A 57,671-nucleotide genomic window follows, 5' to 3' on the forward strand; every position below is an offset into this window, starting at 1 on the left:
CACGGCGGACGATCAGCAGGTTGTCGCCCTGCATCACGGGCATGTCCTCGGTGCCGGTGACCTCGACCGGCTCGTCGTTCTCCAGCGCGAGCAGCAGCTGGGCGACCTCGAACGGGACCTGTCCCTCCTCGGTCTCGCGGGCGGGCGAGCCCTCCGGGAGATTGCCGATGATCATCGCGGGGCCGCGGCCGCCGAACAGGTCATAGCGCAGGAAGACGCCCTGACAGCTCCCGTCGGGCGCGGGCAGCAGACCGGCGCCGAGATTTCCGGGCCAGTCTCCCGGGTCCATGGCCAGGACGTCGAAGTCGGGGCCCGCGGGTGTGGCGGCGCTACGGCGGCGGAGGAAGGACATGCAGACATGTTACGTGGCCGGGCTCACGTTGCGGAGCCGGGTCCATGCAGGCGGGGGCACCCACGGGCCCGCCGGCCGGGCTCCGGCGGGCGGACGGGCCCGGCCCCGGCGGCGTCGCGGCGCCGTCTCAGGCCGATTCGGCAGCCAGGGTTTCCAGCACGTCGACGGCATCGGCCGCCCGGTCGTACGGGACGAAAAGATGGTCGTGGTGGAATCCGGCCACCACATTGCAGCTCAGCCCCACGTCGGCGAGCGCCAGGGACACGGCAGCGGTGAGCCCGACCGCGTCCAGGGACGAGTGGACACGGAGCGTGATCCAGCCCGCAGTGTATTCGTACGTCAGTCCCGCCTCGTCGGCCTCCGCCTCCGGCAGGACCAGGGTCACGCCCTCGGGTTCGGTGACCGTGACGACCGGAGTCACCCGGGTGGGCACGGCTTCGCCCGGCACGGTCGTGAAGACATAGCGGCCGGGGTTCAATTGCGGCCGCATACCGCTCAGCAGGGTTCGGAGGTCGCGCTCGCCCGTCATGATCACCACGCTACCGGGTGCGGTGCCGCTCGTGGTGGCGGGCGCCCCGGGCACGGTTACCGCACGGCAGCACGCACGACCGCCGGCGAGGGGTGTTCCTTGAGCGCGCGTGCCCGTTCCACCGTGCCGCCGAAGCGGCAGCCGGCCCGCGTCCACGGGGCCGGCTCACGGGGGCGTGTGGTGCTCTGCCCCACGTCGGCTCCCCCCACTTGTCGTCCCGGGCCGCATCGTAGCCACCCCGGGCGGCCCGGGACAGGCCGCGTGACGGACTCCCTCCGGGCCGGGACGGCTTGCGGTCAGCCGGTGGGAGGCTCGGCTCCGACCAGCCACATGGCGAAGAACTGCGCGCCGCCGCCGTAGGCGTGGCCGAGCGCCTTTCGCGCCCCCGCCACCTGGTGCTCGCCCGCCTGTCCCCGTACCTGCAGCGCGGCTTCGGCGAAGCGGATCATGCCGGAGGCGCCGATGGGGTTGGTGGAGAGCACTCCGCCCGAGGGATTCACCGGCAGCTCGCCGTCGAGTTCGGTGACGCCGGATTCGGTGAGTTTCCAGCCCTCGCCCTCCTCGGCGAAGCCGAGGTTCTCCAGCCACATGGGCTCGTACCAGGAGAACGGCACGTACATCTCGACGGCGTCGATCTCCCGTCGCGGGTCGCTGATCCCCGCCTGCCGGTACACATCGGCGGCGCAGTCCTTGCCCGCCCGCGGCGAGACGAAGTCCTTGCCGGCGAAGAGTGTGGGTTCGCTGCGCATGGCGCCACCGTGCACCCAGGCGGGCGGGTGCGGCGAACGGTCCGCTCCGGCACGGTCTGTGAGGATCATCGCGCAGGCCCCGTCGGAGGACGGGCAGGTCTCCGAGTAGCGGATGGGGTCCCAGAGCATCGGGGCGGACTGGACCTTCTCCAGGGTGATGTCCGGGTCCTGGATGTGCGCGTACGGATTTCTGAGCGCGTTGCGACGGTCCTTGTACGCGACGAGCGAGCCGATCGTGTCGGGCGCCCCGGTGCGGCGCATGTACGCCCGGACGTGCGGGGCGAAGAAGCCGCCGGCTCCGGCCAGCAGGGGCTGCTGGAACGGGATCGGCAGCGAGAGGCCCCACATGGCGTTGGATTCGGACTGCTTCTCGAAAGCGAGCGTGAGGACGGTGCGGTGCACCCGCGCCGAGACCAGGTTGGCGGCGACGAGTGCGGTGGATCCGCCGACCGAGCCCGCGGTGTGCACCCGGAGCATCGGCTTGCCGACCGCGCCGAGGGCATCGGCGAGGTAGAGCTCCGGCATCATCAGGCCCTCGAAGAAGTCGGGTGCCTTGCCGATGACGACAGCGTCGATGTCCGCCCAGGTCAGTCCGGCGTCCTCCAGCGCGCGGACGGCGGCCTCTCGGACGAGTCCGGCGAGAGAGACGTCCCGGCGGGCGGAGACGTGTTTCGTCTGGCCGATGCCGACGACGGCCACGGGCTCCTCAGACATGAGCGCTCTCCCCTTCGAGTACGGCGACCAGGTTCTGCTGCAGGCAGGGACCGGAGGTGGCGTGGGCGAGCGCCCGGTCGCATTCGCCGCGGTGGATGCGGGCCGCGGCCTCGCCGAGGCGGATCAGTCCGGCGGCCATGACGGGGTTGGCGGCGAGCGCGCCGCCGGACGGGTTGACGGCGGTGACGCTGTCGTCGAGCCGGAGCGCCTTGCGCAGCACCACCTCCTGGGAGCTGAACGGGGCGTGCAACTCCGCGGTGTCCACGGGCCGTTCGAAGGCCCCGGCGCGGGTCGCGGCGAGCCGGGTGGAGGGTGATTCGGTCAGCTCGCGGACGCCCAGGCTGTGGGCCTCGATGCGGTGGTCGATCCCGCGGATCCAGGCGGGGCGGGCACAAAGGGCGCGTGCGGTGTCGCCGGCGGCGAGGATCACGGCAGCCGCGCCGTCACCGATCGGCGGGCAGTCCCCCGTACGCAGCGGCTGTACGACGTACTCACCGGCCGGGACCGGGCCGGCGAGCTGGGCGTGCGGGTTGTCCACGGCGGCGGCGCGGCTGCGGGTGGCGATCGCGGCGAGGGCGGCCTCGTCGGTGTCGCCCGCGTCGATCAGCGCCTGCGCCTGGAGCGCGGCGAGGGCGACGGAGTCCGGCCAGAGCGGGCCGACGTAGTACGGGTCGAGCTGGCGGGTGAGCACGTCGCGCACGGCGCCGGGCGAGGACTTTCCGTACGCGTAGACGAGGGCGGTGTCGGCCTGGCCCGTCCGGATCTTCACCCAGGCCTCGTACAGCGCCCAGGCTCCGTCCATCTCCACGTGGGACTCGGAGATCGGCGGGTACGCGCCGACACCGTCGAGCGCCATGGTGAAGGAGAAGGCGCGGCCCGCGAGGTAGTCGCTGGAGCCGGAGCAGGTGAAGCCGATGTCGCTCGCCCGCAGACCGGTCGCGTCGAGGACCTGGTGGAGGACGGGCATCAGCATCTCGACTTCGGAGAGTTCGTCGGTGCGCCTGCGGTGGTCCGTCTGCGCGAAGGCGACGATCGCCACGTCTCGCATCTACAGCAACTCCTTGTACGCGTCGTAGTCGGCGTCCGGTTCGCCGGTCGGCCGGTAGTGGTCGGGGTGCCGTCCGTCCTCGGTCCAGACGGGTTCGACCCGCAGGCCCATGCGCACCTGGTCGTACGGGATTCCGCCGATCCGCGCGTGCAGTGCGAGATCGGCGCCGTCGAGGGCGATGTGCGCGTAGACGTAGGGGACTTCGATGTCGAGGTTCTTCGCCTTGATGTTGACGATGCAGTACGTGGTCACCGTGCCGCGCGGGCCGACCTCGACCTGTTCGGCGGTGGCGACCCCGCAGGTGGGGCAGGCGCCGCGGGGCGGCACGTACACCTTGGTGCAGGACGGGCAGCGCTCCCCGACGACGCGTTGTTCGGAGAGTGCGCCGAGGTAGGCGCTCTGGGCGCGGCCGGGGCTGTACCGGTAGTCGAGACGGGCGGGGGTGACGATGCCGGTGACGGGATCAGCGAACTCGCCGCGGTGCGGGACGGACCGGCCGGACTCGACGCCACCGTGCGGCTCGAAGCAGGCGATGTCCGTGATGGCGCCGGTCCGTTCGGGGGCCCAGCGGATCCGTACTCGCATGCCGGTGCGGACGGCTTCCGGGCCGGGCGCGTCCAGGGCGTGGAGCAGGGCGGTGTCGGCACCGTCGAGCCGGACGAGGACCCAGGCGAAGGGGGTGCCGAGGGGCTGGCCGCGGCGCGGGGCGGGGTTCCAGGCCCAGGTGGTGACGGTGCCGGTGGCGGCGACCTCGGTCAGCTCGCGGAGCTCCTGTGAGGTGACGGGGTCGTACTCGACGGGCGGGACGAGGATCTTTCCGTCGACGGTCCGGACGCCGAGGACGGTGCGTTCGCGCAGTCCGGTGAGGAAGGCGCTCTGGACCGGTCCGAGGGAGCGGGTGAAGGGGAATTCGACCACCAGCGGTGCGCTGAGGATGTCGGGCACGGTTGCCTCCTTGGCTCAGGCGCGCCGGTAGACGGGCGGGCGCTTCTCGGCGAAGGCGCGGGCGCCTTCTTTGGCGTCGTCGGTGGCGAAGACCGGCCAGCCGCGTTTCAGCTCCGCGGCGAGCCCCTCGGTCTCGGTCAGCTCGGCCGTCTCGTACACGGAGGCCTTGACGGCTTCGACGGCGAGCGGTCCGCAGGCGTTGATCCGCTCGGCGACTTCGAGGGCCTGCTCCAGGGCGGTGCCGTCGGGGACGACCCGGCCGATCAGCCCGATGGCGGCGGCTTCCTCGGCGCTGTACGAACGTCCGGTGAGGAGCATTTCGAGCGCGTGGGTCCGGGCGATCTGGCGCGGCAGCCGTACCGTCGACCCGCCGATGGGGAAGAGGCCGCGTCTGACCTCGAAGAGTCCGAAGGTGGCGCCCGCCCCGGCGATCCGGATGTCGGTGCCCTGGAGGATCTCCGTGCCGCCCGCGACGCAGTGGCCCTCGACGGCGGCGATGACCGGTTTGCGGGGGCGGTGGTGGCGCAGCATCGCCTTCCAGTGCAGATCGGGGTCGGCGGTCATCCGGTCGCGGTACTGCTCGCCCTCCATCCCCTTGCCCGCAAGGGCTTTGAGGTCCATGCCCGCGCAGAAACAGCCGCCGGTGCCGGTGAGGACGATCGAGCGGACCCCGTCGTCCTCGTCCGCGGCCAGCCAGCCGTCGTACAGCCCGACCAGCATCGGCAGCGAGAGGGCGTTCTTCGCCTCCGGCCTGTTCAAGGTGAGCACCAGCGTGGCGCCCTCGCGCCGCACGGTGAGGTGTTCCGTACCACCCATTGCCTGCCTCCCGTCTCAAGACCTAGAACAGGTTGCAGTAGGAGGGGGTTCAGTTCAATAGCTTTCTGACAGTCAGTCAGATTTCTTCGGCGGCCCCCCTTCCCACTTGCGCCTCCCGGCGCTCTAATGACCGCCGGGTCAGTCAGCATCCGGGGTCAGGAGGAATGGTGGAGTACAACCTTGCCGACCTGTTCGAATCGGTCGTCGACGCGGTCCCGGAACGCGAGGCGCTCGTCTACCTCGACCATCCCGGTACCGGTGCGGAGCGCCGGCTGACGTACGCGGAGCTGGACGCGTCGGCCAACCGCGTCGCGCACCATCTGATCGAGGCGGGCATCGCCCCCGGCGAGCATCTCGGGCTGCACCTCTACAACGGGGTCGAGTATCTCCAGACGGTGCTGGCCTGCCTCAAGGCCCGCATCGTTCCGGTGAACGTCAACTACCGCTATGTCGAAGAGGAGTTGGCTTACCTCTACCGGGACGCGGATCTCGTGGCACTGGTCTTCGACGCCGAGTTCGACGTCCGGGTCGCGGCCGCCGCGCCGAAGGCCCCGACGCTCCGCCACCTGGTCCGGGTAGGGGCGCCGGTGCCGGGCGTAAGCGGTCCCGATGCCGTGGCGTTCACGGACGCCGAAGCGGCCGGGAGCCCGGAGCGCGGCTTCCCGCCGCGCTCGGCCGACGACCAGTTCATCATCTACACCGGCGGCACCACTGGAATGCCCAAGGGCGTGATGTGGCGTCAGGAGGATCTCTTCTTCTCCGGCCTCGGCGGCGGTGCGCCGACCGGTGATCCGGTGAAGGCCCCGCAGGAGCTGGCCGAGCGGGTGGCCGCCGGTGGTGACGGGATCACCTTCTTCCCCACTCCCCCGCTGATGCACGGCACTTCGACGCTCACCGCGTTCATCGGCCTCAACTTCGGGCAACGGGTCGTCGTCCACCGCAAGTTCGTGCCCGCAGAGGTGCTCCGTACGATCGAGAAGGAGAAGGTCACCAGCGTGTCCCTGGTGGGCGACGCGATGCTGCGGCCGTTGATCGACGCGCTGGAGGGGCCACTGAAGGGCACCGACTGTTCGTCGCTGTTCTCCGTCTCCAGCTCGGGTGCGATCATGTCGGACTCGGTGCGCGCGGAGTTCCAGGCGCTGGTGCCGACGGCGATGCTGCTGAACAACTTCGGCTCGTCGGAGTCCGGGTTCAACGGTACGGCGACGGCCGACTCGGGCCCGGAGAAGGGATTCCGGCTTCAGGTCAACTCCCGTACGGCGGTGGTCGATCCGGTGACGTACGAGCCCGTGGCTCCGGGCGAGCCCGGGCGGATCGCCCAGCGCGGCCACGTACCGCTCGGGTACTACAACGACCCTGGAAAGACCGCGGAGACGTTCTTCCGCAGGGACGGTCAGCGCTGGGTACTGCTCGGCGACATGGCGACCGTCGACGCGGACGGCATCGTCACGGTCCTGGGCCGGGGCTCGCAGTGCATCAACACCGGGGGCGAGAAGGTGTATCCCGAGGAGGTCGAGGAAGCGCTGAAGGCCCATCCGGATGTGTACGACGCGCTGGTCGCCGGGGTGCCGGACGAGCGGTGGGGAAACCATGTCGCGGCGGTGGTGCAGCTGCGCGAGGGGGCGGCCGAGCCCTCGCTGGACGACGTCCAGGCGCACTGCAGGACGCGTCTGGCCGGCTACAAGATCCCCCGCCGGCTGGTGATCACCGGGCAGATCCAGCGCTCACCGAGCGGCAAGGCCGACTACCGGTGGGCCCGCTCGGTCGTCGCACCCCGGCGGACACCCGAGGGCTGAGGACGAGAGCCCGAGCAGACCGGCACCACGGGCCCGAGGGCGAAGAGGCACCCGAACGGCGGCCGGGCGGGATCCGAGAGGAACACCCGAACGGCGGCCGGACCCGTCACCCGCGCAAGAGCCGCGACAGCGCCGGTCCGGATCACCCGGGTGCGCCGTTGCGCGTCCATCCACCCGTGCCGCGCGACGTGCCCGGGCGTGAGCCATTCGGGAACGCCGAGTACCCGTCCGCTCACCCTATGTGGCAAAGGGGGGAAATCGCCCATAGCTTCGGCTCATGAGGAAACGACACATCAAGAGCCTCGTCCCGGTCGCGGTCGTCTCCGCCGCCGGTCTCGGCGCGGCAATGCCCTCCGCATCAGCCACGACCGCCCATGTGGTGCGGCCCGGCCAGTCGATCCAGAAGGCGGTGGACGCCGCTCGGGCGGGTGACACCGTCGTCGTCATGCCCGGCACGTACCGGGAGACCGTCCTGATCACCAAGCCGCACCTCACCCTGCGCGGCTACGGCGACCGGACCGTGATCCGGCCGGCGGGGAAGAACCCGCGCTCCGTCGACGCCTGCGCGAAGACCGGCAGCGGAGTCTGCGTCCTGGGCCGGTCGGGCCGGACCGTCGACGGCGTGAGCGTCGATTCGCTGACCGTCTCCGGCTTCAAGAAGAACGGCGTCTGGGCCTCCTGGACGGACCGGCTGTCCGTGCGGCGGGTGATCGCCGAGCACAACGGCGTCTGGGGCATCGCCCAGGAGCGCTCGACCCGTGGTGTGTTCACGGGCAACATCGCCCGCGCCAACGGCGACGCCGGCATCTTCATCGCGAACACGGTCGACGAGGAGGGCGGCGCCACCGACACCCGGGGCACCGAACTCCAGGACAACACGCTCACGAACAACCGGATCGGCTTCACCGCCAGGCGCGTCAGGAACCTTTCGGTCCACGACAACACGTTCACCGCCAACTGCAACGGTGTGTTCGTCGTGGGCGACGAGGGCAAGCCGCAGGCCGGAGCCATGACGATCCAGTTCAATCAGATCAACGACAACAACAAGTTCTGCGCCAAGACCGAACGGCTGTCCGCCATCCAGGGTTCCGGCATCGTGCTCACCGGCGCCGCGGACACCCGGGTGCGCTCGAACACGATCAGCAACAACGTGGGCGCCACGCCGTTCTCGGGCGGCGTCGTCCTGTTCAAGAGCTTCGTGGGCACGAAGAACACCGGCCACACCATCAGCGGCAATGTCGCGCTCGGCAACAAGCCGGCCGACCTGGCCAACGGGGACACCGGCAAGGGCAACACGTTCACCGCCAACGTCTGCACGAAGTCCACACCGGCCGGGATGTGCTGATCGGCGCACCCCGCACGAGGAGAAGCGATACAGCATGACCACTGTGAGTCCCACTCCCGCACCCACGTCCACATCGACCCATGTCCACGTCGCCGTCCCGCACCCCGTCGCGCCCCCGCAGCCGGCCATGCAGCTGCGCGAGATCGTGTTCGGGGCGGCGCGCGCCGCCGCGGTGCGCGCCGCGGCCCGGCTGGGCGTCGCCGACGCACTGGGCGAGACACCCGCGACCGCGCAGGAGCTCGCCGCGCTGGTGAAGGCCGAGCCGGTGCCGCTGCGCCGGCTGCTGCGTGCCCTGTCCTGCTACGGGATCTTCACCGAGACCCCGGACGGGGACTTCGCCCATACCGAGATGTCCCGCCTGTTGCGCGAGGACGACCCGAACAGCCTGCGCTCCATCTCGCTGTGGTGCACCGAGCCCTGGACCTGGGACGTCTGGCCGCACCTCGACGACGCGGTGCGTACCGGCCGGAGCGTCTTCACGGAGGTCCACGGCAAGGGCTTCTTCGACTACCTCCACCAAGACGCCCACGAGTCGGCCCAGGTCTTCAACCGGGCCATGACGACCTCCAGCATGCAGTCCGCGCTGGACGTCGCCGAACTCCTCGACCTCACCGGGGTGTCCGCGGTCGCCGACATCGGCGGCGGCCAGGGGCACGTACTGGCGAGCCTGCTGGAGAAGCACCCGTCGCTCCACGGCACCCTGATGGACCTGCCCGGTGTGGTGGCGCGGGCCGATGCCCGGCTGCGGGACGAGGGTCCGCTCGTCGGCCGGACCCGGATCGTGGCCGGCGACTGCCGCGAGGCCATCCCGGTCGAGGCCGATCTCTACATCATCAAGAACATCCTGGAGTGGGACGACGACAGCACGCGCAGGACCCTGCGCAATGTCGTCGCCGCGGCCCGCCCGGGAGCCAGGGTCGTCGTCATCGAGAACCTCGTCGACGACACCCCCTCGATGCGGTTCACCACCGCGATGGACCTGCTGCTGCTCCTCAATGTCGGCGGCGCGAAGCACACGAGGGAGAGCCTGGTCGCCCGGATCTCCGACGCCGGCCTGCTGATCGGCGACGTCGTACCGGTCAACGCCTATCTGCACGCCTTCGAATGCGTGGTTCCCGACTAATCCGAGAACGACGGAAATCGCCTTCCGAAGAGGACGGAGAATCGCCCCGGGTACGGCCGACTGGCCGGCCCCGGGGCGATTCTCCGTCTCGCGCGGTTCTCAAGCGGTGGTGCCGCGCTCCCACCGGTAGAACTCGTGGGCCATGGCGTCCTTGGGGCTGCGCCAGGTCTCCGGGTCGTACGCGCTCACGTACGCGGTGAGCTTGTCGCTGATGTCCTTGAACTCCGGGTGCTGCGTCACCTTGGCGATCTCGGGGCCCGGCGGGCGTTCCGATTCGATCAGGTGGAGGTAGACGTCGCCGAACTGGAACAGTTTGCGCCTGGTGACGCCGACGAGGTGCGGGAGTTCGGTGCTGTCGGAGGCCGCGAACAACTCGGCGATGTCCGGTGCCGAACCCGGCGCCATCCGGGCGACGATCAGAGCGTGGTGCATCGTGGGATGCCTTTCTGGTTCCCCGGCCCGGCACCCGGCCGGACGGCGGGGTGCCGGGCCGCGCGGGGCGGGCGGACGGCGGGTCAGCGGGCCGATGCCGAGGCGGTACGGCGCTCGCGGGCGCGCTGCTCGATCTTGTCCCGGATGAGCTCCATCTGGACCTTGGAGTTGCGGTTGATGTTGTCGGTCATCCACGCGTCGTCGACGGGTGCGTCGGGCCGCATCGCGAATTCCTGGGTCCAGCGCATCTTCGTACCGCCGGGGACCTCGGAGTACTCCCACCGGATGTTCATGTGCTGGAACGGGCCCGGCTCGACCCGGCGGGCCTGGACCGTGCGGCCGGCGGGGTCGACGGTCCGCTCGGAGACCCAGCTCCACACCTTGTCGTTCTCGTCGGGGTGCATGGTCAGGCGGAACTTCGTCCTGTCGCCGTCCCGTTCGATGACCTCGATCGCGGCGTACTCGCTGAACAGCCGCGGCCAGTTCTCCAGATCGTTGGTCACGTCCCAGACGAGGTCCAGGGGGGCGGCGATGGTGATTTCGTTCTCGGTGCGTCCAGGCACGTCAGGCTCCTTGCATGAGGCTGTTGTTGACGAGGTCCAGGAATTCCTGGGGGGTCTTGCAGCGGTCGGCGTCGGTCGGCAGCGGTCGGCCGTGCCGGTTCTCCAGCACGCCCACGATGCCGAGCAGGCCCAGCGAGTCGAGGCCGAACTCGTCGAAAGCGGACCCGGGACGCTTCTCCATGTCCCGCGGGTCCACGGTGAGTCCGGCGCCCTTCTTCATCAGGACGGCGAGTTCCGCGTAGGTCAGTCGATCGGTCATGAGGACTTCTCCTTCTCACGATTGGGTGTCGGTGGAACGCCGCAGCACCATCGCCGCGTTCGAGCCCATGAGCCCGCGGCTGAGCACCAGCGCCGTCCGCAGCTCGGCGGGGCGCGCACTGCCGGTGACGACATCGAGGTCATGGCACACCTCGAAGACGTTCGGCGTGGGCGGTATCAGCGCGTTCTCCATGGAGAGCACCGCCGCGGCCACGTCCAGCACCGGGGCCCCGCAATAGGCGCGCCCGATGCCGGTCTTGGGCGCCGTCACCGGCACCTGCCGGCCGTGCGCGCCGAGTGTGTCGGCGATCGCGAGCGCTTCGGCGCGGTCGGCCGCCGGGACCCCGAGGGCGTCCGCGAAGACGACGTCGATCTCGTCCGGCGCGCAGTCGGCCTCCCGCAGGGCGCCGATGATCGCCTGGGCGAGGCCCTCCCGGGACTCCTCCCACCGGGACGCGCCGGTGAACGTCGCGGCGTGCCCGGCAAGTTCGGCCCTTACGCGGGCCCCGCGCCGACGCGCCGACTGCTCCTCCTCGACCACCAGCATGGCGCCGCCCTCGGCCGGCACGAATCCGCAGGCGTCCGAGGTGAACGGCCGGTAGGCGCGGGCGGGGTCGTCACAGGTGCTCAGATCCTCGTAGCCGAGCTGGCAGACGACCGAGTAGGGCGCCAGCGGTGCCTCGGCCGCGCCGACCACCACCGCTTCGGCTCCGCCGCGGATCGAACGGGCGGCGTGCGCCAGCGCGTCCAGGCCGCCCGCCTCGTCGCTGGCCACGACCGCGCAGGGCCCCTTGAAACCGCCGCGGATCGAGATCTGGCCGGTGCTGGCGGCGTAGAACCAGGCGATGGACTGGTACGGACCCACGTAGCTGGATCCCTGTCCCCACAGCCGTTGGAGTTCACGCTGACCGAATTCGCCGCCGCCGGACCCGGCAGCGGTCACCACGCCGACATCGAACGGTGAGTTCTCATAGTCGGCGCGGCCCAGCCGGGCGTCGTCCAGAGCGATGTCCGCGGCGGCCATCGCGAAGTGCGTGAACCGGTCGGTCTGGACGATGAAGCGCTCTTCGATCAGCTCGACCGCTTCGAAGCCGCGCACCTCGCCCGCGACCCGCAGCGGAAGGTGCTCGCACCCCTCGCGGGTCACCCGGTCAAGGACGCTGATCCCTTCGTGCGTCCTCTTCCAGAAGGCCTCGGTGTTGATTCCGTTGGGGGCGACGACACCGATTCCGGTGACAACGGTGCGCCGGGCTTTTCGGTTTCTCATGGTGTCCTCCCACCTGTTCGTGTCAGGGCCACCGCGGACTGGAAGCCGCCGAATCCACTGCCGACCGAGAGGATGCTGCGCAGCTTCAGGGGACGTGCGGTGCGCGGCACGTAGTCGAGGTCGCACTCTGGGTCCGGGCTCTCGTAGTTCGCGGTCGGCGGTACCGTCTGGTGGACCAGGGCGAGTACGCAGGCCGCAATCTCTATGGCCCCGATCGCCCCCAGCGAGTGGCCGACCATGGACTTGATGGAACTCATCGGTACGTCATAGGCGTGTGCGCCCAGCGCCCGCTTCACGGCGGCCGTCTCGTGCCGGTCGTTCTGCTTGGTGCCCGAGCCGTGTGCGTTGACGTAGTCGATCTGCGAGCCGTCTATCCGGGCGTGACCGAGCGCCCGGTTGATCGCCTCGGCCATCTCCAGCCCTTCGGGAGTCAGCCCGGTCATGTGGTAGGCGTTGCCGAAGGTGGCATAGCCCGAGATCTCGCAGTAGACCGTCGCGCCGCGGGCGCGGGCGTGCTCCAGCTCCTCCAGGACGAGCACCGCTCCGCCCTCGCCCATGACGAAGCCATCGCGGCGGGAGTCGAACGGCCGGGAGGCGTGCTCCGGATCGTCGTTGTTCGCCGAGGTGGCCTTGATCGCGTCGAAGCACGCCACCGTGATCGGGGTGATCGGTGAGTCGGACGCCCCGGCGACGCAGACGTCGACGCGGCCCTCCTCGATGGACTGAAAGGCGTACCCGATCGCGTCCAGGCCGGAGGTGCAGCCCGTGGAGACGGTCTGCACCGGGCCGTGCGCGCCAACCTGTTCGGCCACCGCCGAAGCGAGGGAGCTGGGTGAGAAGGCGCGCTCCAGGTGCGGGCCGGCGGGCCGGTGGTCGACGTCCCAGCGGGCGCCGCTGCCGCTGACGGCGACGTAGTCGTGTTCCAGTCGGGTGGTGCCGCCGACCGCGGTGCCCAGCGACACCCCCATGCGCCAGGGGTCCACCTTCTCCGGGTCGAGCCCCGCGTCACCGAGGGCCTCCCTGGCGGCCACCATCGCGAACTGGACGTACCGGTCGGACCTGGCGACCTGGTCCACGTCCAGTCCGTGCGCCGCCGGGTCGAAGTCGCACTCGGCGGCGATACGGGACCGGAAGCCGGCCGGGTCGAAGAGCGTGATGCCACGGGTCGCGGTGCGTCCGTTCGCGAGGAGGTCCCAGAAGGCCGGTGCGCCGATGCCGCCGGGGGCCACGACGCCGACGCCGGTGACGCCCACGCGGCGGGTCATGAGGCGGCCTCCGTTCGTTCCGGCGGCGCGACGCGTCCGGCGGACCGTGTGTGCTCGGCGTTCGGGGCGTGCTCGGCGGACTCGGTGTGCTCGGTGTCGACGTGGCCGAGTTCCGGGCGCGGGGCGAGCGGGCCGAGGTGGAAGACCATGCGTGCCTCGACGTCGCCGACGTTCCGGAACCGGTGGCGTACATGGGGAGGGATCAGCAGGCCCTGGTCGGGCCGCATCCGGTGCGGTTCACCGTCCAGGTCCACCTCCAGGAGACCGTTCACGACGTACACGAATTCCTCGGAATACGGGTGGTAGTGCTCGCCGATGCGGTCGCCGGGCTGAACGATGGCCAGCCCCATGAAGCCGCTGGTGGCTCCCACCGCTGTCGGCGTGAGCATGGCGCGAAGGTCGCCTCCGCGCCTGCGGTTGGGCTGCGTCTCGCTGAGGTCCACGATGCGTGGCCGGTGCATGGTCATGACTGTTTTCCTCCTGGCGCATTGCGTGTTGTATTGACGGGTTGAGCGAGAACCCCCCAGGGTGCGGATGCGCGGTTCAGGACTCCATGGCCCGCCGATCGGTGATCAGGGTCATCTCGGCTTCTGCGAGGAAGTGCGAGATCCCCTGGTCGTTCGTGGGCACGGCGTTCGCGCCGCCGTCGAGGAGACGTCCGAGCCTGGCCACCTTGCCGGGGCCGTCGATGCCGACCGCCTGAGCGGCCTGCGCGTCGATCGGTTCGATAGCTTCGAGGAGGCGGACGACGACGTCGTCGCGCTGGAAGATGGTGCTGCTGTCGATGATGCTCGCGGGGTCGTCGGCGGCCTCCTCGTCGTGGCCGGCGAGCAGCCGGGCGAGTGCCATGCCGCAGCCCTCCTTGGCCTGGTAGAAGAGCGCGTGCCGGCGGATGTCCTCGGCCTTGTGCCGGCCCGCGGTCACGTGGTGGACGGTGGGGAGTGCCGCCCGGGTGAAGAACATCCGGGCGGAGTCCGGGTCGCTGAGGTCCCGGTCCTGCTCCAGGTATGGGTTGATGGCCTCTTCGACGGCCCTGACCTCGGGCTGCCGGGCTACGTGGCGCAGGGCCGCGAGGAGGTCGCCCTCGACCTCGACCGCCCGCACGACGCGGTTTCCGTGCATGAAAAGCGAAGTACGGCGCAATCGAGTGTCGTCGTCGACACGAGCGTTCGGGGAGTCGTAGTCGGCCAGGATCTTCGCCACGATGTCCTCGGTGCCGGGCTTGACGGTGAAAGTCAGCGCGTGGCGCACCACTCCGTCGCCGACGCGGGGTGACGCCTGCAGCCTGCCCTTGGCCGTCTCGGGCGCCATCTCGAACGACTTCCCGGTCTCCCGCAGGACGCTGAAGCGCAGCGAACGGGTGTCGCGCACGCAGTTGTGCAGCGGCTGCACCGTCGCAACATGCTCCTCGCTGTTCACCCAGGCGAGGAACGGGGGTGCGCTCTCCCATTCGCTCGTGATCAGCCACTGCGAGGGGTTCTCGATGGACTGGCAAAGCTGGTCGCTGATGTGTCCGGGGACGGATGCCACCTGGTTGCGCAGGTGCTCATACGCCTCCAGGAACTCCTTCTGGGCCCCGTCGTACGTGTCCAGCAGCAGGACGACCCGCAGCCTGGAGCCGTCGAAGGCGGACTGGGAGATCCGTTCCGAGAGGGTGATGGTCATCTTTCGGTCTCCTTCGAGACGGTGTCGTGGACAAGCCGGGCGGCATGCCGTCAACCGTCGGTTGGCGAGTGATTCGGAGTAGGGACTCTCCCGGCGGATGTGAGCGGTCCGCCCCGTGACCGCGGGCATCGTCTCCGTGACCGATCGTGAAACGCTGGTCCGGCTGGCGCGAGATTTATGAACCGTTCAGGTGAGCGACCGTCCGAACCGCTCCGACGAGGGCATGGAACAAAGCAACCGAACGGCGTCCGAGCTGGAGCAACTGATGAACGAGAACGTCGACATTCGCGTACCGGTCCTCATCGTGGGCGGCTCCCTGGTGGGCCTGTCCACCTCACTCTTCCTCGGCCGGCTCGGCATTGAGCACCTGCTGGTCGAGAAGCGCCGGTCCACCTCGACACATCCGCGCGGACGCGGCAACAACGTGCGCACGATGGAGGTGTTCCGTACGGCGGGTGCCGAGCCGAGCATCCGGGAAGCGGCGTCGGTCCTCGCCGGCAACCACGGGATTCTGCAGGCCGGGTCGCTCACCGGCGACGACCAGGAGTGGCTGTTCAAGGAGATCGACCCGGGCGGCGGGCTCGCCCGTTTCAGCCCGAGCGGCTGGTGCCTGTGCAGCCAGAACGATCTGGAACCCGTGCTGGTGAGGCTGGCCCGCGAACAGGGCGGTGACCTGCGGTTCTCCACCGAGATGCAGAGCTTCGACCAGGACGGGTCAGGGGTGGACGCGGCGCTCAAGAACCGGGAGACCGGAGAGCACATCGGTGTGCGCGCCGAATACCTCGTCGCGGCCGACGGGCCGCGCAGTCCGATCCGTGAGCAGCTGCGCATCGACCGGACGGGGCCCGGCGACCTCTTCCACAACGTGAGCGTCACCTTCCGTTCCCGGCAGCTCGCCGATGTGCTGGGCGACCGGCGCTTCATCGTCTGCTATCTGACCAATCCCGCAGCGGACGGTGCCCTGTTGCCGGTGGACAACAAGAAGGAGTGGGTGTTCCACGCGCCGTGGCAGCCTCAACTCGGGGAAACCCTCGAGGACTTCACCGACGAGCGGGTAGCCGAGCACATCCGTACGGCGGTCGGCGCTCCGGGGATCGACATCGAGATCACCGGCAAGGCCCCGTGGCACGCCGCGGAGCGGGTCGCGGATCGGTACTCGTCCGGCAGGATCTTCCTCGCCGGCGATTCGGCCCACGAGATGTCGCCCACCGGGGCGTTCGGCTCCAACACCGGTATCCAGGACGCGCACAACCTGGCCTGGAAGCTCGCCGCCGTACTGAAGGGCGAGGCGGGCCCGGGTCTGCTGGACACCTACGAGGCCGAGCGGCTGCCGGTGGCGCAGGCGACGAGCGCGCGGGCCTCGGCGCGTTCCAGCGAGCACAGCCACCCGGGATACGCCGCAGCGCCGGGCGTGGGCGGCGGGAAGCAGGGCGGGATGCTCACCGTGGCACTGGGCTACCGCTATGTCCGCGGTGCCGTTCTGGGTGCCGATCCGGGACAGTCGGTGGTGCCGCAGGGAATGCAGCTGAACGGTCAACCGGGCAGCCGTGCACCGCACCTGTGGGTCCGTCAGGACAATGAGCGCAAATCCACGCTGGATCTGTACGAGCACACTTTCGTGCTGCTCACGGACGGTGGGGACGTGGTGTGGCGGCGGGCGGCGGCCCGGGTCGCCGACGGGCTGTCGGTACGGCTCCAGGCGTACGGCATCGGCCCGGGAGCCGATCTGGAGCCGGAGAACGGGGCCGACTGGGCGGAGCTCCACGGCACAACACCCGAAGGCGCGGTCCTGGTGCGTCCCGACGGCTTCGTGGCCTGGCGGTCGACGGGGCCGGTGCCCGACGCCGAGACCACTCTCCGGGAGGTCCTGACCTCGCTGCTGCACCGGTCGTGACCGCCCGGTAACCGTCGGCGGTTGGTCAGGTCAGGTCAGGCCGCACGCCCGTGGTTCCGCGAGGGATCGCTCCGGCCGAACGGTGTGGACGAGGTGTCCGGCGTCGACGCCGACGGCCCGGGTACCGGATGCCGGGAGCCGGATGCCGGATGCCGGATGCCGGGTGCGACGAGCGTGAGGGTACGCAGCCTCCCCGGCGCCGGGCGGCGTAGAGCGTGGCAAGATCGGCGGCCTCGGCTCGGGCGAACCCGGCCCCGTCGCACGCATGGACGATATACATATACGCCGCCCATATGGGGCATACCGGGTGGCGTGGTCACGTTCGGCGTGAGCGTATCCACGCCGCAGGGCGCCTTCGGAGAAGCGGTGCACACCCCCCCTTGCCAGAAGACGGAACATCCTGAATTACTACTACCGAAGGATCGACCGAACGATCGGTCGACTGCTCGGAAGAGGGAGATCCGGATGACGCCTCTGCTGGACGCGGCGGAACGAATGGGCCGGGACGAGCTGGAGGCACTCCAGCTGGAGCGGCTGCGGGCCACGCTGCACCATGCGTACGAGAACGTCGGCCATTACCGGGCCGCGTTCGACAAGGCAGGTCTGCGCCCGGACGACTGCCGTACGCTCGCGGATCTCGCGCGCTTCCCCTTCACGACCAAGGCCGATCTGCGCGACAACTACCCCTTCGGCATGTTCGCCGTCCCCGAGGAGCGCGTGCGGAGGATCCACGCGTCCAGCGGGACGACGGGCCGTCCGACCGTCGTCGGTTACACCGAGCGGGACCTGGACACCTGGGCGGACATGGTCGCCCGCTCGATCCGGGCGGCCGGCGGCCGCCCCGGACAGAAGGTCCATGTCGCTTACGGATACGGGCTGTTCACCGGCGGCCTGGGTGCGCACTACGGAGCGGAACGGCTCGGCTGCACGGTCATACCCGCCTCCGGGGGCATGACGGCTCGCCAGGTCCAGCTGATCCAGGACTTCCGGCCCGAGATCATCATGGTGACCCCGTCGTACATGCTGACCCTCCTCGACGAGTTCGAGCGGCAGGGCGTCGATCCGCGGACGACCTCCCTGAAGGTCGGGATCTTCGGCGCCGAGCCGTGGACGGAGGCGATGCGGCGCGAGATCGAGGAGCGGTTCGCCATCGACGCGGTCGACATCTACGGCCTGTCGGAGGTGATGGGGCCCGGTGTCGCGCAGGAGTGCGTGGAGACCAAGGACGGGCTGCACATCTGGGAGGACCACTTCTATCCGGAGGTCGTCGACCCGTTCACCGGTGAGGTGCTGCCGGACGGCGAGGAGGGCGAGCTGGTGTTCACCTCGCTCACCAAGGAGGCCATGCCGGTGATCCGATACCGGACGAGGGACCTGACCCGGCTGCTGCCGGGCACGGCGCGGGTTTTCAGGCGGATGCAGAAGGTGACGGGGCGCAGCGACGATCTGGTGATCCTGCGCGGGGTGAACCTCTTCCCGACCCAGATCGAGGAGATCGTGCTGCGTACGCCGGGACTCGCACCGCACTTCCAGCTGCGGCTGACCCGCGAGGGCCGCCTCGATGCCCTGACCGTACGGGTGGAGGCCCGGGCGGGAGCCACGCCGGATCAGCGGACGGCCGCCGCGGAGTCGGTCACGGCGGCCGTCAAGGACGGGATCGGGGTGTCGGTCCGGGTCGAGATCGTCGACCCCGGGACGTTGGAGCGATCGGTCGGCAAGTTCAAGCGGATCGTGGACGAGCGCGGCGACCGATAGGAAGCCTTTTAGTCCAGTTATTGAAGAGAATCTGCAGTTTGTGACAGGAAGGTGCGGTTCGTGCCCGTCGGACGGGGCCGGTGCCCTCAGGCGCGGCCCGTTCGTTCCGGTCGTGTGCTGCGGGGCCCGGACCGCCGCGTCGGCGCGTGCCCCGCATGACACCTGGGGGTCCCCTACGCGAAACGGTCGCGCAGTTCCCGCTTGAGGATCTTTCCACTCGCGTTGCGGGGCAGTTCGGCCACGAAGAGGACCTGCTTCGGGGCTTTGAAAGGGGCGAGCCGCTCACGGGCGTGGCCGATGAGTTCGGCCGGTGTCGCTTCGCCGCGCAGGACGACGACGGCCGTGACGGCCTCGATCCAACGGTCGTCGGGCAGGCCGACGACCGCGACCTCGGCGACGGCGGGATGGGTGTAGAGGGCGTCCTCGACCTGCCGGGAGGCGACGAGGACGCCACCGGAGTTGATGACGTCCTTCACCCGGTCGACGACGGTGAAGAAGCCCTCTGCGTCGCGCACGGCGAGATCTCCGGAGTGGAACCAGCCGTCGCGGAAGGCTTCCGCGGTCTCCTCGGGCTTGCCCCAGTAGCCCTCGCACAACTGGGGCGAGCGGTAGACCACTTCACCGGCCGTGCCGTCGGGGACCTCCTTGCCGTCCTCGTCGACGACCCGGGCCTCGACGAAGAGGACGGGCCTGCCGCAGGAATCCATCCGGCCCTCGTGCTCGTCCGGCCCGAGGACAGTGGCGAGCGGCCCGATCTCGCTCTGTCCGAAGCAGTTGTAGAAGGCGAGCGCGGGCAGCCGGTCGCGGAGCCGTTCCAGCACGGGTACGGGCATGATCGACGCGCCGTAGTACGCCTTGCGCAGACCGCCGAGTTCCCGGGTGGTGAATCCGGGGTGCTGGGAGATGCCGATCCATACGGTGGGCGGGGCGAAGACGCTGTCGGCCTGCCCCGTTTCGACGAGGTCGAAGATCCGGTCCGCGTCGGGTGCGTCGAGGATGATGTTCTGTGCGCCGACCGCGAGAGCGGGCAGCAGGAACACGTGCATCTGCGCGGAGTGGTAGAGCGGCAGCGAGTGGACGGGCAGGTCGGTGGCGCGCAGGTCGAGCGCCGCGATCGCGCTGGCGTACTCGTGGACGAGCGCGCCGTGGGTCATCATCGCGCCCTTGGCGAGTGCGGTGGTGCCCGAGGTGTAGAGCAGCTGGACGAGATCTTCCGAGGCCGGTTCCCGCTCCGGGGTGAAGGGGCGCGGGATGGCGGTGGCGTCGAGGAGCGAGCCCGGTGCGTCGCGCAGCACGCGTACGGAGAACGCGGCCGGAATACGGTCGGCGAGGTCCGGATCGGTGAGGACGAGGGTGCTGCCGGACTGTTCCAGGAGGTACGTGAGGTCGTCGCCGGTGAGGTTCTGGTTGACTGGCACATGGACCAGGCACGCACGGGCACAGGCGAGAAAGCCGATCAGATACGCGTCGGAGTTGTTCGCGTAAGAGGCGACCCGGTCGCCGGGGCGCAGCCCGTGTTCGCCGGTGAGGGCCGCCGCCGCTGTACTGACGGCGGCGTCGAGTTCCGCGTAGGTCCAGGACCGCTCCGCGTACCGCAGGGCCGTGCGCTCGGGGGTACGCCGGGCGCTACGCGCCACGACGCCGTCGACTGTGCTGCTCCGTACACCTGTCATGGCGTGATCCTGTGCGGCCGGAACGCGGTGGTCAAGGGCCGGGTACCGGTCGGGGGCGTGGGACTGCGAAGGAGGGCCGTTCAGGCGCTGCGGGTACGGGTGGCGAACAGGGCGGCCAGGACGCAGGGCGCGAGCAGCAGGACGAAGGCGGCGCCGTAGCCGACATGGCCGGTCGCGCCGGCGCTCAGGCAGGCGTTGAACAGGGCGGAGGAGACCCCCAGCACCGTGATCTGGCCGAGGTTCTGGTTGGTCTGCATCGCGCTGCTGGCATAGCCCTGCCGCCCGGCCGAGGCGTGCGAGAGCGACAGCACGGTGAGAGACGGTGCGAGCAGGCCCATGCCGACGGCCGCGACGATCATGGCCGACGCGGCGACGACGGCGGGCACCGCGGGCAGCGTCCCGACGGCGGCAACGGCGACCGCCGCGGTCAGCACCAGCGCACCGGCCACGACCAAGTGGTGCCGGGGGCGGCGCTCCAGGCGGCCCTGCACCCAGGAAGAGGCGGCCCAGGCCACGGCGGCCCCCGTGAAGGCCAGGCCGATCGACACGGGACGCACGCCCCGCTCGGTGACGAGCAGGAGCGGCACGAGTGCCTCCAGAGTGAAGAACACCCCCGAACTGATGCCGCGCAGCAGCACCGTGGCCGGGAGGCCGCGCGTGGCACGCCAGGTGCCCGGCGGCAGCAGCCGGGGCGCGAACACGACCAGCAGGGCGAACCCTCCCACCACGAACAGCAGGTGACGCGGGTCCCAGCCCGAGACGCCGTACTGCCCCGCCGCCGCACCCACGCTCACCGCCGTCGCCACCAGCAGCGCGGGGCGCGGCTGCCCGTCTCCCGACGGCGCGGGCGTCGCCGGCCAGGAACGGCGGCGCAGCACGGCCACCACGGCCAGGGCCGGCAGAACGGTCAGTGCGGCCAGGCCGAAGAACACCGCCCGCCAGGACCACCATTCGGCCACCACCCCGGCCAGGGGCGGACCGACCAGTGACGGGACGACCCAGCAGGCACTCATCAGCGCCAGGACTCGCGGCCGCAGCCGGTCGGGGTAGGCCTGCCCGATGGCGGTGTTGATCGCCACCGCCACCATCCCGCTCGCGAGTCCGTCCAGGAAGCGGCCGGCCGCCAGTTGCCAGATGGAGGTGCTCGCGGCCGAGACCAGCAGGGTGACCACGGCCAGCACCATGCCCGCCGCCAGCGGGCGTCGTGCGCCGGACCGGTCCGCCCAATGGCCGCCCAGTACCCCGCCGAGCAGACCGGCGGCCACGAAGCATCCCGCCACCAGCGGGAAGAGCGACACCCCGTCCAGGTCCCGTGCGGCCGTCGGCAAGGTGGGCACCACGGCCAGCGCGGCGAACCCGGTCAGGAACATCACCGCGGAGAAGCCGGCGGTCGCGGCCACGTACCTTCCGGAGAACAGTCCTCCGTCGATTTCGGATCGCACCGGCGGGCGGTCGGCCGTGTCTGTCGACTCCCAGGAGACCGACATGTCCCGGTCCGTGGACGGCGCGGCCGGATCGGTGGTCGAGTGCTTGGGGACATCAGTCACGAGCGCACAAGGTACGGGGGCCCGGCTCCGCTTGCCACTCGTTTTCGGGCCGCCGCGCGAGACCCGGGCGCGGACCGATGACGTGTCAGGGCCCGGCGGAGGCCAGGATGTCGAGGCCGCCGAGGGGGCGGTCCGGTTGGGCGGTCGGCGCGGTCAGGGTCGCGGCCCAACGCGCGAGGAGCAGGTCCAGGCGGGGCCGGAGTCCCCGGTCTCCCGGTGCTGTGGCACGCAGCAGGTATCGCCCCTCGGCGCCGGTCAGCGAGCAGTGGACCGCGTCAGCGACCAGGTAGGTCCACGACTGGAGGAGCCAGCCCTCCGGCACGGCGGGCGGACCCGGATAGACGCACACGAATTCCGGCCGGGACGGGCGGCCGAGCAGAATCTTGCGGTCGGTCCCGCAGATTCCGGTGTCGACGACCTTCACCACCACATCATCGGCGCCGACGCGCGGTGCCGGACGCTCTTGGAGCTCGACGGCCCCGGGGCCCAGGTGGACAAGTGCGCGCACAGGTACCTCCCGATCGGTGTCGCGGCAGCGAACGCTGCCGGCGCCGTGCAAGGCAAAAGCTGTGTTCGGTCATCGACGTCAGCTCAGGGACGCCCGCTGGGAAACAACGCTTCTGAGGCGTTGGACTCACCGCCGGGACGCCCCTTCAAGGGCCACGGCCTGAGTCCCGCGGCCGGAAGGACGCTCAGAGGACCATGGCCAGGACGGTCGCCGAGACCACCGCGAACGCGCTGCCCACGGCGGCGGTCAGGGCCCTGGTGTGGCGCGGAACGAACGACGGGGCCCTGGTGGTTGCAGCCTCCGGGTTCCGCGCACTGTAGTACACCGTCAGGTACTCTCCCTCGGCCGGGGTGAGGCGTGCCTGCCGCTCCTCGAAGCTGACGGTGCGGCCGTCGGCCGTATGGAACTCCAGGGTGGCGTAGCCGCGGACGACGGGTACTCCCTCGGCGTCCTGGCCCTCCTCCCTACGCAGGACCGTGCACCGGGCCACTGCGGTGAGGCCGTCCGCCCAGGCGGCCCGCAGCCGCGGTCCCTGGAGCCGACGGTCCAGGATCCCCCCGTAGAACACGGCCACGCCCACGGCGACCACGAGATACACGACAGCAATGATCACGACTCCCCCAGAATGGTCCCTGTCCTGCCGGACGCCGGTACGTCCGACGGCCGGATTCTCCATGGGGCGTCATGATCCCGTGGTCGGCGTTCCGTCGGCAAGGGCCGCTCGCGGCGCAGTACGCCGGGCCACGTCTCGGTGCCGCGGTGCCCGTCAGTCCGTCACCCGCGTTCGGACGGAGCCGCTCGGGCACCGGACCGGGCAGGGGTCACACCGCCCGGTTGTGCCCTTCCCAGTACGGGTCGCGCAGCCGTCGTTTATACAGCTTGCCGTTGGGGTCACGGGGCATCTCCGCGATGAAGTCGATGCTCCGGGGGCGCTTGTACCCGGCGAGACGTTGTTCGCAGTGGCGCAGGATCGCGGCGGCGAGCTCTTCTCCCGCCTCGTGTCCCGGGGCCGGTTCGACGACCGCTTTGACTTCCTCGCCCCAGTCGGGATGCGGAATGCCGAAGACGGCCGCGTCGGCGATCGCGGGGTGGCCGAGGAGGGCGCCCTCGATCTCGGCGGGGTAGATGTTGACACCGCCGGAGATGATCATGTCGATCTTGCGGTCGCGGAGGAAGAGGTAGCCGTCCTCGTCGAGGATGCCCAGGTCGCCGACGGTGAAGAAGTCACCGATGCGGTTCTTCCTCGTCTTGGTCTCGTCCTTGTGGTAGCTGAAGCCGCCGGTCTTCATCTTCATGTAGACGGTGCCGAGTTGGCCGGGAGGCAGGCGGTCGCCGTTGTCGTCGAAGACGGCGAGTTCGCTGATCGGCCAGGCCCTGCCCACGGTGCCCGGCTTCTTCAGCCAGTCCTCGGCGGTGGCAAAGGCGCCACCGCCCTCGCTGGCCGCGTAGTACTCCTCGACGCACCTCCCCCACCAGTCGATCATGGCGCGTTTGACGTGGTCGGGGCAGGGCGCCGCACCGTGGATGGCGTGACGCATGGCTGTGACGTCGTATCGCCTCTTCACGTCGTCGGGGAGGGCGAGGAGGCGGTGGAACTGGGTCGGGACCATGTGCGTGTGGGTGCAGCGGTGGGTGTCGATGAGCCGCAGCATTTCCTCGGGCGTCCACTTGTCCATCAGGACCAGCGGGTGCCCGATGTGCAGGGACGCGCCTGCGAACTGGAGGACGGCCGTGTGGTAGAGCGGCGAGCAGACCAGATGGACGTTGTCGTCGAAGGGTTTGATGCCGAAGATGCCGAGGAATCCGCCGAGATGGCTCTCCTCGGGGAGCTTGCCGGAGAGCGGACGGCGGATGCCGCGCGGACGGCCGGTGGTGCCGGAGGTGTAGTTCATGACCCAGCCGAGGGTGCGGTCCTCGGGTGGCGTGTCGGGCTGTCCTTCGAGCAGTTCGGCGTACGGGCGGAATCCGTCGACCGTGCCTACGGCATAGCGTTGGCCGGCCGGGAGCTTCGCTTCGTCGGCCGCCTCGGCCGCCGCCTGCGCGAACCGCTCGTGGGCGATGAGTACCTTGGCGCCGGAGTCCGAGACGATCCACGCGATCTCGGGTGCGACGAAGTGGTGGTTGACGGGTACGAGATAGAAGCCGGCCTGGGTGGCCGCCAGGTACGCGGTGAAGAACTCGACGCCGTTGGGCAGGACGACAGCGAGGGCGTCTCCCCGCCGGAGCCCGGCCGCGCGCAGTCCGTGGACGAGGCGGTTGGCCGCGGCGTGCAGCCGGCCCGCCGTCCAGCTCTCGCCGTCGGGGGCGGTCAGGACCGTACGGCCGGGGTCGGCTGCGGCCTGCGCCCAGAAACCGTTGGGGGGCGGGTTCATGAGGCGCTCCGTCCGGCGATGCGGTTGATCCGGTCCACGGCACGTTCGAAGCCGCGGGTCAGGTCGTCGAATACGGCCTGCACGCTGCGCTCGCTGTTCATCCGGCCGACGATCTGGCCGACGGGGGTGCCGAGCAGCGCGCCGGTCTCGTACTTCTGGATGCGGGAGACGGCGTCGGCCACCAGCAGCCCCTGGAGCGGCATGGGCAGGGTGCCGGGGCCCGCCGGGTCGTCCCAGGCGTCGGTCCATTCGGTACGGAGCTGGCGTGCGGGTTTGCCGGTGAGGGCACGGGAGCGGACGGTGTCGCCGGAGCCCGCGGCAAGGAGCTTGCGGGTCAGCGCGCGGGAGTGGAGGTCGGCCTCCTCGGTCGTCAGCCAAAGGGAACCGAGCCAGACGCCCTGGGCACCCAGGGCGAGCCCGGCGGCGATCTGCTCGCCGCCGCCGATGCCGCCGGCGGCGAGGACGGGGAGCGGTCCCACCGCGTCGACCACGTCCGGGACCAGGACCATGGAGGCGATCTCGCCGGTGTGGCCGCCCGCCTCATATCCCTGCGCGACGACGATGTCGATGCCCGCGTCCGCGTGGTGGCGGGCATGCTTGGCGCTTCCGGCGAGCGCGGCAACGAGGACGTCCTGGTCGTGGGCGCGTCGGACGACGTCGGCGGGCGGTGAGCCGAGGGCGTTGGCGAGGAGTTTGATGGGGTGGTCGAAGGCGACATCGAGCTGGCTGCGGGCTACTTCTTCCATCCATCCGGTGATGCGCCAGCCGGACGCCTCGCCCTCCGCGAGCTCCGGTACGCCGTGCTTGGCCAGGGTGTCCTGGACGAACTGGCGGTGTCCGGCCGGGATCATCGCCTCGACGTCTGCCTCGGTCACCCCTTCCACCTTCTTGGCGGGCATGACGACGTCGAGGCCGTACGGCTTGCCGTCGGTGTGCTCCTGCATCCAGTCGAGGTCGCGTGCCAGGTCGTCGGGGGCGGTGTAGCGGACCGCGCCGAGTACGCCGAATCCGCCGGCCCGGGTGATGGCAGCGGCCACCGCGGGGAACGGCGTGAAGCCGAAGATGGCGTGCTCGACTCCCAGTTTCTTGCTCAGCTCCGTCTCCATGGGCCGCAGGATGCCGCAGTCGGACAGGCGAGGGAAGAGATTTTCTGATGCAGTGTCAGATTCTTTGTGACACCGGGGACCTCCGTGACGGCAGCGGTGACAGTAATCTCTGGTCCGGCAGGAAGTTTCACTGTCGGACACGATTTCGAAAGTTATTTTCACGCGGCAGGTAACGGCAGGAAGGGGTTCCGGATGACCGAGGACGCGGCCGGGAGAGGTATCAGCCGGCGCAGGCTGGGCGGTGGGATGCTGGCTCTGGGCGGAGCACTCGCCCTGGCGCCGATTCCGTTCGCGGAGCGGGCGTCGGCCATGGAGTCGGAGGCGGAGTCGTCGGGTATGCGCGCAGGGACCGGGACGGACGCGGCGTCCGCGCAGGGCCGGCCGACGCTGCGGCGCGGATCCGCCGCCCGCGCCGGGCTGTTGCAGGGGCCGCTGGACCAATTGGTCGCCGATGCGGAGAAGTTCCTCTCCAATTCCCCCAAGCACCCCTGGTACGCCGGTGCGGTACTGCTCGCAGGCCGGGGCGGCACGGTGGCCCTGCACCATCCGATCGGCAAGGCCGTGCGCTACGCGGCGTACGACGAGAAGACCGATACGGGGGTGGAGTTCCCGCCCGATCAGCAGATCGCCATGGCCGAGGACACGGTCTTCGACCTGGCTTCGGTGTCCAAGCTGTTCACCTCGATCCTGGCCGTGCAGCAGATCGAGCGCGGCAAGCTGGAGCTGGAGGCGAAGGTCGCCTCGTACCTGCCCGATTTCGCCGGCGGCGGCAAGCAGGACATCACCATCCGTCAGCTCCTCACGCACACCTCGGGCTTCCGCGCCTGGATTCCGCTGTACAAGGCCCCGACGCGGGAGGGGAAGCTGGAGCTGCTGTGGAACGAGGTGCCGGCCAACCCGCCCGGCACGGTGTACCTCTACTCCGACCTCAACCTGATCTCGCTGCAACTGGTCCTGGAGAAGATCACCGGCCGCACCGAGGACGTCCTGCTCCGCGAGGAGATCACCGCTCCGCTCGGCATGCAGCGCACCCGGTACAACCCACCGGCCTCCTGGAAGCCGAAGATCGCCGCGACCGAGGACGCCCGGCTACCCTGGTCCGGCCTGGACCGCGGTCTCGTCTGGGGCCAGGTGCACGACGAGAACGCGTACAGCCTGGACGGTGTGGCGGGCCACGCCGGAGTCTTCTCCTGCGCCTGGGACCTCGCGGTCCTCGCCCGCACGCTGCTCAACGGCGGGGTCTACGGCCGGGCAAGGATCCTCTCCGCGGAATCGGTGGACCTGCTGTTCACGGACTTCAACACCGCGTTCCCCGGAGATGCGCACGGTCTGGGTTTCGAGCTCTACCAGCACTGGTACATGGGGGCGATGGCCACCCCGCGTACGGCGGGCCACACCGGTTTCACCGGTACCAGCCTGGTCCTGGACCCGACGACCGACTCGTTCCTGATCGTCCTCGGCAACTCGGTGCATCCGGTGCGCAATTGGCGCTCCGGCAGTGCGCCGCGCGTCGCCACCGCCAACCAGATGGCGCGCGCCGTCGCGGTCCGTCCGGCCCGGGGGCGTACGGCGTGGTTCTCGGGACTGGCGAGCGCCACCAACGCCACGCTCACGCTGCCCGCGCTGCGTCTCACGTCCTCGCGGGCCCGGCTGAGCTCGGCGCTGTGGTGGGACACCGAGCCCGGATCCGACTTCCTCTATCTGGAGGCGTCGGCGGACGCCGGGGCGACCTGGCAGCCAGTGCCGTTCACCACCGTACCGACGACCGGTGACCACCACCCGGAACCCGAGCCCGAACCCCGTCCGACGGGCTCGGTCTCCGGCTGGTCCGGCCGCGTCTGGCACCGTCTCGACGCGGACCTGGCCGCATGGCGCGGCAAGGAGGTGCGGCTGCGGTGGCGGTACGCCACGGATCAGTTGTACGTCGGGCGCGGGGTGTACGTGGACGCGGTCCGGGTCGAGGACGGCACCCGGCCGGTCTTCGACGACAGTCGGAACGGCGATGCCGCGCGCATCGAGGCGCTGGGGTGGACGGCTTCGTCGGACTGAGACGGACGAGGACCGACTGGGACGCGCCGGTTCGGGCTTCGGCGGAGTGGGGGTGGACCGCAGCGGACCGATTGAGGCCGTGGCGGTCCTGACGGGCCGCAGCGGACCGATTGAGGCCGTGGCGGTCCTGACGGGCCGCAGCGGACCGTCGAACCGTTGACCGGCCGTGCCGGGGAAGGGCCGTCCCCCTCTCCCGGCACGGTCACAGCGGCCGGACACCCCGGGGCAGCAGTGCGTCCGCGGTACCCCCTCCTGGAGCACGGTCCCGGCAGCGGAGAATGCTCCGATGAGCACATCTCCGCAGACTTGGACCCGCACCGAGCGACTTGATGCCGACCGGCTGACAGCGGCCCTGTATGCCGAGGCGGGTGTCCGGCTGATCGTGGAGGGGCCTTGTTCCGGAGGGGAGGTCGGTGCCGCGTACGTGCGATGGCCCGACGGTCACCGTTCCGTGCTGAAATCGCGGCCGGACACCCGCGTCGAGGATCTGCGGGCGGGGCCGCTGGCGGTCTGCGAGGTGCTGCGCGCGCAGGGGTACCCCTGCCCGTCGACGGAGTTGGCGGTCCAGGTGGGTCACGCGGTGGCGCTGGTCCAGGAGCTCCTGCCGGGCACGCCGATGCGGCGTCTGGACCACCATGGGCTGGATCAGGCACTCACCCTCAACGCGTCGCAGGCGGGTCTGCTGGCCGGACGTACGGATGTCCCGTTGATGAACCTGTATCTGCTCGACGACGGCCCCGGCTACTGTCTTCACGGGCCACTGCGTCGACACAGCCGGCGCAGCGGTGCCCTGGAGCAAAGGGTCAAGTCGGTCGGGGCCGATCACCCACGCCAACTGCCCGGGCACGACGTCGTGCACCACGACTTCCACCACGGCAACCTGCTCTCCCTCGACGGTCCGGTCACCGGCGTCATCGACTGGGACGGCGCCGCCCGGGGCGACCGCCGTTTCGACCTGGTCACCCTGCGCTTCGGGCTGCATGCGAACGAGCAGGCCCCGGGCGTCACGAGCCGCCTCGACGACATTCTGGACGGCCTGCCCGACGATGTCCTGCGTCCCTCCTGGGCGCATATGAGTCTGCGCATGGTCGACTGGGCCATCAGGCACTTCGCGCCTGGCGACGTCGAGCACTGGCTCGACCTGGCCGAGCAACGCCTCTGACCGCCCCGGGCACCGAGCCGGGCGGACCGGACGAGCCGTACACGTACCGCTGCGAACGCTCCCGAGGACGGGAGCTAGGGTGCTCGCTGTGCCGATCACAGGAGGATCATGAAGGCCGCTGTCGAACTTCCCACAACTCCCTTGAAACCGCTGCGTGTTGCCGCTTTCCGGCGATTCGTTCTCGCCAATCTCGTCTCCGCGACCGGGTCCGCGATGGCTCCTCTCGCACTCGCGTACGCGGTGATCGGGCAGGGCGGAGGAGCCGGGTCGCTCGGCATCGTGCTGGCCACGAACTCGGTCCCGACGGTCGTCCTCACCATCGCGGGCGGCGTCCTCGCGGACCGCCTGTCGCGCAGCCGGATCCTGTTTCTGGGCAACCTGCTGTCCGCGGCCGCGCAGGGGGTGCTCGCCCTGCTGGTGGCCACGCATCAGGCGACGACCGGTTCGATCGCCGCGTGCGGCTTCCTGTCGGGGATCGCCGTGGCCTTCACCGGTCCGGCCGCCACGGGCGTGGTGGGACAGCTCGTCGCGGCGGAGCACCTCCAGCAGGCCAATGCGCTGGTCCGGCTGCCGAACAATGCCGTCAAGGTGCTCGGACCCGTCGTCGGAGGGCTGATCGTCGCGGTCGGCGGTCCGGCGTGGGCCCTGTCGTGGGATGCGCTCACCTTCCTGGTCGCGGCGCTCCTGCTCCTCGGTCTGCGGCTGGGCGCGCCGGTCACGACGGGGAGTGCGCTGGCCGACATGCGGGCGGGGTGGTCCGGATTCCGCTCCCGCACCTGGCTGTGGACGTACACCGCCGCCGGGACGGTCGTGGTCGCCGCCTGGCTGGCAGGCTTTCAGCTCCTCGGCCCGGTCGTCGCCAAGGAGCACTACGCGGGGGCACGTTCCTGGGGACTCGTCCAAGGCGCGTTCGCGTTCGGTCTTCTGGCGGGGACCGTGGTGTGCCTGCGCTGGAAGCCGTACCGTCTGCTGGCCGTTGCCATCATCACCGGCTGCGCTCTCTGCCTGCCACCGATGGCGCTGGGAATGGGCCTGACCCTGCCCTGGGTGATGCTCAGTGCCGTGCTCGCCGGCATCGGGCTGGATGTCGCCATCGTGGCATGGACCACCGCACTCCAACAGCACGTGCCCCAGGATGAGTTGGGGCGCATGAGCTCGTTCAACGGTGTCGGGGAACGCATCGCGATCCCGCTCGGCTACCTCGTCACCGCGTTCGCCGCACATGCCTGGGCCGACCGGTCCGTGCTCCTGGTCTGTGCCGGTGCCATCGTGGCCACCACGGTCCTCAACCTCTGCGTACGGGATGTGTACCGCGTCAATCGCGTCTGAGCGTTCACGCGCGTACGCCTGCCGGGCCACCCAGGCACCCCCCTCACACCTGTGACCTTCGAAGCCCGACGGCATCCCGCCGAGACGTCAGGGCGCGGCGATCACCGGTCGCCGCGCTCTTGTGTGCCACGCCCTGGCCGCCGCGCTCTCACGCCGACCGCCGACGCTCCCCGGGGGTGCCCTACGCCGACCGGCCCGCCACCCGCTGCCCGGCTCCGCTCGGCCCGGGGACCGCGGCGGCCGCGCCGGCCGGGGCCGTCGACTCCCGTACGACCAGCCTCGGCCGGATGAGCAGCGACCGCCCCGCGGCGGGGGCCGAGTCGATCCGCGCCCGCAGCTGCTGGAACGTCTCCGCGGCCATCTCCGGCAGCGGCTGACGCACCGTCGTGAGCGGCGGTTCGAAGAGGTCGGCGAGAAGGATGTCGTCGAAGCCGACCACGGAGACGTCCTGCCCAGCGCTGTGCCCGGCGTCCTTGGCGCCCCGGCAGATCCCGATCGCGCACATGTCGTTGATGGCGACGAACGCGGTGGGCGGGCGCGGCCCGCCGAGGAGTTCCCTGGCGGCGTTCCGCCCCAGTTCGGCGGCGTCCTTGTCACCGAACTCGGCGGTGTCGGCACCGGGCCAGACGATCGCGTCGGCCGGATCGAGGCCTGCTGCTTCCAGGGCGGACCGGAAGCCGCGCAGCCGCTCGCGGCGGTTGACGCTGTTCACCGAGCCGGAGACGAACGCCAGGCGGCGGTGGCCGAGTTCGATCAGATGACGGGTAGCGAGCTCGGCACCCATCGCGTTGTCGACGCTGATGGAGGCCAGCGACGGCGGGTCGCCCGCCTGTGCGGTGCGGTCGAAGGCGACCATCTTCAGTCCGCGGCTGAGCAGCGGTGTCACATGGTCGAGCGAGGGAAGCGAGGAGCAGAGCACCACTCCGCTGACCCCGTCCGCGAGCAACTCCTCGCCGTACTTGAGCTCGCGGGCCGGATCGCGCTCGCTGTTGCAGAGCAGTACGTGATAGCCCTCGGCGAGCGCGATGGCCTCCAGCTCACGGGCGAGCGCCCCCCAGAACGGGTTGGCGACGGACGGCACGATGAGACCGATGACCTTGATGCGGCCCGTTCGCAGCATCCGGGCCGCGCGGTTGGGCCGGTAGCTGAGCTGCTCGATCACCTGCTCCACGCGCGCCAGCGTGGCCGCCTGCATACGGTCCGTACGCCCGTTGAGGACGTTGGAGACCGTGCTCGCGGAGACCCCTGCGGCCTCCGCGACCTGATGGATCGTTACCCCGCTCATGCCACCTCCGGTTCGGAACGCGTCTGACCCTACCAGTGTATCGATTTACTGAACTTGGTTCACCGGTACACCCGTTAACATCCCTGAAAATTCATGTGCATCAGCTGTTGACGTCTCTCTCGGGGTGTTCCTAGCATCAGTGCATCGATTTACCAGCGCTTCCCAGCCATGGCCGGGTTGTCATCGCTGGATCGATCCACAGTCTCCGCCTCAAAAGGGGTGTCCCATGGAACTCAAAAGACGGTCGCTGCTTGCTGCCATCGGCGCCGGCACCGCTGCCGCCGCCCTCAGTGCGTGCGGCACCGGCACTTCGACGGCCGGCTCCGTCGACGGCCCCGTCGAAGGCGAGATCACGCTGCTCACCCCGATCTTCGAAGGCGCCGACGGCAAGACGCTGTTGGAAAAGGAGATTCTCGGCGGGTTCCGGAAGAAGTACCCGGACGTCAAGGTGAACGTGGACTACACCACGTACGATCAGCTCAACGAGAAGATCACCACGGGGCTCGCGGGCGGTCTGCTGCCCGACGTGCTGATGATGGGCGTGGGCTGGATCCCGCCGTTCGCCGCGAAGAAGGCGATCGCGGAGCTGCCCGAGAAGTTCGCCACCGCGCACGACTACGAGAAGCGGGTCCTGGAACCGTCCCGGTACGACGGCAAGTTGTACGCACTGCCCGTAGTCCTCGACACCCGCATCGTCGTTTACCGCAAGGACCACTTCGCCGAGGCCGGGATCAAGAAGACCCCGGCGAACTGGGCCGAACTGCGCGCCGTGGCCAAGCAGCTGACCGCGGACGGCCGGATCGGGTTCGACCCGTTCTCCATCAATCTGCGCCAGTGCTGGGAGACCTTTCTCTTCGCCAACGGTGGCCAGCTGTTCAGCGAGGACGGCAAGAAGGTGCTGTTCACCGACGCCCGCGGGGTCGAGGCACTGCAGTTCTTCAAGGACCTGATCAAGGACGGCTCCGCCGTCTACTCCAAGAAGACGGACACCGGCGCCCCGACCAACGTACAGACCGGCAAGGCGTCGATGATGATGACCACCAGTGGGCTGTGGAGGCAGGTCGGCGAACAGACGCCGGACCTGATCAAGGACGACAAGCTCGGGGCGTTCATCCTCGCCAACCGCAAGCCCGCGATGCTCCAGGGCGGCACGCTCGTCACCCAGTCGGCCAGTTCCAAGCACCCGGCAGCGGCCCGTGCCCTCGTCGAGTACCTCGCGACGCCCGAGTCGATCCTCGGTGCGGCCAAGCAGCGAGGATCGGTTCCCGGGCTGAAGGATCTCAGCGACTCCAGCTATGTGAAGGAGAACAAGTTCGTCGATCTCTCCCTGCAGAGCATGGGTGACGCGTGTTCGGAGGGCGGCACCGCTGCCTGGATGGAGATCCGCGAAAAGATCAAGCCCACGCTGGAGCCCGCCATCGTGGGCAACCAGTCAGCGAAGGACGCCATCGCGGAACTCGGCCGGCTAGCCGAGGCCGCCATCGGCCGGATGTAAGGACCCGTCACTGTGGGAGCGACATCCGTATTGAAGGCGAGGCCCGCGCGGCCGCCTTCCCCGACCGAGCACACGGTCGCGAAGAAACGCACCGGCCGGGCACCCACCGGCCCGGGGCGCCGCAGGCAACGCGCCGGCATGCTGATGGTGGCGCCCGCGCTGCTGCACGCCTCGCTCTGGATCGGCCTGCCGGTCGTCGCGTCGGTGGTTCTGGCCTTCACGAAGTACGACGTGCTGACGGCGCCGCAGTTCGTGGGCCTGGACAACTTCCGGGACATGCTGGACGACGCGGTGTTCCGTAAGTCCATCGTCAACACCGCTATCTACACCTTCTTCACCGTGCCGTTCGGCATGATGCTGGGGCTGCTCGTGGCCCTGGCGCTGCACACCGGGCTGAAGGCGCGGGGCATCTTCCGCACCGCGGTCTTCATTCCCCAGGTGACGGCGACCGTCGCGATCGCCCTGGTCTGGCTGTGGATCTACAACCCGGGCAACGGGCTGCTGAACACACTCCTGTCGTTCCTCGGGATCCAAGGCCCGGCTTGGCTGTCGTCGACATCGTGGGCGATGCCTTCGGTGATCCTGGTCGGCATCTGGCAGGGCATCGGCATGAAGATGCTCATCTACTTGGCCGCGCTGCAGTCCCTGCCGAAGGAGCTGTACGAGGCCGCTTCGGTGGACGGCGCGTCGAAGGTGCGGCAGTTCTTCTCGATCACCCTGCCGCTGCTGAAGCCCGCGACGTTCTTCGTGCTCATCACGTCGATGATCAGCGCGTTCCAGTCGTTCGACCAGATCTACATCCTGACCGACGGCGGCCCGGCCAACAGCACCACGATGATGACGTTCGAGATCTACAAGTCCGCCTTCCGGGAGTTCCGCGTCGGCTACGCCTCCGCGCAGTCACTGGTGCTGTTCGTGCTGCTGATGGGCTTCACCCTGGTCAACCGGCGGATCATGGGAGGCACCCGTGGCCACAACTGAGCTTCAGAGGCCCGGGGTTGTGGAGAAGGCCCGGCCCCGGACGAAGGGCAAGCCGCTCTCCGTCGGCCGGATCGCGCTCTATCTGACGCTCACCGTCGTCTCACTGCTGATGGTGGCCCCGTTCGTCTGGATGGTGCTCACCTCACTCAAGACGCCGGTCGAGATCGCCTCGCAGGACGCCGGACTGCTCCCGGAACACTGGGATTTCGGAAACTATGTCGACGCGCTGAAGGCGGCGCCGTTCGCGACGTACGCACGCAACAGCTTCATCATCGCGTTCAGCCACACCGTCATCAATGTGGTGGTGGCGTCGATGGCCGGGTATGCGCTGGCGCGGATCAGGTTCCGGGGCAGTGAGGTCATCTTCTACGCCTTCATCGCTGCACTGATGATCCCGACGTACACCAAGGTGCTGCCCGAGTTCCTGATCGTCCGCTTCATGCCGCTGGCCGGCGGGAACGACATCTTCGGCCAGGGCGGCAGCGGCTGGCTGGACTCCTGGTGGGCGCTCATCATTCCCGGCGCCGTCACCCCGTTCGCCGTCTTCCTCTTCCGCCAGTTCTATCTGGACCTTCCGGTCGAGCTGGAGGAGGCGGCCAGGCTCGACGGTCTGGGCGAGTTCCGGATCTACGCCCGGATCATGACGCCGCAGGTCAAGCCCGCGCTCATCACGGTGGCGCTGCTGACCTTCGAGTCGTCGTGGAACAACTTCCTCTGGCCCCTGCTGGTGACCCGTACGGACAGCCTGCGGGTGATCCAGGTCGGGCTCTCCGTCTTCAAGACGGAGAACGGCCCCCAGTGGCACTTCCTGATGGCCGGCACCACGCTGGCCACCCTTCCCATGGTCATTCTCTTCCTCATCGGCCAGCGCTATTTCGTGCAGGGCTTCGCAACTGCCGGTCTCAAGTGACCGGTTCCGGCCCCGAGCGGCCGGTCAACGAAAGGTATTCACTTCATGTCTGCTGATCTCAACGGCTCCCGCGCACTGGTGACAGGGGCGGGCCACGGAATCGGCCGCGCCATCGCTGTCGCTCTTGCCGAGGCCGGCGCCGATGTCGCCGTCCACTACCACTCCTCCGGCAACGAGGCCGCCAAGACGGTCTCCGCGATCGAGGCACTGGGCCGCAGGGCGAAGGCGTTCAAGGCCGATGTCACCGTGACGGGCGATGTGGACAGGCTCATCGAGGAGGCGACCGGCTTCCTCGGTGGCCTGGACGTGCTGGTCTGCAACGCGGGCCATCTGGTCGGCCGGGCCACGATCGCCGAGATGTCCGACGACCACTTCGAACAGGTCATCTCCACCAATCTGACGTCGACGTTCCGCACCGTGCGGGCCGCGCTGCCGCAGCTGACGAAGTCGTCGGCCGGGCGCATCATCACCATGTCCTCGCTGGCCGCGCACAACGGCGGCGGCCCCGGTTCGGTCGCCTACGCGGCGGCCAAGGCCGGTGTCCGCGGCTTCACCAAGGGCCTGGCCAAGGAGCTCGGCGGCACAGGCATCACGGTCAACACCGTGGCGCCCGGCTTCATCAAGGGCACCGCGTTCCACGACACGTTCACGGCGCCCGAGGCGCAGCAGGCGATGGAGGCCGGCATCCCGGTCGGCCGGGCCGGCACCCCGGAGGATGTCGCCGCGGCGGTCGTGCATCTGGCGTCCCCGTCGTCCGGCTTCCTCACCGCCACCACGGTGGACATCGACGGTGGCGTGTGGCCGCGTTGAGGCGCATCGCCCGGGAGCGGGGCGGCTGGTGGCACGCGTACGTCTGCCCGGCGCACGGTGTGGAGCTCGACCACGGTGACCTGCTCGCCGGGGTCTTCCCGGCGGGCGGTGCGCGCTGTGCGTACGGCTGCCGGGTGGACGACGAGGCGGTGCGCGGTGCCTGGCTGGTGCTGTCGCACCAGGCGTGGGCGCGGCACCTTCGGGTGCTCGCCCACCGGGGCGAGCGTGCTCAGGCGGTGGAGCGGCTCGTCGAGTACGCGGGGCTGTACGCCGAGCTCGCCACCGAACGGCACGGCGAGGCGCAGACCTGGATGCTGCGCGGCCGGCTCTTCCATCAGGCGCTGACCGACGCCATCTGGGCGGTCAATGTCGGGCACACCGTGATCACACTGGCCGAGGAGTCCACGGAGCATCTGGCGGCGTTGCTGCCGCTCCTCGACGACCTGGAGCGGGCGGCGCTGGACGCCCGGGACGTGCTGACCGGTCAGGGCCATCTCGCCTCCAACTACACCGCGTGGCTCAACGCCGCCGGCGTGGCGGCGAGTCGGGGCGCAGCCGCAGCACGTGGCCAGGAGTGGGACGGTGCCGAGCAGTGGCTGGAGGGCGAGCACGGGCTGTATGCACATCTGCGGGTCGCGGTCGCCGATGACGGCTGGGAGTGGGAGGGCAGCACCTACTACCACGGGTTCGTGCTGCGGGCCGCGCTGCTGGCGCTGCGCTCCATCGACCCCACGGCCGTTCCGTCCGATGTGGTGGACGTACTGGCCGCGATGACGGACGTACTGGCGACGATCGCGACTCCGGGCGGCATTCTGCCCGCGCTGCACGACGGCCCGTATCTGCGCCGTCCGCTCGCGCTGGAGTGGCTCGAACTTGTTGCACTGGCACAGCAGTTGGTGCCCTCTCCCGCTCTCAATGCGGTGGCAGGACGGGCTCGCGACGAGCTCGGCGCACATGACGACGGGCTCGACCGCGAGCTGGGCGGATGGTTCGCGGGACCCCCGCTGCCGGAGCGTCCGGCGCCGAAGCCGGTCACGGTGTTCCCCACCGCCGGATACGCGGTGCTGCACCACGCGGGCGTCCACGCACTGCTGGACTTCGGTCCGCATGGCGGCTCGCACGGGCACCGCGACAAACTGTCGCTGTATCTGTACGGGGACACCACCCCGTGGCAGCCCGACCCCGGTCAAGTTCCCTACGCCCAAGCCGAGTTCCGCGATCTGTACGCATCGACCGAAGCGCACCCCGCCTTCCGGGTGGACGGCGCAGAACAGGCCGAGTGCACCGGGAAGTTGCTCGGCTCGGACGGCTCCTGCGTCACGGCCGAGGTGACGACGGCGTACGAAGGTGTGCGTGCGGTGCGGCAGGTCGCACTCGGCGCCGGCTATCTGGTCGACCTGCTGACCGTGGCCGCCGAGGACGAGCGACAGCTCACCGCGCAGCTGCGTCCCGGCGTCGCGCTGGACATCCAGATCCAGGCCGCGGGGCCGGTGCGCACCACCTGGTACGGCGAGGAGACCCTGCACGGCTGGCACACCCACACCCCCGGCGCGGCCGTGCGTCCGGTCACCCGGCCGGGCCCCGGTCCGGCCGACGACCCGCAGCGTATGCGTACCCGGGTCGACTTCACCGCGAAGTCGGACCGGATCACATTCGCCTCGGTGTATCAGGCGGCATCGGCGGGCCCTGCCGTCACCGACGTACAGCTGGACAGTGACGGACTGCTGACGGTCGCGCTGGCCGACGGCAGCACCGCACGGTTCCGGACGGAGGACTGACCCTTGTTGCTCTCGGCGACCCCGCCGCCCGGCCCGCGCCCCGCGCAGGAGGTGCGATTGTACGAGGAGGCCGCCCGCCACCGCGGGCTGACCCCGCCCCGTACGCACCCTCTGGCCAGCATCACCTGGCTGGGCCCGGCCGCCTCCAACCCGGCGCTGGCCTACCGGGTCGGCGGCGACCCGGCCCATCTGGCGGAGAGCCGCCGCTGGATCGAGGCCGCGGTGCGGCTGCCGCACTGGGGCAAGGCCCATATGCCGGACCACGATCTGGACGCAGGCTGGCTGTTGCACCATCTGTCGCTCGCGTACCGGTGGATCGGCGACGATCTGCCGGACGGGGTGCGGGCAATGCTGCGGTACAAGCTGCTGCTCCAGGGGCGGCGGATGTACGAGTTCGCGGTGGCGAGCGAGGGTGGCTGGTGGTCGTCGTCGTACTGGCAGAACCACAACTGGATCTGTTACGCGGGTCTGGCGACGGCCGGCTATGTGCTGGGCAAGGAGGAGTGGACCGAGCGTGCCAAGGACAACCTCGGCACAGTCCTCGATCTGATGCCCGAGGACGGCTCGCACGCCGAAGGTGTCGTGTACTGGCGCTACGGCGTGCCCTTCCTCGCCATCCACCTGGATCTCCTCCAGGAGGCGGAGGGCGTCGACTGGTGGGAGCGGGGCGGTTTCCTCTCCCGCACCTTCCGCTACCGGCTGCACCAGACCGCCCCCGGCTTCGCGTTCAATGTCGACCACGGCGACTGCCACGACCGGCGCAGCGGGCACAGCGCCGGTCTGTACTACCGTCTCGCTGCCCAGTACGGCATCCCGGAGGCACAGTGGATGGGCGATCTCGCCTCGGGTGAACTGCTGTGGCAGGAAGCCGCAGAGAGCGGGGTGCGGCCCGGGATTCTGCCGGAGGCCTACCTCGAATACCTCTGGTACGACCCGTCCGTGGCCGGCGCCCGCCCCACCGAGACCAGGGCCTTCTTCCCGGATCTCGGTCTGCTCACGGCCCGTACCGGCTGGGACGACGACGCCACGCTCGTCTCGTTCAAGGCAAGCCCCGGCGGAGGCCACAAGGCGTGGGAGACATCGGCGAAGCACCGGGCCGAGCGGAGCTGGGAGACCCTCAACCAGGGACACCACCACCCCGATTCGGGCTCGTTCGTGCTGGTCTCGCAGGGGGCGTTCCTCGCCGTCGACGAGGGCTACAGCAACCGCAAGCGGGCCGCGCACCACAACCTGCTTCTGGTGGACGGGCAGGGGTACGCGGACGAGGACCGGTACCACGTCTACAAGGACATCCCGTACGAGCGGCAGGCCCGCCAGCGTGACGTGCTGGTCTCCCCCGACTGCGGCTGGGCCCATGCCACGGCGGAGATCGCCGCGATGTACGACCCCGCGCTCGGGGTGCGGCGGCTGGACCGGACACTGGTGTTCACCCCGTCGGGGCGGCTCGTACTGCTGGACCTGGCCGAGGCGGACGCGGAGCGGGAATGGACGTTCCTGCTCCAGACCGACCGGCCGACCGAGCCGCAGCCGGACGGCGGCCGGCTGATCAGGTCCGGGGCGGCCTCGGCGCTGGTGCGGCAGTTCGCGCCGCTCGACGCTTCGGTCGTCTCCGAGGCCACCGAGGTCGAGGCCAATCCGACGTCCAGCACGCCGGAGTTGTGTCTCACCCGCACGCTGCACACGCTGCGTGCGACGACCGCACGATCGGCCCACGGTCTCTTCCTCACGGCGATCGTCCCGGGCACCGAACCGGCCGCAGCAGAGCGGGTCGTGTGTGCACAGGGCGAGGGCGTCACCTTCGGCGACGAGACCGTGCTCCTCTCCCCCGTCGCCCGTCGCATCCGCACCACCGCCGTCTCGGCCGACGCGGCGGCGGTACTGCTCCGCGGCGACGACCGGGCCCCGTATGTGGTGGCGGCGACCCGGCTCGAGCTGGACGGCCGCGTGCTGCTCGATGTCCCCGAGCCGTACACAGGAAAGGTCGGCTGATCATGCGGGCAACCCTCTCGTCAGGCTGGCCGACGCTGCTGCGCCGGCTGGAGTTCGTGGCCTACCCGGCCACCGCCGGAGCCGCGTTCGCCGTGCTGTCGCTCGGCCTCGTGACCTGGCTGCCCGCGCTCGCTGCGATGGGGCACGCCCTGCAGCGGTGGCGGACCGAGGGCGACAGCCGTTGCTTCACCCACGCGTTCACCGCCTTCCCGCAATACTGGCGGACCCTGTGGCGCCACTCCCTGGCGTCCACCGCTGCGGGGCTCGTCCTGGCCTCCAACATCGTTTATCTGCTGGGCCGTCCGGAGCCGTGGACGTTCGTACTGCTCGCCGCACAGGTGGGCATCGCGGCCGCACTGGTCATCCATCATGTGGCGCTCGCGGCCGAGGCGGGCCGGTCACCGCACGGGACGGTCCGCACCTGGTCGCGCGGTGCGCTGGCCCTCGGCTTCGGGTCCGCGGCCCGTGGCACCGCACTGCTCGGCGCGGTGATCTCCGCCGCGCTGCTCTCCCTCGTCGTACCGCTGGGGCCCCTGCTCCTCGGCCCCAGCATCCCCGTACTACTCGCTCTGTCCTTCGCAGACCCCAGGAGGCACGCCCCATGAGCCGTGTACTACGCACCACTCTCGTCGCCGCGCTTGCCGCAGGCGCCCCGCTCGTCCTCCCCCCGACATCCGTGGCCGCCGAAGCCGCCACCGCGTACTACGTGTCGCCGTCCGGCAGCGACTCCAACGCTGGTACGTCGGCGAGCGCCCCGCTCGCCACGATCCAGAAAGCGGTCGACCTGGCACCGACGGGCTCGGTCGTGAACCTCGCCGCCGGCACGTACAGGCAGGACGTCGTGACCAAGCGCGCCGGAGTCACCATCACCGGCCCGTCGAACGCCGTGGTGAAGGGGGCCGGCGACGCCCGGATCATTCAGGTGCAGCACGACTCGACGACGCTCAGCGGTTTCACCGTGGACGGGCTGCACGGGTCGTCCACCGATGTGTCGGGGTACCGCCTCAAGCTCATCTATGTCATGAGCACAACTCCCGGCAATGGTGTGGGCGGTCTGCGGATCACCGGAATGACGCTGAAGAACGCCGCCGACGAATGCCTGCGGGTGCGCTATCTGGTGACCGGCGCCGACATCTCCGGCAACACGATCACCAACTGCGGGGTCAATGACTTCAAGTTCGGCGGCGGCGGCAAGAACGGCGAGGGCATCTACCTCGGTACGGCCCCCGAGCAGCAGGGGGCCAACGGCGCCCCGGACGCGGCCCCCGACATCAGCAAGAACAACCGCATCCACCACAACACCATCGTCACCCAGGGCAATGAGTGCGTCGATGTGAAGGAGAACTCGACCAACAACTACGTCGAGTACAACGACTGCAGCGGTCAGAAGGACTCCAGCTCCGGTGGGCTGGACGCGCGCGGCAGCGGCAACATCTTCCGCTACAACACCATTCACAACAACGTCGGCGCGGGCATCCGGCTCGGCGGCGACACCGCGACCGACGGCATCAACACCAGCATCTACGGCAACACCATCACCGGTAACGCGGGCGGCGGCATCAAGTTCATGCGCACGCCGCAGGGTCCGGTGTGCACCAACACGATGAGCGACAACACTGGTGGCGACGCGGTCGGCACCTACGGCAGCGAGTACACACCGACCGGTGCGTGCCCCCAGTGAACGGGCGGGGACCCGCGAGACGCGGGGTACTGACGGCGGCGGCCGGTCTGGCGGCGGTCGCCGCGACGGCGCCGGGGGCGCAGGCAGCCGAGGCGTCGAACAGCGGCATGGGCCGGTCGCGCTGGACGACGTCCTGGGCGACCGCTCAGACCGCGCCGACCGCCACCGACGCGGTGGCGAGCGCCGGGCTGACCGACGGCACGTTCACCGCCAACGTGCGGCTGTCGGCGGGCGGAACGGTCCGGCTGCGCTACGGGCACGCCTTCGGCACAGTTCCGGTCCTGATCGGCCCCGTGACGGCGGGCGGCCGGCCGGTGACGTTCGGGGGGCGAGCGCAGGCGTGGATCGCCGCGGGCGCCTCGCTGACCAGTGACCCGGTCGCCGGTCTGCGTACCACCGAAGCGGCGGCTCTGACGGTGGAGACCCGGCTCCCCGGCCCCACCGGGCCACTGTCCTTCCACCGCAACACCCATGCCTCGCACACCGTGGACGGCGTGCGCACCACCTCGGTGTTCCTGCTGACAGGTGTCGAGGTGACGGGTGCGCACGGGCCGGTGATCGCGGTGCTCGGCGACTCCATAGCGGAGGGCGTCGGCACACCGGACGACGCCGATCTGCGCTGGCCCGACCAACTGGCCAGGCGCCTTCCCGGTTCGGCCGTCGCCGATCTCGGCATCAGCGGCAACCGGGTGCTGCTGGACGACGCCCGGTTCGGGCCGAGCGGGCAGGCCCGCTTCGACCGCGATGTGCTGTCGCTTCCGGGGCTGCGGACCGTGCTCGTCCATCTGGGCGTCAACGACCTCCAGCAGCCGCCGAGCCAGACCGATCCGGCGCGGGTCCTGGCCGGGTACCGACAACTGGTGCTTCGCGCCCGTAACGCCGGGCTGCGGGTCGTCGGCGCGACCATCACCCCGTTCGGCGGCTGGACCCGCTGGACGCCGGAGCTGGAAGCGGTACGGCAGCAGGTCAACGCGGCGGTCCGGACCGGCCGCGTCTTCGACGCCGTCGCCGACTTCGACACGGCACTGCGCGACCCGGAACAACCGTCGCGGATGCTGCCCGCGTACGACAGCGGCGACGGACTGCACCCCAACCCCGCCGGTCATGCCGCGCTGGCCGCGGCCGTCGACCGCCGACACCTTCTGTGAGGGCCGCATCATGAACCCAGGCACCACTGCGGGCGCCACCCGACGCACCGTTCTCGCCGGAGCGGCGGTGCTCGGCGCAGCCGCCGCCCTGCCGATCACGCTCACCGCGGCCCCCGCGCACGCGGCGGCCGGGAACGCCGTCGTCGATGACGCCGCCTCCCTGCGCACCCGCTGGCACACCCTGCTCACCGGCGGCCCGGGGCTCGACCTGACGGACCCACAGATCGCCGCGGCCGTGGCCAGGATCGGCAAGGCCGCCACCACCTCGGCGAAGGGCCTCGACCCCACCCGTACCGACGGCCTGTTCCCCGATCTGACCAGCACCACGCTCTCCAACCACGTCACGACATCGTTCAAGCGGCTCGCCACGGGCGCGACCGCGTGGGCCGTGCCCGGCACCCCTCAGTACGGTGACACCGCGCTGCGCGATCTGCTGCTGGAGGGCATCGACTGGATGCTGACGAACCGATACGGCCCCGGCCACACCCGGTTCGACAACGACTGGGACTGGGAGATCGGCTCCGCGCTCGCCCTCAACGACGCGTCCGTGCTGCTGTACGACGCGCTCGGGACGGAGCGGCTGGGCCGGATCAACACCGCCGTACGGCACTACACGCCCGATCCGAACCTCTGGCGGGCCGACCGGCAGATCGCGACCGGCGCCAACCGGGTGTGGATCTCCACCGTCGTCGCCGTCAACGCCGTGCTCAGCGACAACGGCGACGATCTGGCCCGGGTCCGTGACGCTCTTTCGGACGTCGAGGGTTCGGGCGCCAACAGCGTCCTCGCCTTCAACGACACCAGCACGGCGACGGAAGGAACCGGGGAGGGCTTCTACTCCGACGGCTCGTTCCTCCAGCACTACAAGCACCCGTACAACGGCGGATACGGCAAGGAACTGCTGAACAACCTGTCCCGGCTGCTGAACCTGCTCGCCGGTACGGCGTGGACGGTCACCGACCCTGACCTCGACAACGTCCGCAGCTGGGTCGACGACGGCTTCGACCCGCTGCTGGCCCGCGGCGATGTGATGGCGTCGGTGTGTGGGCGCGAGATCGCCCGCCCCAGCAAGCAGGGCCACGTCTCGGCGCAGACGGTCATCGAGGCCGTGGTGCGGCTGATCCCGAGCTTCCCCGGCGAGACGGCCGAGCGATTCACCGCCCTGGTCAAGCAGTGGATCGCCGAGGACACCTACCGGGACTTCCTGGCCGTCACCGACCTCGCCTCGCTCGTCGCCGCCCAGCGGGTCATCGCGTCCCCGGTCCCGGCACGCGGCCCGCTGGTCGCGCACAAGCAGCACCCGCGGATGGACAAGGCGGCGCACCACCGGCCGTCCTTCGCGCTCGGCATCTCCGCGTACTCGTCCCGGATCTACAACTACGAGTCGATCCAGAACGAGAATCTGCACGCCTGGCACCTCTCCGACGGCATGGTCCTGCTCTACACGGACGACCTGGGGCACTACAGCGAGGACTACTGGCCGACCGTCGACCCGGCCAGGCTGCCCGGCACCACCGTCATCGCCGGACAGCCCGCGGACGCGGCGGGTCAGCGCACCACCAGCACGGCGGACTGGGCGGGCGGCACGGCACTGCCAGGCACGACTCTCGGTGCGTACGGCATGGAGCTGCGCGCGTACGGAAGTTCGCTGCACGGTCTGAAGAGCTGGTTCTGCCTGGACGACGTGATCGCGTGCGTCGGCTCGGGCATCACCTCCGACGCGGGCACGGCCGAGACGATCGTGGAGAACCGGAAGCTCCGCGACCCGAGGGCGGCCCTGCTCGTCAACGGCACGGCCGCACCCACGGACGCCGGCTGGTCGGCCCGCCTCGACAAGGTGCGGTGGCTGCACGTCGCCGGGACCGGCGGCTACGTCTTCCCCGAGCCCGCCACACTGCACGGCCTGCGCGAGGACCGCACCGCGACCTGGCGCGAGATCAACCTCAAGTACGGCACGGACGCCCCGGTCACCCGCCCGTATCTGACGCTGTGGCAGGACCACGGCAGCGCGCCGAGCGGCGCCGGCTACTTCTGGCTGCAGGCCCCGGCTGCCTCCGCCGCGCGTACGAAGCAGTGGTCGTCCGCGCCGCCGGTGAAGGCCATCGCCCGTTCCACCGCCGTGCACGCGGTACGCCGCTGCGCGGACGGGCTGGTCGCGGCGAACTTCTGGACCGCGGGCACCGCGCAGGACCTGACGTCGGACGGTCCCGCCTCGGTGCTCGTACGACCGGACGGAAAGACGCTGAAGGTGTCACTGTCCGACCCGACGCAGCTGCGGTCCTCGATGGTCCTGGACCTGGCGCAGCGCGGTCTGACCGTGGTCTCCGCCGACCCGGGCGTGAGCGCCGCCCCCACCGGCCGAGGCATCCGGATCACCGCCGACACCGCCGGACGCCACGGTGCCACCCTCGACCTCACCCTGAAGAGGAGCTAGACCCTTGCTGTTCGACATGGATCTGGACCGGCTGCGCGAGTACCGGCCGCACCCGGAGGAGCCGGCCGACTTCGACGCCTTCTGGGAGAAGACCCTCACCGAGACGGCCCGCCACGCACTGGACGCCGAGTTCGTCCCGTACGACGCCGGATTCGCGACGGTCGACGTGTTCGATGTGACGTTCCGGGGCTGGGGCGGGCAGCCGGTGAAGGCGTGGCTGATGCTGCCGAAGGCGCGCTCGGGTCCGCTGCCCGCCGTGGTGCAGTACATCGGCTACAACGGCGGCCGGGGCATTCCGTACTCCTGGCTGACCTGGAGCGCACTGGGGTACGCGCATCTGGTGATGGACAACCGGGGACAGGGCGGCGGCGGCAAGAACACCGCGGACACCCCGGACATCGGTCCGGGCGGGCACGGCTCGTCCTCGCCCGGTTTCCTGACCCGGGGCATCGAGGACCCGTACCGCCACTACTACCGGCGGCTGATCACGGACGCGGTGCGGGCGGTGGACGCGGCGCAGGTCCATGAGGCGGTGGACGCCTCACGGGTGGCGGTGCTCGGGGGCAGCCAGGGCGGCGGGCTGGCACTCGCCGTGGCCGGGCTGCGGGACGACGTCGTGGCGGCCGTCGCCGATGTGCCGTTCCTCTGCCACTACCGGCGTGCCTCGCAGATCACGGACTCCGGACCGTACGCGGAGATCGCCCGCTGGCTGTCCGGGCACCGCTTCCGGATCGACGAGGCGATGGAGACCCTGTCCTACTTCGACGGGGTCAACTTCGCGGCGCGGGCGACCGCCCCGGCGTGGTTCTCGGTCGGTCTGATGGACCGGATCTGCCCGTCGTCCACGGTGTTCGCCGCGTATCACCGGTATGCAGGTCCGGCCGAGATCGAGGTGTTCACGTACAACGGGCACGAGGGCGGCGCGGAGTACGACCTGCCGCGCAAGCGCGACGCGCTGCGCGGCGTGTTCGGCCGGTAGCGGCGACGGTCACCGGCCCAGCGCCGCCATCGCGGCGTTGTGGCCCGGGACCCCGCTGACCCCGCCGCCGCGTACGGCGCCCGCCCCGCACAGCAGCACATTGGCGTGCGCCGTCTCCACGCCCCACCGGCCGGTGGATTCGGTGGCGTACGGGAACGCGAGGTCCCGGTGGAAGATGTGGCCGCCGGGCAGCCGAAGGTCCTGTTCGAGATCGAGCGGGGTCTTCGCCTCGATGCACGGTTCGCCGTTCTCGTCGCGTGCCAGGCAGTCGGTGACCGGCTCGTCCAGGTGCGCGTCGAGTTCGGCGAGCGTGGCCGTGAGCAGCTCGGCGCGCGTCGCCGCGTTGTCGGCGGCGAACAGCCGGGCGGGGGTGTGCAGACCGAAGAGGGTGAGGGTCTGGTAGCCGCGGGCGGCCAGGCCGGGTCCGAGGATCGACGGGTCGGTCAGTGAGTGGCAGTAGATCTCGGACGGCGGGGCGGCGGGCAGCCGTCCCGCCGCCGCGTCCCGGTAGGCGTCGGCGAGCTGCCCGTACCCCTCGGCGATGTGGAACGTGCCGGCGAAGGCCTCGCGGGGGTCGACACAGCGGTCACGCAGCCGGGGCAGCCGGGTGAGCAGCATGTTCACCTTCAGCTGCGCGCCCTCGGCCGGGGCGGGCGGTTCGTCGCCGAGGAGCGCGGCGAGCGCCTGTGGCGAGGCGTTGACGAGGACCCGGCGGGCCGTGACGACGTGTTCCGCGTCGGGTGAGCGGACGGTGATCGCGGCCGTTGTCCCGTCGGTGTCGATCCGGGTCGCCTCGTGCCGTACGCGGATCTGTGCCCCGGCCGCGAGGGCGGCCCGGGCGAGGGCGTCGGTGAGGGCGCCCATGCCGCCGACCGGAACGTCCCAGTCGCCGGTGCCGCCACCGATGACGTGGTAGAGGAAGCAGCGGTTCTGGAGCAGGGACGGGTCGTGCGCGTCGGCGAAGGTACCGATCAGGGCGTCGGTGAGAACGACTCCGCGTACGAGGTCGTCGCGGAAGTTCTCCTCGACGGCGACACCGACGGGCTCCTCGAAGAGCGCCCGCCATGCCTCCTTGTCACCGATCCGTGCGCGCAGCGCGTCCCGCGTGGGCAGGGGTTCGGTGAGCGTCGGGAAGACCCGCTCCGCGACGCGTCGCGTCATGCCGTAGAAGCGCTGCCACGCCTCGTACTCCCGGTCCGATCCGGTGAGCGCGGCGAAGGAGTCCCGGGTGCGGTCCCCGCCGACGAGCAGTCCGGTGGCGCGGCCGCCGCGCACGGTCGGGGCGTACGACGAGACCGTCCGCTTGCGTACGGCGAAGTCCAGACCGAGATCGCGGACGATCTTCCGCGGCAACAGGGACACGAGGTACGAGTAGCGCGACAGGCGGGCGTCGACTCCGGCGAAGGGACGGGTGGAGACGGCCGCTCCCCCGGTGGTGGCGAGGCGTTCCAGGACCAGGACGGACTGTCCGGCGCGGGCGAGGTAGGCGGCGGCGACGAGACCGTTGTGGCCACCGCCCACGATCACCGCGTCATAGCTGTCGGGTGCGTGCATGGCCCTTCGTAACACGGGATGTGATCCCCTGGCCAGAGGCGGTGGTGGCGGGTCAGCCCGACGGTGCGTCCCGTCCCCGGCGCAAGGCGGCGACCCGGCGGTACAGCTCGACGGCCTCCGGTCCCCGGCCGAGCTGCTCCAGGCAGTGCGCCTCGTCGTTGCGGGCGGCGAGGGTGTCGGGGTGGTCGGCGCCGAGTACCCGTTCGCGGGCTTCGGCGACCTCGCGGTAGACGGTGAGGGCGTCGGCCCAGCGGCCGAGCCAGCCGAGGCCGACGGCGATCTCCCGGCGGCTGACGAGGGTGTCCGGGTGGTCGTCGCCCAGGACGCGCCCGCGGATCGCGGTCACGTCGCGCGCCTCGGCGAGCGCCTCCTCCCAGCGGGCCAGCCGCCCCAGATTGACGCCGAGGCCGTGACGGGCGCGGAGCGTCCCGGGGTCTGTGGGGCCGCCCACCCTGGTCCGGTCCTCGACGAGGGCGCGGTACAGCTCCAGGGCCTCCGCGCTGCGGCCCAGGCGGCCGAGGCTGATGCCGATCTCGTAGCGGGCGGACAGGGTGTCGGGATGGTCGGCGCCCAGCGCCCGGGCGCGGTCGCGGGCGACTTCCCGGTAGGTCTGCAGAGCCTCCGTCCAGCGGCCCAGCCGGCCGAGCGTGTACGCCACTTCGTAGAGCGTGACCAGGGTGTCGGGGTGGTCGGCGCCCAGCAGGCGGGTGCGGGCGGATGCCACGTCCCTGGCCATCCGGTACGAGTCCTCCAGGCGGCCGAGCCTGCCGAGGTTGAAGGCGAGGTTGTGGCGGCAGCGCAGGGTGTCGGGGTGGTCGGGGCCCATCGTCCGTTCCCGGGAGGCCAGGACCGCCGCATACACCTGGTGGGCCTCGAAGTGCCGGCCGAGCCTGCCGAGGACGTACGCCATCTCCTGGCGGGCCGCGAGGGTCTCCGGGTGGTCGGTGCCCAGGGCTCGTTCGCGGCCCTGGGCGACGCGGCCGAACTCCCGCAGCGCATCGGAGGCGCGGCCGGTGCGGCTGAGGGTGAAGGCGACCTCGTACCGGCTGGAGAGCGTGTCGGGATGGTCGGGGCCCAGCGCGTGCTCGCGTTCGGCGGCGACCGCGCGGTGCACCTCGCCGGCTTCCTCCCAGTGCCCGAGCCGGCCCAGATCGAGGCCCGCGCTGTGCCGGTTGGCGAGGACGGAGAGCAGTTCCGGGGACGGGGTCGGCCGCTCGGCCCTGGGCAGCGGCAGCTCTCCGGTGAAGTGCCGCAGGTCGGTGCCGGTGGTCCACTCGACCGTGAGGCCCGCGGAGTGGTCGGGCGGGGCGAGCCCGGGGCGGGCGCCGGTCGCCTTGTGTCCGGTGGTCATGCCGCGGGTCCAGGCCGGCAGCTGCTGCCCCGGCCGTACGACGGGAACGGACGGCGCGAACAGTACCTGCCCCGTGGGCCGGAGCTGCGGCTGCTCGCCGGTGCGGCCGACGGCGATCCGCTGTCGCAGGTCGCCCGCGTCGACGGGCCGCTCCTCGGGGGTCTTGGCCAGCAGTTCCAGGACGACGCGGTCGAAGAATCCGGGGAGTTCGGCCCGGTGGGTGCGCAGTGGTTCGGGCTGGGTGTCGCGGTGTCCGACGAGAACGGCCCAGGCGTCGTCGAGGTCGAACGGCGGTGCTCCGGTGGCGATCTCGTACAGGACGCAGCCCAGTGAGTACAGGTCGCTGCGGTGGTCGACGTGGCCGCCGCTGATCTGCTCCGGAGACATGTAGTGCGGGGTGCCCATGGCGATGCCCGTGCCGGTGAGGCGGGAGGTGAAGCCGATGTCGTGGCCGAGCCTGGCGATGCCGAAGTCGCAGATCTTCACCGTGCCGTCGGTGAGGCGCATGATGTTGGCGGGCTTGAGGTCGCGGTGCACGATGCCCTGCTGGTGGGTGTAGCCGAGGGCGTCGGCGACCTGTTCGGCGATGTCGACGATGTCGGGCACCGGCAGCGGGTGCTGTTTGTTGTCCTCCAGGAGCTGGCTGAGGTTGCGGCCGTCGAGGAGTTCCATCACCAGGTACAGGACGCCCTCGTGCTCCCCGAAGTCATGGACGACGGTGACGCCGCGGTGCTGGAGCGCGGCGGCGACGCGGGCCTCGCGGCGGAAGCGTTCGCGCAGGATGCGGGTGAAGGACCGGTCGTGCTGGGGCCCCATCGGCTTGAGGCATTTGACGGCCACGTGGCGGCCGAGCGATTCGTCTCGGGCGCGCCACACCTCGCCCATTCCGCCGCGCCCGATCAGATCGAGCAGTCGGTACCGGCTCTGGATCAGCCTGGTGTCCGCCATCGCCTGCTGTCGCCCCCGTAGCTTCGCCTACCTCGGTGCCCTCCCCGGCCCGTCCAGTATGGCGGCCCGGCTGCGCAGTTTGTACGGGGTGGGGCGGCTGCCCGGACCGAGCCGGGCCATCGCGTTCAGAATGTGACCGGGCGGGAGTTGCCAGCGGAGCCGGGACGGAATGCAGCGCAGAGCGGTTCCGGTGGTGCGCAGCCGCCGGTCGACGGTGCGCGCGGGCCCCACGGGTCTGCCGTAGAGCTCATGGGCGTACGGGGGCAGTGACTGGTAGGCGAGTGCCGCGACGCGCCGCCACAGCAGTGCGCGTGCCGGTACGAGCAGTGGGTGGACGGGTGGCCGGCGCAGGAAGTCGTCGACGTCCAATGCCTCGGGGGACGCGGCGAGTTGCGGCCGCACCCGTTCGAAGTAGGCGGCGAGCTGCGCGGTGGTGGCAGGTACGTCGGCGGGGTCGAGGCCGACGAGCCGGGCGCTGTGGCGGTGCTCGTCGATGTAGCGGTCGGCCTGGGCGTCGGTGAGCGGGAAGCCGGAGCGGCGTTCGACCTGGAGGTAGGAGTCGACCTCGGCGCAGTGCACCCACAGCAGCAGCTCGGGTTCGCCGACGCCGTACGTCTCCCCGGTGGCCGGGTCGGTGGCCTTGAGGAGCCGGTGGATCCGGCGGACCCGGGCGCCCGCCTTCTCGGCCGCTTCGGTGGTGCCGTAGGTGATCGTTCCGACGAAGCCGGCCGTGCGCATCAGCCGGCCCCAGGCGTCCTCGCGGAAGTCGGAGTTCTGCATGACGCCGCGCACGGCGCGCGGGTGCAGCGCCTGGAGGTAGAGCGCGCGCACTCCGGCGACCCACATCATCGGGTCGCCGTGCATCTGCCAGGTGACGGATTCGGGCCCGAAGAGCCCCGGGTCGGCGTCCACCATGTCGCCCGTACCTCCCACCGTCCGCACGACGACCGGCAATCGGCCCCGATCGGAACGGAGTTCACCCTCGATGGTACCGCGGCCCCCCGCGCGACCGCGGCACACGATTCCGGCCGTTCCACCGGTCCCGGGCTGCGGGGGACGCGGCGCTCCGCGGGCGGTGCCGGCTCCGCCGCCCGCGAACGGGGGGCCGTGCTGCCGGCGGTGACCACGACATCGGCGAGGGGGCCGTGTACGGCCTCCCGCAGCAGTCCGAAGTCGTCCGGCACCGGGTGGCGGCCGGTCACCTCGGCGCCTCCTCTTCGCAGCCACGACGGCAGGAGCGGACCGAGCACGTCGCGGACCCGACGGTCCCCGGGCAGGCGGGCCTCCAGCAACTCGTCACCGAAGATCAGCAGTTCCACGGTCGGTCGGCGGTGCAAAGCCAGCCGGTCGTATCCGGCCGCTGCCGCACCAGGCCCAGCACCGTCGGAGCCACGGTGGTGCCGGAGGGGAGCAGTGGTTCGCCCGCGTGGCACTCCTGGCCGCGCGGGCGGATGTAGCGGCCCGCGGTGACCGGACCGGGTCCGGCGCACCGCTCATACAGCATGCCGTGGTGGGCCTCGGCCTCCCCGTGCTCCCGGCGCGGTACGGCGCTCGCTCCCCCCGGCAGTCGGGCGCCGGTGGCAATGGGCACCGCGGTGCCGTGGCTCAGCGGCTCGGGCTGCCCGCCGGCCAGTACGCCGTCGCCGCGCAGCCGCCACGGCCCCGGACCGGCCACGGCCCAGCCATCCATCGCGGAGGTGTCGAACGGCGGCAGATCGGTGAGCGCCGGCACGGGTGCGGCGAGGGCGCGACCGAGAGCCTCGGCGAAGTCGCGAGGGACGACCGGCAGCGGTTGTCCGGCGCTGCCGCGGGCGATGGCCCGGGCCTGCTGCCACGCCGACGCGGGACCTGGTACGCCTCTTCCGGCCAGGGCCACCTGTTGCGGGGCGCCCCCCGCGCTGCCCGTACCTGCCGCAGTCATACGGCCATCCAACCCTTCCAGTACGTACACCGCAGGTGCCACCGATCGGATCCGCCGGCAGACGAAGGACGGCAAAGAGGTCCGCGGGATGTACGGCCTCGGTGCAGCCCCCGCAGGCCAGTGACCCGCCGGCAACGCTCCTGATGTTCGGCGCCGCTGTCGCCGTGCTTGGATCAGCGCCGACCATCCCCGCCACAATTGGGTGACGCTGGCCAACACCGCGCTCAGCGTGCTGATCGCGACCATCAACGGCTCGATCGTGCTGATCTCGCTGCCCGGTATCTTCACCGGCATCCGTCTCGACCCGCTCCGGCCGGGCAACGTCAGTTACCTGCGGTGGATGCCGATGGGCTACCTCCTGATCACCGCCGTGCTGGTCGTGGCTCTCGGCCGGCTCGGCGACATGCGGGGCCAGGTAAAGCTACTGACTCCCCCGCTCATCTCGCGTGACGTCCTCGGCCGGTGGGCCCGGTGTTCCGGGAGTCAGCTGCCGTCCTGCTCGGCGTCGAGCCAGCCCAGCCGTGCCGCACGGAAGCCCAACTGCATGCGATTCTGCACTTTCGCGGTGTCCATCATCTGACGGATCCGGCGCTGGACCGTCCGCATGGAGGTGTGCAGTTGGGTGGCGATCGCTTGGTCGGTGAGGCCGGTCAGCAACAGGCTGAGTATCTGTGCACCCAGACCATCGATGGCGGGCACGTTCTGCAAGGTACCCGCAGAGGTGACGAACGGCGTTGCCTTCTCCCATTCGGACTCGAACAGTGCAATCAGCGCGTCGAGCAGGCTGCACTCGTGCACGAGCAGGGCTCCCGCCTTCGCGGCATTGGCGGAACCGAGGAGTGGGACAATGGCCAACTCGCCGTCCACGATGAAGAGTTTGAGTGGTACTGATTCAGCGATCCGGACCACTTCTCCAGCGGCCCGCGCCTGGATGATTTCGTCGAACGACGGAGCTCCCCCGTCGAGCATCGAGCGTTCGACTATCACGCGGTAGCGGACACCCCGCTCCATGACCGCGTCGTCTGTCATGTTGGCGGACGAAAAGAACGGCGCCTTGACGAAGTTCATGACCTCTTTCCGTGCGCCGAGTTGTATGTGTCCGACGCGCTCGCGGATGGCCTCGGTGCCGTGGATCACGTCGACGACCTCCGATGCGCCGCGCCCGAGAGTGGCCGCGCGGTAAATTTCGTCGAGGGAGTCGAGTTCGAGTTTCGCCAGATTGAGCTCGTTCTGTCGCTGGATCAGGGGCGCCCGCAGCGCCGCCGCCGGTGGGGTGGCAACGAACCGAGTGGTGTCGCCGAGGCTGCGCGCGACGAGCCCCCGGTCTTCGAGCCTGCTGAGGATGCCCACCACCTGACGGATGTCGCAGCCGATGAGTTCGGCGAGTCCGGTGGGCGTGGCGGAGGCGACCGAGACCAGAATGCGGTAGGTGTCTGCCTCTTCGGGGGTAAGTCCCAGCACGTCTGACAGCATGATGTCTCTCCGTCTGTCCGTCGGTACTCCGGCCTGGCGTCTGTGTCGTGGAACGAATTCGCCGGCCTCCCTTCGCCACCAGGGCGAGGCCACCGGAATGCGGATCCGTGTATGCCGTTGGTCCGGTGCGAGCGGCACCGGACCAACGGCCTGATCAAGCGGTACGTGTAGGGAGCAGTTACTCGCGAACGGTCTGCGGGCGCAGTCCCTGTCCGCATTCGGTGCGGGCTGCGCCGAAAACGAGGGTCACGGCCGGTGCGAAGCTCACGTCTCGCCCCGGCCGTGCTCCCTCCGGATCGGTTCAGCTCAGCGCAGTCGGTACGCCTGGGGAATGGTCTGCTTGACGTTGTTCCCCGCGCTGTCGGTCGCGGTGATCCGCAGTGCGACTCCTTCGGGAGCCTGGTCACGCTTCGGGTGCTTGATGCGCGCGGTGAAGGCGTTCTTCCCGTCAGCCTTGGTGCTCACCGGCTGCCAGGTCCTGCCGCCGTCGAAGCTGGCCTCCGCCCGCAACTCGGTCACGGTCGGCGGCGTGCTGAGCCGGTCCTGGTAGTAGCCGGTGACGGTGACGGGGTGGAGCCCGTCGGCCTTGGCGGTGTTGTCCAGGTCCAGGCCCAGGTCGTACCGCAGGAAGATCAACGGCTCCGGACGGCACGCACCGGGATCCTTGACAACGACGTCCGCGATGCACGGCTGTGACGTCGGCGTGTCGGACTTGGTCGGCCGGTCGGACGTGTACTCCCACGCGGTCTTGACCCCGTTGGTCTCCGCCTGGAACGTGTAGCGGGCTGATTCCGCAGGCAGGTCGTACGAGATGACGTCCGCCTTGCACCCCACCAGCGCGAGCATCGCTACGGCTGCCGACGCCGCCAGGTTCACCTTCCGGCGCCACCTCGATGGCACGGCCGCGTTCATCGGAGCAGTCTCCTTTCCCACTTCGGTCATCACTGCCCGCTCCTCGACATCAGGTCCGACGCGTTGTCGGGCTCGCCGAGCTGGAAGGCGAACTCGACCGGGTTGAGCTTTTGCTCGAGTTCGTGGCCGGCACCGTCGAAGAGGCCTACCTTGCAGGCGGGGGGCTCACAGGCCTGGATCCCGTAGATCAAATGGGCGATACCCGTGTCGTTGAGCATGCCCATCATGGCCTGGCGACCGCCCCCGCTACTGGTCTGGTACAGGGTGGGCCAGAAGCGGTCGCCCTCCCGGCAGCCGGCGCACGGCAGGCCGGTGTCGGCGGTGAAGCCCGACTTGGTGCGGACCTGGGGAACCGCGCCGGGAAGGGACGGACCCTCGTTCCAGTCGACCGTGTTCTTCTTGCCGAGCACCAGGTCCTGAGCTTCGCTCGGGCCCGACGGACTTGCCACGGACGGCGCGAGATAGTCCCTGGCGGACATCTCGAAGCGGTCGATCGCGTTGTCGTTCCGCGGCCCGACCAACGTGGTGAACTGCCGCTGACTGTCCGGCTTGGGCAGCATGCTTTCCTCAGTCACCGCGCCGGACTTCGTCATCCGGTTCCAGCTGAAGTAGGGAATCGCGCCAGGCTGGTCGGCGTGCAGACGGTGATCGACGCGGTCGAGATCCCGGGACTGGACCCGGTACGGCAGGTTGCCGGGAACCCGACCGGGGGAGTCGAAGGCCAGCGCGTAGGCCTTGGACACTTCGCGACTGCCACCGAGTTCGATCCGGACGCCGGACTTCGCTCCGCCCTCGATCCGCTGGATCAGCGTGGCGGCCTGGGCCGGGGGCACGGTCACGATCGGCAGCGCCGCGTACGGGTCGACCGGCGGGCAACTGTCAGGACCGTTCTCGCACTTGTACTGCCGGAACGACTCGTACTTCAGCAGGGCGACCCGCTCGGTTTCACCGGTCACCAGCACCCCGACCGCACCCGCGGCGGCAGCCGCCGACACTCGCTCGCGCAGTTTGTTGAAGTCGCAGGTCGTCTTGCAGATGTCGGTCGGCTTCAGCAGCACCAGCGCACCCTTGACATCGACCTTGGCGAGTTCCGCGGCCGAGCCGGTGCCCGCGTAGACGACGGGCTTCTTCCCGTGGGCGGGCAGTCGGGGGATCGCCGACCGCACCAGGGTGGATACGGGCTTCCCGTCCTTCGTCCACTTCTGGCCTCCGCCGTTGATGGTGGTGTCCGGTGTCGCGTAGCGGGCGTCCAGGTCGAACGAGTCACCGTTCCCCGTGACCTCCATCGTCACTGACGGCGGTACCAGGACATGCCGGCTGTAGAAGTCGAGCGTGCCGAGGCTGACCTCACCGGCGGTCGGCAATGCCCACCAAGTCGGCTCACCGGGACCGTATTCGGTGCCCAACGACGCCGTGATCCCCCAGCCTCCGTTCACGGAGGTCCGCTGGGTCTTGAAGAGTGCCGTGTATGTCTCGGTCCGCTCCGGGGTGTTCACACGGATGGGCTTGACCTTCCGAAGGTCCAGATCCACCGTGGTCGCCCCGGTGACCTCCACCTCCGGCGCCATCGGTGCGGCCATGTTCAGCTCGCCGGCCGCATCCCGCCACGTCACCCCGAGGGCCGCCGTGACAGTGCCGGAGAAGACCCGTGCCTTGATCGTCTCGCCGCCCGGTACCGTCAGCGGCTTTTCGTACAGGTTCAGCTTGTCCTCGTCGACCGGGACGATCAGCGTGCTGCCGTACGAGACATCGGTGGCTCCGGCCGGAGGAATGACCTTGATGGTCACGTCGTGGCGGATCGGCTCCACATAGCTCGAGATCCGCGATGATCCGAGCAGTGCCCCCGCGCTGTCCTTGGCGGTCAGGACACCGGCGTATGCGCCGTACTGCCCGGAACTGTCCACCACCCTGCCGTCCCTGGTCACCGTCACATCGGCCGAGCCCTTGGCGGGCACGGTGACCTGGTCGGCGCTGAGGGTGAACAGCCCCTCCGGTGCGGGCTTGCCCGCGTGGGAAGCCGAGGCGGAGAGCGTAAGAGTGATCGGCTCGTCGGTCCAGTTGCTGTAGGTGACCGTCCTGGGCACCGGCGAGTGCGGGTATTCGGCTCGGCCGAAGTTCAGGTTTCCGTCGGGGATGATCTTCGGATCGATCGCGCGGGCCACATCCACCCGGCCGGCGCCCTGCGCGAACAGGTCGTGCCCGAGGTCCTTGGAGGTCGCCATCAGCAGCGCCTTGATCTGCCGCCCGGTGAAGTCCGGGTGCTGCTGGGCGATGATCGCCGCGGCACCGGCCATATGGGGCGTGGCCATGGAGGTGCCGCTGGCGGACGTGTAGAAGTTGTCCACGGGCTTGCCCATACCGGTGCCCTTGGCGCGAGCCGCGACGATGGCGACGCCCGGCGCCGCGATGTCCGGCTTGACCGCGCCGTCCCCGACGCGGGGTCCGCGGCTGGAGAAGGGGGCCATCTGGTCGCTCTTGTCCACGGCCGCGACGGTCAGCGCCTCGTCGGCGGCACCTGGCGACCCGACCGTCTCGGAGCCCGGGCCGGCGTTGCCCGCGGCGATGACGAACAGGGTGCCGTAGGTGCGGCTGAGACTGTTGACCGTTTGGCTCAGCAGGTCCTTTCCGTCGGAGGGCGCGCCGCCGAGGCTCATGTTCACCACGTCGGCACCGGACTTGGCGGCCCACTCCATGCCGGCGATGACCGCGGAGCCGGCGCACGAGCCGTCCGAACCGCAGACTCTGCCGATGGAGAGCTTCGCGCCGGGCGCCACACCGCGACGCAGCCCGTCGGAGGCCTGTCCGGTGCCGGCGATCGTGGACGCCACATGGGTACCGTGTCCGTGTTCGTCCACCGGACCGTTCGGGCTGTTGGTGAAATCAACCGCCTCGGCGATCCGGCCGGCGAGATCGGGGTGGGTGGCATCGACGCCACTGTCCAGCACCGTGACCTTCACGTTCGAACCGTCGTAGCCGCGTTCCCAGGCGGCGGGCGCGCCGATCTGCGGTACGGACTGCTCAAGCTGCAGCTTCGTCAGCTCGTTCAGCCACACCTTCTTCACTCCGGCCAGCGGACCGGTGGCCGGGGAGGCGGCGGACTTGCCGGTGTTCTTCTCCCGCACCTCTCGCCACCACTGGCCGTTGCCCTTGATGGTCATCGAGCGGGCGTTGATGCTCGACAGGACGGTCTTGGCGGTCGTACCGGCGGCGGTCGCCGCTGTCCGGGCACTGGACTTTCCGCTGTACGCGGTGATCACCGGGACTTCACCGGTTCTGCCCTCGGCCGCCCAATCGGCCAGCTTGGCGAGGTTGAAGAGCTCCCAGTCCAGCAGGTCGGCACCGAGCAGCGACAACGCGTCTTCCGGTACGACGTAGACCTGGTCGTTCTTGGTGATGGTATGAAAGAGAACCGATTCGTGCCCGGCCCGCGTCGCGGGCTTGATCTCACGGACGAACGGCTTCCGGTCCTTGGTGAGGCCGATCTGCACCTTGTCGCCGGTCACCAGCGTCAGTGACAGGTCCGCCTGAGTTCCGGCGTCAGCCTTGAGCAGGCTGTCGCGGACCGACGCGGGAAGGTTGAGGGAAGTAGGGGAAGACGGAGCCGGAGTTGGGTTGGAGGCGTTCGCTGCGGTGCTCGACAGGACCGTCCCGAGGACGGTGATGCCGACGGCCGCGGTGACCAACCGTCGCCTGAGACGCCTCATCGCGAGGCCTCCTGCGCTGCCGTTGTTTCCGGTTCGCCATGAGAATGGCGCGGTGG

At 70.2% G+C, this 57,671-nt stretch carries 47 protein-coding genes and 1 pseudogene (1 of these 48 only partly in view); 20 read left to right on the forward strand and 28 right to left on the reverse strand.

What is annotated here, in order from left to right; genetic code table 11:
- From OG936_RS00605 to OG936_RS00630, 6 genes are all read right to left on the reverse strand, one after another.
- Positions 1-352, reverse strand: partial view of a hypothetical protein gene (locus tag OG936_RS00605; protein WP_266744363.1) — the 5' portion only. Its footprint begins 149 nt before the window's first position; only the first 352 of its 501 coding nucleotides appear in the window; the start codon lies at positions 350-352; its stop codon lies off the left edge, out of view.
- A gap of 127 nt (positions 353-479) precedes the next feature.
- Positions 480-881: an ACT domain-containing protein gene (locus tag OG936_RS00610; protein ID WP_383758056.1), complete on the reverse strand. Its 402-nt coding sequence runs from the start codon at positions 879-881 to the stop codon at positions 480-482.
- 296 nt (positions 882-1,177) lie between these two features.
- Positions 1,178-2,344, reverse strand: coding sequence for a thiolase domain-containing protein (locus OG936_RS00615; protein ID WP_406491729.1), 1,167 nt, complete (start codon positions 2,342-2,344; stop codon positions 1,178-1,180).
- Entirely contained in the window at positions 2,337-3,392 is a 1,056-nt protein-coding gene (locus tag OG936_RS00620) for a thiolase domain-containing protein (RefSeq protein WP_406491731.1), read from the reverse strand. The genes OG936_RS00615 and OG936_RS00620 overlap by 8 nt, the downstream gene beginning before the upstream one ends.
- Entirely contained in the window at positions 3,393-4,337 is a 945-nt protein-coding gene (locus OG936_RS00625) for a Zn-ribbon domain-containing OB-fold protein (RefSeq protein WP_406491733.1), read from the reverse strand. It lies immediately after the preceding gene.
- Positions 4,338-4,352: 15 nt separating this feature from the next.
- Positions 4,353-5,153 (reverse strand): crotonase/enoyl-CoA hydratase family protein, encoded by an 801-nt coding sequence (locus OG936_RS00630; protein ID WP_406491734.1) that lies wholly within the window; start codon positions 5,151-5,153, stop codon positions 4,353-4,355.
- A 167-nt stretch (positions 5,154-5,320) separates the two neighbouring features.
- Between OG936_RS00630 and OG936_RS00635 the strand changes: the two genes are divergently transcribed.
- The 3 genes from OG936_RS00635 to OG936_RS00645 all read left to right on the forward strand — a co-directional run bounded on the left by OG936_RS00635 (position 5,321) and on the right by OG936_RS00645 (position 9,417).
- Complete coding sequence (locus OG936_RS00635) at positions 5,321-6,949, forward strand: acyl-CoA synthetase (RefSeq protein WP_406500283.1); 1,629 nt, start codon at positions 5,321-5,323, stop codon at positions 6,947-6,949.
- Positions 6,950-7,226: 277 nt separating this feature from the next.
- Positions 7,227-8,294, forward strand: coding sequence for a nitrous oxide reductase family maturation protein NosD (locus tag OG936_RS00640; protein WP_406491736.1), 1,068 nt, complete (start codon positions 7,227-7,229; stop codon positions 8,292-8,294).
- Between the two features lie 34 nt (positions 8,295-8,328).
- A complete protein-coding gene (locus tag OG936_RS00645; protein WP_406491737.1) occupies positions 8,329-9,417 on the forward strand; it encodes a methyltransferase in 1,089 nt (362 codons plus the stop codon).
- Positions 9,418-9,516: 99 nt separating this feature from the next.
- On the opposite strand, the gene OG936_RS00650 is transcribed toward OG936_RS00645, so the two are convergent.
- The 7 genes from OG936_RS00650 to OG936_RS00680 all read right to left on the reverse strand — a co-directional run bounded on the left by OG936_RS00650 (position 9,517) and on the right by OG936_RS00680 (position 14,867).
- Entirely contained in the window at positions 9,517-9,849 is a 333-nt protein-coding gene (locus OG936_RS00650; protein WP_266744371.1) for a TcmI family type II polyketide cyclase, read from the reverse strand.
- Between the two features lie 83 nt (positions 9,850-9,932).
- Positions 9,933-10,412 (reverse strand): SRPBCC family protein, encoded by a 480-nt coding sequence (locus tag OG936_RS00655; RefSeq protein ID WP_406491738.1) that lies wholly within the window; start codon positions 10,410-10,412, stop codon positions 9,933-9,935.
- 1 nt (position 10,413) lies between these two features.
- Positions 10,414-10,671 (reverse strand): acyl carrier protein, encoded by a 258-nt coding sequence (locus tag OG936_RS00660; RefSeq protein ID WP_266744373.1) that lies wholly within the window; start codon positions 10,669-10,671, stop codon positions 10,414-10,416.
- A gap of 15 nt (positions 10,672-10,686) precedes the next feature.
- A complete protein-coding gene (locus OG936_RS00665; protein ID WP_406491740.1) occupies positions 10,687-11,937 on the reverse strand; it encodes a ketosynthase chain-length factor in 1,251 nt (416 codons plus the stop codon).
- Positions 11,934-13,202 carry a beta-ketoacyl-[acyl-carrier-protein] synthase family protein gene (locus OG936_RS00670; protein ID WP_383758044.1) on the reverse strand — a complete coding sequence of 423 codons (1,269 nt, stop codon included), beginning with the start codon at positions 13,200-13,202 and terminating at the stop codon, positions 11,934-11,936. The genes OG936_RS00665 and OG936_RS00670 overlap by 4 nt, the downstream gene beginning before the upstream one ends.
- Positions 13,199-13,669, reverse strand: a complete 471-nt coding sequence (locus OG936_RS00675) for a cupin domain-containing protein (RefSeq protein ID WP_266744376.1) — start codon at positions 13,667-13,669, stop codon at positions 13,199-13,201. The genes OG936_RS00670 and OG936_RS00675 overlap by 4 nt, the downstream gene beginning before the upstream one ends.
- Positions 13,670-13,745: 76 nt before the next feature.
- Complete coding sequence (locus OG936_RS00680; RefSeq protein ID WP_406491741.1) at positions 13,746-14,867, reverse strand: SchA/CurD-like domain-containing protein; 1,122 nt, start codon at positions 14,865-14,867, stop codon at positions 13,746-13,748.
- 265 nt (positions 14,868-15,132) lie between these two features.
- Here OG936_RS00680 and OG936_RS00685 point away from each other — a divergent pair, with 265 nt between their 5' ends.
- Together OG936_RS00685 and paaK are read left to right on the forward strand one after the other, a co-directional pair.
- Positions 15,133-16,761, forward strand: coding sequence for an FAD-dependent oxidoreductase (locus tag OG936_RS00685; protein ID WP_406500284.1), 1,629 nt, complete (start codon positions 15,133-15,135; stop codon positions 16,759-16,761).
- 465 nt (positions 16,762-17,226) lie between these two features.
- A complete protein-coding gene (gene paaK, locus OG936_RS00690; RefSeq protein WP_406491742.1) occupies positions 17,227-18,516 on the forward strand; it encodes a phenylacetate--CoA ligase PaaK in 1,290 nt (429 codons plus the stop codon).
- Positions 18,517-18,689: 173 nt separating this feature from the next.
- On the opposite strand, the gene OG936_RS00695 is transcribed toward paaK, so the two are convergent.
- The 6 genes from OG936_RS00695 to OG936_RS00720 all read right to left on the reverse strand — a co-directional run bounded on the left by OG936_RS00695 (position 18,690) and on the right by OG936_RS00720 (position 25,722).
- Entirely contained in the window at positions 18,690-20,189 is a 1,500-nt protein-coding gene (locus tag OG936_RS00695) for a fatty acyl-CoA synthetase (RefSeq protein ID WP_406491744.1), read from the reverse strand.
- A gap of 80 nt (positions 20,190-20,269) precedes the next feature.
- On the reverse strand, positions 20,270-21,676 hold the full coding sequence (locus tag OG936_RS00700) for an MFS transporter (RefSeq protein WP_406500285.1): 1,407 nt from the start codon (positions 21,674-21,676) through the stop codon (positions 20,270-20,272).
- 145 nt (positions 21,677-21,821) lie between these two features.
- A complete protein-coding gene (locus OG936_RS00705; RefSeq protein WP_406491746.1) occupies positions 21,822-22,244 on the reverse strand; it encodes a hypothetical protein in 423 nt (140 codons plus the stop codon).
- Between the two features lie 184 nt (positions 22,245-22,428).
- A complete protein-coding gene (locus OG936_RS00710) occupies positions 22,429-22,857 on the reverse strand; it encodes a DUF3592 domain-containing protein (RefSeq protein ID WP_406491747.1) in 429 nt (142 codons plus the stop codon).
- A gap of 208 nt (positions 22,858-23,065) precedes the next feature.
- The gene (locus OG936_RS00715; protein WP_406491749.1) at positions 23,066-24,616 is read right to left on the reverse strand and encodes an acyl-CoA synthetase; all 1,551 of its coding nucleotides are present in this window, start codon (positions 24,614-24,616) and stop codon (positions 23,066-23,068) included.
- Entirely contained in the window at positions 24,613-25,722 is a 1,110-nt protein-coding gene (locus OG936_RS00720) for an NAD(P)H-dependent flavin oxidoreductase (protein ID WP_406491750.1), read from the reverse strand. Before OG936_RS00720 ends, OG936_RS00715 begins: the two co-directional genes overlap by 4 nt.
- A gap of 192 nt (positions 25,723-25,914) precedes the next feature.
- Between OG936_RS00720 and OG936_RS00725 the strand changes: the two genes are divergently transcribed.
- From OG936_RS00725 to OG936_RS00735, 3 genes are all read left to right on the forward strand, one after another.
- Positions 25,915-27,771: a serine hydrolase gene (locus OG936_RS00725; RefSeq protein WP_406491752.1), complete on the forward strand. Its 1,857-nt coding sequence runs from the start codon at positions 25,915-25,917 to the stop codon at positions 27,769-27,771.
- Between the two features lie 286 nt (positions 27,772-28,057).
- Positions 28,058-28,933: a phosphotransferase gene (locus OG936_RS00730; protein ID WP_406491753.1), complete on the forward strand. Its 876-nt coding sequence runs from the start codon at positions 28,058-28,060 to the stop codon at positions 28,931-28,933.
- A 108-nt stretch (positions 28,934-29,041) separates the two neighbouring features.
- Positions 29,042-30,262, forward strand: a complete 1,221-nt coding sequence (locus tag OG936_RS00735; protein WP_406491754.1) for an MFS transporter — start codon at positions 29,042-29,044, stop codon at positions 30,260-30,262.
- 181 nt (positions 30,263-30,443) lie between these two features.
- Here the strand turns inward: OG936_RS00735 and OG936_RS00740 are convergent, their stop codons facing one another.
- Positions 30,444-31,547: a LacI family DNA-binding transcriptional regulator gene (locus tag OG936_RS00740; RefSeq protein ID WP_406491755.1), complete on the reverse strand. Its 1,104-nt coding sequence runs from the start codon at positions 31,545-31,547 to the stop codon at positions 30,444-30,446.
- Between the two features lie 226 nt (positions 31,548-31,773).
- Between OG936_RS00740 and OG936_RS00745 the strand changes: the two genes are divergently transcribed.
- From OG936_RS00745 to OG936_RS00795, 11 genes are read left to right on the forward strand one after another with little or no spacing between them, the layout of a single operon-like run.
- On the forward strand, positions 31,774-33,042 hold the full coding sequence (locus tag OG936_RS00745) for an ABC transporter substrate-binding protein (RefSeq protein ID WP_406491757.1): 1,269 nt from the start codon (positions 31,774-31,776) through the stop codon (positions 33,040-33,042).
- 12 nt (positions 33,043-33,054) lie between these two features.
- Positions 33,055-34,023, forward strand: coding sequence for a carbohydrate ABC transporter permease (locus OG936_RS00750; RefSeq protein WP_406491759.1), 969 nt, complete (start codon positions 33,055-33,057; stop codon positions 34,021-34,023).
- Complete coding sequence (locus OG936_RS00755) at positions 34,010-34,933, forward strand: carbohydrate ABC transporter permease (RefSeq protein WP_406491760.1); 924 nt, start codon at positions 34,010-34,012, stop codon at positions 34,931-34,933. Before OG936_RS00750 ends, OG936_RS00755 begins: the two co-directional genes overlap by 14 nt.
- Positions 34,934-34,978: 45 nt before the next feature.
- On the forward strand, positions 34,979-35,743 hold the full coding sequence (locus OG936_RS00760) for an SDR family NAD(P)-dependent oxidoreductase (protein WP_406491762.1): 765 nt from the start codon (positions 34,979-34,981) through the stop codon (positions 35,741-35,743).
- Entirely contained in the window at positions 35,731-37,521 is a 1,791-nt protein-coding gene (locus OG936_RS00765; protein WP_406491763.1) for a heparinase II/III family protein, read from the forward strand. Before OG936_RS00760 ends, OG936_RS00765 begins: the two co-directional genes overlap by 13 nt.
- Before the next feature lie 3 nt (positions 37,522-37,524).
- Positions 37,525-39,510, forward strand: a complete 1,986-nt coding sequence (locus tag OG936_RS00770; RefSeq protein WP_406491765.1) for a hypothetical protein — start codon at positions 37,525-37,527, stop codon at positions 39,508-39,510.
- A gap of 2 nt (positions 39,511-39,512) precedes the next feature.
- Positions 39,513-40,115, forward strand: coding sequence for a DUF624 domain-containing protein (locus OG936_RS00775; protein ID WP_406491767.1), 603 nt, complete (start codon positions 39,513-39,515; stop codon positions 40,113-40,115).
- The gene (locus tag OG936_RS00780) at positions 40,112-41,191 is read left to right on the forward strand and encodes a DUF1565 domain-containing protein (RefSeq protein ID WP_406491768.1); all 1,080 of its coding nucleotides are present in this window, start codon (positions 40,112-40,114) and stop codon (positions 41,189-41,191) included. The genes OG936_RS00775 and OG936_RS00780 overlap by 4 nt, the downstream gene beginning before the upstream one ends.
- Positions 41,179-42,339, forward strand: a complete 1,161-nt coding sequence (locus OG936_RS00785) for an SGNH/GDSL hydrolase family protein (RefSeq protein WP_406491770.1) — start codon at positions 41,179-41,181, stop codon at positions 42,337-42,339. Before OG936_RS00780 ends, OG936_RS00785 begins: the two co-directional genes overlap by 13 nt.
- Before the next feature lie 10 nt (positions 42,340-42,349).
- Entirely contained in the window at positions 42,350-44,773 is a 2,424-nt protein-coding gene (locus OG936_RS00790; RefSeq protein ID WP_406491772.1) for a polysaccharide lyase 8 family protein, read from the forward strand.
- A 4-nt stretch (positions 44,774-44,777) separates the two neighbouring features.
- Complete coding sequence (locus tag OG936_RS00795; protein WP_406491773.1) at positions 44,778-45,752, forward strand: acetylxylan esterase; 975 nt, start codon at positions 44,778-44,780, stop codon at positions 45,750-45,752.
- A gap of 9 nt (positions 45,753-45,761) precedes the next feature.
- Here the strand turns inward: OG936_RS00795 and OG936_RS00800 are convergent, their stop codons facing one another.
- From OG936_RS00800 to OG936_RS00820, 5 genes are read right to left on the reverse strand one after another with little or no spacing between them, the layout of a single operon-like run.
- Positions 45,762-47,306 carry a phytoene desaturase family protein gene (locus OG936_RS00800; RefSeq protein ID WP_406491775.1) on the reverse strand — a complete coding sequence of 515 codons (1,545 nt, stop codon included), beginning with the start codon at positions 47,304-47,306 and terminating at the stop codon, positions 45,762-45,764.
- Positions 47,307-47,358: 52 nt separating this feature from the next.
- On the reverse strand, positions 47,359-49,605 hold the full coding sequence (locus tag OG936_RS00805; RefSeq protein WP_406491777.1) for a tetratricopeptide repeat protein: 2,247 nt from the start codon (positions 49,603-49,605) through the stop codon (positions 47,359-47,361).
- A gap of 27 nt (positions 49,606-49,632) precedes the next feature.
- Positions 49,633-50,520, reverse strand: a complete 888-nt coding sequence (locus OG936_RS00810; protein ID WP_406491779.1) for an oxygenase MpaB family protein — start codon at positions 50,518-50,520, stop codon at positions 49,633-49,635.
- Positions 50,451-50,924 carry a molybdopterin-binding protein gene (locus tag OG936_RS00815; protein ID WP_406491781.1) on the reverse strand — a complete coding sequence of 158 codons (474 nt, stop codon included), beginning with the start codon at positions 50,922-50,924 and terminating at the stop codon, positions 50,451-50,453. Before OG936_RS00815 ends, OG936_RS00810 begins: the two co-directional genes overlap by 70 nt.
- Positions 50,912-51,526 carry a hypothetical protein gene (locus tag OG936_RS00820; protein WP_406491782.1) on the reverse strand — a complete coding sequence of 205 codons (615 nt, stop codon included), beginning with the start codon at positions 51,524-51,526 and terminating at the stop codon, positions 50,912-50,914. The genes OG936_RS00815 and OG936_RS00820 overlap by 13 nt, the downstream gene beginning before the upstream one ends.
- 172 nt (positions 51,527-51,698) lie before the next feature.
- Here OG936_RS00820 and OG936_RS00825 point away from each other — a divergent pair.
- Positions 51,699-51,950, forward strand: a pseudogene (locus OG936_RS00825) (MFS transporter); the annotation flags it as partial.
- A 59-nt stretch (positions 51,951-52,009) separates the two neighbouring features.
- Here the strand turns inward: OG936_RS00825 and OG936_RS00830 are convergent.
- The 3 genes from OG936_RS00830 to OG936_RS00840 form a co-directional block, all read right to left on the reverse strand.
- The gene (locus OG936_RS00830) at positions 52,010-52,999 is read right to left on the reverse strand and encodes a helix-turn-helix domain-containing protein (RefSeq protein ID WP_406491783.1); all 990 of its coding nucleotides are present in this window, start codon (positions 52,997-52,999) and stop codon (positions 52,010-52,012) included.
- 306 nt (positions 53,000-53,305) lie between these two features.
- On the reverse strand, positions 53,306-53,941 hold the full coding sequence (locus tag OG936_RS00835) for a hypothetical protein (RefSeq protein ID WP_406491785.1): 636 nt from the start codon (positions 53,939-53,941) through the stop codon (positions 53,306-53,308).
- Positions 53,941-57,615 carry a S8 family peptidase gene (locus OG936_RS00840; RefSeq protein ID WP_406491787.1) on the reverse strand — a complete coding sequence of 1,225 codons (3,675 nt, stop codon included), beginning with the start codon at positions 57,613-57,615 and terminating at the stop codon, positions 53,941-53,943. Before OG936_RS00840 ends, OG936_RS00835 begins: the two co-directional genes overlap by 1 nt.
- Between the last annotated feature and the right edge of the window lie 56 nt (positions 57,616-57,671).

The organism is Streptomyces sp. NBC_00846 (genome assembly GCF_045207325.1).
Taxonomy (GTDB): Bacteria; Actinomycetota; Actinomycetes; order Streptomycetales; family Streptomycetaceae; genus Streptomyces.

Coding starts and splice junctions, on each gene's coding strand:
- OG936_RS00610 (WP_383758056.1), bottom strand. CDS start 881: ATGACGGGCGAGCGCGACCTCCGAACCCTGCTGAGCGGTATGCGGCCG.
- OG936_RS00615 (WP_406491729.1), bottom strand. CDS start 2,344: ATGTCTGAGGAGCCCGTGGCCGTCGTCGGCATCGGCCAGACGAAACAC.
- OG936_RS00620 (WP_406491731.1), bottom strand. CDS start 3,392: ATGCGAGACGTGGCGATCGTCGCCTTCGCGCAGACGGACCACCGCAGG.
- OG936_RS00630 (WP_406491734.1), bottom strand. CDS start 5,153: ATGGGTGGTACGGAACACCTCACCGTGCGGCGCGAGGGCGCCACGCTG.
- OG936_RS00640 (WP_406491736.1), top strand. CDS start 7,227: ATGAGGAAACGACACATCAAGAGCCTCGTCCCGGTCGCGGTCGTCTCC.
- OG936_RS00645 (WP_406491737.1), top strand. CDS start 8,329: ATGACCACTGTGAGTCCCACTCCCGCACCCACGTCCACATCGACCCAT.
- OG936_RS00650 (WP_266744371.1), bottom strand. CDS start 9,849: ATGCACCACGCTCTGATCGTCGCCCGGATGGCGCCGGGTTCGGCACCG.
- OG936_RS00660 (WP_266744373.1), bottom strand. CDS start 10,671: ATGACCGATCGACTGACCTACGCGGAACTCGCCGTCCTGATGAAGAAG.
- OG936_RS00665 (WP_406491740.1), bottom strand. CDS start 11,937: ATGAGAAACCGAAAAGCCCGGCGCACCGTTGTCACCGGAATCGGTGTC.
- OG936_RS00670 (WP_383758044.1), bottom strand. CDS start 13,202: ATGACCCGCCGCGTGGGCGTCACCGGCGTCGGCGTCGTGGCCCCCGGC.
- OG936_RS00675 (WP_266744376.1), bottom strand. CDS start 13,669: ATGACCATGCACCGGCCACGCATCGTGGACCTCAGCGAGACGCAGCCC.
- OG936_RS00680 (WP_406491741.1), bottom strand. CDS start 14,867: ATGACCATCACCCTCTCGGAACGGATCTCCCAGTCCGCCTTCGACGGC.
- OG936_RS00685 (WP_406500284.1), top strand. CDS start 15,133: ATGAACGAGAACGTCGACATTCGCGTACCGGTCCTCATCGTGGGCGGC.
- paaK (WP_406491742.1), top strand. CDS start 17,227: ATGACGCCTCTGCTGGACGCGGCGGAACGAATGGGCCGGGACGAGCTG.
- OG936_RS00695 (WP_406491744.1), bottom strand. CDS start 20,189: ATGACAGGTGTACGGAGCAGCACAGTCGACGGCGTCGTGGCGCGTAGC.
- OG936_RS00700 (WP_406500285.1), bottom strand. CDS start 21,676: ATGTCGGTCTCCTGGGAGTCGACAGACACGGCCGACCGCCCGCCGGTG.
- OG936_RS00715 (WP_406491749.1), bottom strand. CDS start 24,616: ATGAACCCGCCCCCCAACGGTTTCTGGGCGCAGGCCGCAGCCGACCCC.
- OG936_RS00720 (WP_406491750.1), bottom strand. CDS start 25,722: ATGGAGACGGAGCTGAGCAAGAAACTGGGAGTCGAGCACGCCATCTTC.
- OG936_RS00725 (WP_406491752.1), top strand. CDS start 25,915: ATGACCGAGGACGCGGCCGGGAGAGGTATCAGCCGGCGCAGGCTGGGC.
- OG936_RS00730 (WP_406491753.1), top strand. CDS start 28,058: ATGAGCACATCTCCGCAGACTTGGACCCGCACCGAGCGACTTGATGCC.
- OG936_RS00735 (WP_406491754.1), top strand. CDS start 29,042: ATGAAGGCCGCTGTCGAACTTCCCACAACTCCCTTGAAACCGCTGCGT.
- OG936_RS00740 (WP_406491755.1), bottom strand. CDS start 31,547: ATGAGCGGGGTAACGATCCATCAGGTCGCGGAGGCCGCAGGGGTCTCC.
- OG936_RS00745 (WP_406491757.1), top strand. CDS start 31,774: ATGGAACTCAAAAGACGGTCGCTGCTTGCTGCCATCGGCGCCGGCACC.
- OG936_RS00760 (WP_406491762.1), top strand. CDS start 34,979: ATGTCTGCTGATCTCAACGGCTCCCGCGCACTGGTGACAGGGGCGGGC.
- OG936_RS00775 (WP_406491767.1), top strand. CDS start 39,513: ATGCGGGCAACCCTCTCGTCAGGCTGGCCGACGCTGCTGCGCCGGCTG.
- OG936_RS00780 (WP_406491768.1), top strand. CDS start 40,112: ATGAGCCGTGTACTACGCACCACTCTCGTCGCCGCGCTTGCCGCAGGC.
- OG936_RS00790 (WP_406491772.1), top strand. CDS start 42,350: ATGAACCCAGGCACCACTGCGGGCGCCACCCGACGCACCGTTCTCGCC.
- OG936_RS00800 (WP_406491775.1), bottom strand. CDS start 47,306: ATGCACGCACCCGACAGCTATGACGCGGTGATCGTGGGCGGTGGCCAC.
- OG936_RS00805 (WP_406491777.1), bottom strand. CDS start 49,605: ATGGCGGACACCAGGCTGATCCAGAGCCGGTACCGACTGCTCGATCTG.
- OG936_RS00810 (WP_406491779.1), bottom strand. CDS start 50,520: ATGGTGGACGCCGACCCGGGGCTCTTCGGGCCCGAATCCGTCACCTGG.
- OG936_RS00820 (WP_406491782.1), bottom strand. CDS start 51,526: ATGACTGCGGCAGGTACGGGCAGCGCGGGGGGCGCCCCGCAACAGGTG.
- OG936_RS00830 (WP_406491783.1), bottom strand. CDS start 52,999: ATGCTGTCAGACGTGCTGGGACTTACCCCCGAAGAGGCAGACACCTAC.
- OG936_RS00835 (WP_406491785.1), bottom strand. CDS start 53,941: ATGACCGAAGTGGGAAAGGAGACTGCTCCGATGAACGCGGCCGTGCCA.
- OG936_RS00840 (WP_406491787.1), bottom strand. CDS start 57,615: ATGAGGCGTCTCAGGCGACGGTTGGTCACCGCGGCCGTCGGCATCACC.